Raw genomic sequence first — 57,671 nt, 5'->3', positions numbered from 1 at the left:
CGCGCAACGGCGCCGACGTCGTGAACATCTCCATCGGTGGCCTCCCGGCCCTCAACGACGGCAACAACGCCCGTGCGGAGCTCTACAACCGCACGATCAACGAGTACAACGTCCAGCTCTTCATCTCGGCGGGCAACTCGGGCGCGGGCGCCAACACCGTCGGTGACCCGTCGGTCGCCACGGACGCGGTGAGCGTCGGCTCCTACATCACCAAGGAGACCTGGCTCTCCAACTACGGCTCGAAGACCGAGCAGAAGCAGAACCTGCACGGCTTCTCGTCGCGCGGCCCGCGTGAGGACGGCGGCTTCAAGCCGAACATCGTCGCGCCCGGCTCGGCGATCTCCACCACGCCGCGCTGGCAGGCCGGCGGCCCGGTGGCGGGCACCTACGCCCTCCCGCCCGGCTACTCGCAGTTCAACGGCACCTCGATGGCCGCCCCGCAGGCGACCGGTGCCGCCGCGCTGCTCGTGAGCGCGTTCAAGGCCACGCACAACGGCCAGAAGCCCACCAGCGCCGAGCTGCGCTACGCGATCCAGCGCAGCGCGAGCTACGTGAGCACCCTCGGTGCCTACGAGCAGGGCGCGGGCCTCTTCAACACCAACGCCGCGTGGACGCTGCTGGACAAGCACTCCGTGCCGGACCAGGTCACCACGTCCGTCGCGGTCAACACGGTCCTCGGCGGACTGCTGGCCACCCCGAACGTCGGTGTCGGCATCCACGACCGTGAGGGCGTGACCGCGGGCCAGGAGTACACCCGCACCTACACGCTGACCCGCACCACGGGCCACGACGACGAGACGTACAACGTTTCCTGGAAGGGCAACGACGGCACGTTCACGGCGCCGAAGAAGGTCGACCTGCCGCTGAACAAGCCGGTCCAGTTCGCCGTCAAGGTCAAGGCCAAGACCGCGGGCGTGCACAGCGCCGTCCTGCAGCTCGACAACCCGGAGACCCCCGGCGTCGACGCCCAGACCCTGAACACCGTGTTCGCGGCGGAGAACTTCAACGCCGCCAACAAGTTCTCGGTCACCAAGTCCGGCACGATCGCGCGCAACCAGTCGACCAGCCTCTTCGTGAACGTGCCCAAGGGCACGACCGCGCTGAAGGTCGACATGAACGCCGGTGGCGCCGAGGCCGGCAAGGGCCAGGTCCGCTTCCTGCGCTACACCCCGCAGGGCGTCGGCTTCGACAGCAACACGTCGACGAGCTGCTACAACCCCGACGCGGGTGCCGGTTGTGCCGGTGGCACGCCGACCAGCCGCACGGTGGCCAGCCCGATGGCCGGTGTGTGGGAGATCGTGATCGAGGCGCGTCGCACCTCCGACGCCGACGTGGCGCCGTACTCGGTGACCGCGTCCGTGCTCGGCACGTCGATCAGCCCGAACCCGGACGTCATCGCGTCCGGCACCGTGGGCACCCCGATCGAGCGCTCCTACACCGTCACGAACACGCAGGCCAGCTTCAACGGCCGGCTCGCGGCGGGCGCCGTCGGCAGTGCCAAGACGGCACGCCCGACGATCGCGAACCTGGAGTCCCAGCAGTACCCGATCGTGGTCTCGGCCGGCGCGTCGAAGCTCACCGTCACGATCGGCAACCCCGCCGACCAGGGCGCTGACCTCGACCTGTCCGTGTACAACTGCACGTCGGGCAGCTGCGTGCTCGCCGGTCAGGCGGCGGACGCCGACTCCGAGGAGTCGGTGACCGTCACCAACCCGGCCGCGGGCAACTGGGTCGCCGTGGTCGACGGTTACGCGGTGCCCGCGGGCACCACGGCGTTCGACTACTTCGACGTCTTCACCTCGGCCGGTCTCGGCACGCTGTCCGTCACGGACAGCAACGCCGACCGCGCCGCCGGAGCGTCGTGGAACGCCACGGGCGTCATCACGCCGCTGGGCCAGCCTGCAGCCGGTCGCGTGCTGCGCGGTGAGCTCGAGGTGCGCACCGCGGAGAACACCGTCGTCGGTGGCGGTGCCGTGATCATCCAGTCGGTCAGCTAGCAGCCCGGTAGTACGCAGAAAGCCCCAGGATCCACGAGATTCTGGGGCTTTCTACGGTTCGGGCAGCTTGTTGCCGAGCGGCTCGTCCAAGTCCACCTTGGACACGCCTTTGATCAGATACGCGTCTTCCACCTTGTCGACCGGCATCTCGGCGCGCAGGTAGCCGATTCTGGGATCCCGCGACTCGACGGTCGCGCCCAGCCTCTCCAGTGCCTGCTCGACCTCCTCGTCGCGTCCCGGCTGCACGGAGATCATCAGTGGCACTGTGAGGTGGCCGTCGCGTTTCGCCTGCTCGACCCGGAGCTTGTCCGGTTTTGCTGAGGACACGGTCGGCACCTCCGCCAAGGGCACGGCTGGAGACCCGTTCGTACCACAACTGCCGAGAGCCAGCGCGCAGAACGCGACGGCGAGCGGTCTTCTCATGCGTCTAGGACGGAACGCGCTCCGGGGGCGGTTGCACGATCGGCGCCAGGAGTTCGAGATGCCGCCTGACCTGCGCCTTCGAGGATTCGGCTACTGCTTGGGGCCCGCAAACGCTTGCTCCCGCAGGGCACCGTCCAGGCTCTCGCCGAACACCCGAGCATCCGTGTGCTGGTCGCCGGCCGGCTGGGCCTTCTTGACCCCGGTCACGGTCTTCGTCCTCACCTGCGGCAACGCGCCACCGTGGTTGCGCTGCACCCAGTCGACAAGGTGCTCGCGCGTCAGGCACCGCAGGTCCCAGAGCTTGCCGGCGTCAGCGGCGCTCACCAGCGCACGCAACCGCACGAACCCCTGCGTGGCCTGCGTGACCTGCAAGACCGACACGCGTCCGTCCCACAGATCGCTGCCCTCCAGCATGGACCGCATCTCCTGCCGCATCGCCTCGACCGGCACCGTCCAGTCCAGATCGAGCTCCACGGTCCCGAGCAACGCCGACTGCGTGCGCGTCCAGTTCTCGAAGGGCGTCTTGAGGAAGTACGACGTCGGCAACACCATCCGCCGGTCGTCCCACAGGTGCAGCACCACGTACGTCAGCGTGACGTCCTCGACGCGCCCCCACTCGCCCTCGACCACCACGACGTCGTCGAGCCGCACCGCGTCGCTGAACGCGATCTGCAGCCCCGAGATCAGGTTGCCCAGCAACGACTGCGCGGAGAACGCCGCCACCGCACCGATGACCGCGGCAGACGCCAGCACGGTGGACCCGACAGCCCGTGCCCCGGGGAACGTCATCAGGATCGCCCCGACCGCCAGCACGCCGATGACCACCAGGACCAGCCGCCGCACCAGCGTGACCTGCGTGTGCACCCGCCGCGCGTGCCGGTTGTCCGTGACGTCAGTGCGAATGCGCGACAGCGAAATGTCCACAAGGGTGCTGATCAGCGCGGCCAGCAACCACGCTCCAGCCAGGATCAACGCGATCCCCAGCGCGTGCAACGTGACCGGGGCGTCGATCGGGTACGCGCTGAGGCTTATCTGAGCGGCCAGCAACGCGCCGAACACCTGACCTGGCCGGTACATCCTGCCGCTGTGGGTGAAGCGGCGGACCAGCCGGTGGATCACCTCCACCGCGAGCAGTGCGAAGGCCACTGAGCAGCCCATGACGACGAAAAGCACTGTGCCTCCTCCCTCAACGAGGGTGGGTACCCGTCGTGCGGGCAGGAGAACACCATGAGTCAGCTCACGAAAAACGGGCGGACAGCCGCAGCTGCCCGCCCGTTTCTCTTGTCAGCTCAGAGTTCTGCCCTCGGAGGGAAGTCGTTCACCGCCTCAGCCAGGTACTCGGCCAGCCGTCCGTGGTAGGCGTCGTTGGGCACCCCGTTGGTGAGGTACTGCGCCGCCACCTTGCTCGCGTCCCCGGAGTCGCGCACCGCCGCGTCGAAGTCGACGATGTGGTCCGCGTCGTAGTTCCGGTAGTTCGTCAGCATGTCCGCGTTGAGCTGTTGCCGCTGCACTTCCCGCGGGTCGCCGGCCGCGAGGCCGAGCGGCGGGATCGTCGTGAGCACCACGTGCAGCGCCGTGCCGTCCTGCCTGAGCTGCTTCTTCAGGCCGGTGCGGCTGTTGATCAGATCCGTGAGCGAGGCACGGACCTGGTCGGCGGGCACGCCGCGCAGGATTTCCGCGCTGCCCAGTGCGACCAGTGCCGTCCGGGCGTTGGCCGAGCTGAGCACGGACCGCTCGATCTCGGTCTTGTAGTCGGGTCCGAGCAGCACACCGGTGTTGGGGAAAGATGCGAAGTCGGGCTGCTGGTAGCTCAGGAGAGCGTCATTGGCCGTCAGTGCCCGCTGGTGCGCCCGCACGTCGGAGACGTTGCCGTTGAACCAGTTCACGTAGTTGGACGCGCCGGACAGCGAGCGGCCGATCACGAACTTCCCGGTGGCCGCGAAGGGGACCACGTCGTAGATCGCGCCCTGCAACTTGCCGTTGACGTACAGCTTGGCCGTGCGCGTCTCCGCGTCGAAGGTGCCGGTGAGGTGCGTCCAGTCCGTTGTCGCCTCGTCCCACGAGGGCATGTCCCGCACCCACGGACTCGTCGCGCTGTCCGAGCCGCGCAACGTGAACATCCAGCGCCGCGTCGCCGGCGAGTAGTGCAGGGCGAACCCGTCGGCGTTGGCGCCTTCCTGGCTCACCGCTGTCTGCGCGGTGGTCAGCGACCGGGTCTTCACCCAGGCGGACACGCTGAAGTTCCTTGTGGTGTCGACCACCTTGCCGCCGGTGGCGAGCGCCGCGCCGCTGCCGCTGAGCAGCACACTGCCGTTGTGGTCCGGTGAGAACGCGACGTTGCCGGTCGCCGTGGCTGGAGCGGTGCCGGCGGAGTCGCGTGCCACGGTGCCGCTACCGTCGTTCAGCTTCCACCTGCCGACGTCCGGCACACCCGCGCGGCTCGCGTTGACCAGGCCGCCGGGCAGCACTTGCCCGACCGAGCCCAGCTTGCCGGGGAGGTGGTCGACCCAGGTGTCGCGCTGGACCGTGCCGGGAGGCGCGGTCGCGGACAGCGAGTCACCCAGCACCACCACTGTGCCGGCGGCTGCGTCCGCGGTGGACACGTCCACCGCGGAGACGAAGTAGCTTCCGTTCAGCGTCGTGGTGAACGGTGTGCCGGTCGTGTCGGCGACGTTGTTGTTCCAGGACAGGAACGTCGGCGCAGAGGCACCTCCGTGCACCGGCGCGAGCGTGGTGCCGGTGGGGATGTAGGTGCTGACGACGAGGTTGCCGTCGCCGCCGGGCATCGCGATCGGGTCGCTGTAGATCTCGGCGCCCGCGTTCAGGGTGACCGAGGCGTTGCCGGAGAACTTCAACGCGGACGGCACCGCGGCGGTCGCGGCCTCCGTGCCCGACTGCGCGGCCACCGAGGCCGCGCCGATCTGGAGCGGGGAGTCGTTGCCCACGTTGGAGAACTTGACCCGCACCTGCGAGCCCCGCACGGTCGGCTTCAGCACCGTCCGCAGTGTCCGCTCGGTGAACCAGTGACCGTCCGGCGGCACCACAGCCCCGTCGGCCGGGGCCGCCCAGGTGCCGACCCAGCCGGCGTCCACCGGCCTGGGCGCCATTGCCAGCACGTGCAGCGCGGTCGAGATGACGCCGGGTGCCAGTGCCGCGCCGGAGTTCGGCAGGGTGATCGACTTCAGCGTCTTGTTCGGGTCGGTGGGCAGGAACACCGGCCGGATCACGGGCCGGCGGGTGCGGTCGACGGTGCTGAGGACCTTCCAGTAGGGCAGCACGATCTCGTCCGTGTGCAGTGGCGCGGCGGTCCAGTCCCCGATCTTCGGCATCGTCGGGTCCGAGGTGGTGCCGTCGGTGTAGGTGATCGTGGCGTTGCGCGCCGCGGTCTCACCGGCCGTGCTGAGCACCAGCAACCCCACTGAGTTCGCCTTCACCTGCTGAGCGGCGGGGAAGGGGATGGTCTGGCCGATCGCCACGACGTTGTCGTTGCCGGTGGCCGGGTTGCGCGCGGGCATCGTGAACGTGGCGCCGTTGACGGACAGGACCGATCCGGGAGCGAGGCCGGCGGCGGCCATGGCCTCGGTGGACAGACCGGAGTTGACGTAGTCCAGTGCCGCGGTCGGACCGGCGTCGTTGCCGATGCCCCTGTTGTTCATGGCGTCACTGAAACTGGCCGTCGTGACGTTGTTGATGGGCAGGAACGTTAGGTAGTCGAGGCCGATCCGGTAGCGGGCGTGGGTCGAGGCCGGATCGGTGCCGACCGCCGTGAACGTGATCTTGTGCTTGCCCGCGGTGAGGTGCACACCGTTGAGCGGCACGAACTTCGCGACAGCCGCGGGGTCGTAGCCGTTGACGGGTGTCGTGTCGGTCCTGCCGATCGGCCTGTCGTCGATCTTCACGCTGAAGTTGCCGTAGTGGAACGCGGCGGTCATGCCGAGCCCGACGGAGTAGTCGGCCTCGATCGGCGTGCTGAACTCGAGGGTGAACGACTTGCCGAGCTCGTCGTTGTCGAAGCGGCGCTGAGCGCCGCTGTTCCAGGCGGGACCGCAGCAGTCGGGCATGTGGTCCAGCGTCTTGTCGGTGGCGACGACCGGCATGGCCTCGGCGTCGAGCTTGACGGTGGGCGAGAGCTCGAGGAAGTCGAACCCGGTCTTGAAGGTGGTCGCGGTCGAGCCGGGCTTCTTGTTCATGGTCACCTTGAGCCGGTGCCATCCCGCCGCCAGTTGGACGCCCGCGAGTTTCAGCTTGTCATACCTGGGTGTCGCGGAGTTGGAGACGAACGGCTTGCTCACCGGGGCGCCGTTGAGCGCGAAGGTGAGCTGATCCGGCCACGCGGTCGTACTGTTCATCAGCCCTGCGGTGATGTCGTAGTCACCGTTGGCGGGCACCCGGAACTCGAAGGTCACCCACGCACCGTCGGTGGTCGACTGCATCGACAGGTACTTCCCGCCGGAAGCCGCGGCGTCCGGGACGAAGTTGAACTCCATTCCCTGCGACTCCGGCGAGTACACGTCAGGGGTGTTCTCGAACTCGTACTTCGCCGTCGGAGCCGGCGTGACGAACGAGGGCGACACGTAGAACTCGAACGCCTGCGACTCAGGTGACAGCTTGTGGGCCTGGTCGAAGCTCCGCACGTGCAGCGTGTGCCTGCCGGGCGCCAGGTTGGACGGAACGGTGATGGAGGCGGATCCGTTGGTCGTGCTCACCCAGCCGCCGTTGTCGAACGTCCTGTTGTAATCGCAGTCCGTCGTGGAGGGCAGCGTCTCGGTACCCGCACCGGCGAAGGTGTAGGTGAAACCGGAGATGTACTTGGCGCCGTTGGAGTTGAAGGTGAACTTGCCGGGCTGGTTCTGAGGCCGCGACCAGTAGCTGCCGACGTAGTCGTCGCTCTTGATCGTCGGAACCTGGGTGATCGGTGTGCCGCGGATGTAGAAGTGGGTGTGCGGCGACTCGTCGGACCACAGGTAGTACCCGGCGTTGCCCGGGTAGATGTTCCGGCCGGCCGACTTGTACTTGTACAGCCCGTCGATGAGCGTGTTGTCGCTCGTGAAGCTGCCGACCGAACCGGACGAGATCTCCGGCGGGACACCGGTCTTGGCGACGGTGGTCCCGTCCGCGTTGATGATCTCGTGGAAGAGGTGGAGGTTGAGCGGCGGGTTGTTGCTGTCCTCCATCGTCGACGAGACGGTGGGCTTGGAGTCCGGCGTGAAGATCGAGCCGTCGCATATCACGGAGTTGCTGACCGAGTACGGCTTCGGGTTCTGGGGCCGGAACGAGAACTTGATGTCGAGGCGGGGGTTGTTGCCGAACCGCTTCCAGTGGTCCATCGTGTCCTCGTTGCCGGGCGCCCGCAGACCGAGGTTGAGCCACTGGTAGTCCCACCTGGCCGCGTCCCTGGCAACGCCCTCGACCTCGAATTCCACCTCGCGCGCGCCACCGCACTGGTCGCCGGCGTTGGACCACTTCGTGTCGATGTCGGTCGTGCTGGCGGGCCCCGGCCACCTCGTGCCGGAGTTGATGCCGGAACCGATCATCGCGACGGTCGGTTCCGAGGTGCAGCCCATCGCGGTGTGCGCCTGGGTCACCCAGAAACCGGCGTCGAAGATCGTGGCCTCGTAACCGAAGCGGTGGTTGAGCTCGCTCACGGGGAAGTCGAAGTAGGACCGGGCCTTGAAGCTCGTGCTACCGCAGTTGCTGTCGCGGTACCTGTCGCAGTAGCCGACCTTGGCCCAGTCGCCGGTGTTCCAGGTCTGCCAGCCCGCGCTGGTGACCGTGATCCAGTTCGTCCGGTTCTTCGAGAGCGGAGGATCGATGTAGACGGGGTACCGCACGTCCGGCCCGGTCAGAGCGCCGGGAGCGGGCTTGATCTCCACCTCCGTCGCGCCGTCGCCGGCGGGCTTGGCGGTCACGTCCAGCTTGGAGATCTTGCCGTTGGAGGGGTCGATGCCCTGAACCGAGCCCGGCTTGCCGGCCTTGGAGGAGTCCCACATGATCGGCGACGAACCGCCGAACGCGACGTTCCCCTTGCTGTCGCTGGCCTTCAGCACGTCGTCCGATTCGGACAGTTGAACGCCGTTGCCGGAGAGGCGGTACTTGATGCGGGTCAGTTCGGGGTTGGCCGCGGCCTCGGCGTTGTGCACGACGAGGACGTGCGAGTACCCGAGGTTGTTCGCCTTGACCTTGAGGTCTACTCCGGGTAGGACACCGGGGTAGGTGGCGGAGTCACCGTCGATGACGGGTTCGGGCAGCGGCTTGTCCCAGTTGAGCGAGACCGACTTGTCGCCGTCCTTCAGCGTCGCGAGCGGACCGTCGCCTCCGCCGGAGAACATCAGGTCCGAAGTGGATGCCTTGGGCGCGATCCTGCCGTCCGCGTGCCGCACCAACGAGTTGTCCGTGGCGATCCACTTCCCGTCGCGCTTCACGCGCACCGGCTGGTTGTGGACGCTGAGGGTCGTCGTGCCGTCCGGGTTGGCGCGCACGACGGAGTTCTCCGTCGTCTTCTCGGGGATCTCCACCGGCTCACCGGTTCGCCGGGCCTCGGTCGCCGCGTTCGACTCGGTCGGCGATGCGGCGGCGGGCTGCGGAGCGGCGGGCCCGGGCGCCGCCATCACGGGCTGGGTGAGGCTCAACGCCGTCGCTGCCGCGGCGAGCACGGCGACGGCGAGCCTGGCTCTGGATCCTCTGGCAGAGAGCGATCTTGGACGCACTTGTACAACCCCCAGGTCTGACCGGCTCGCGAGGTGCGGCCGCGGCGCACGATAACTCCGCCCAGTCCTCAAAGGCCAGAGGACGTTGGCCACTCGGGTGACGCTGTGAACAACATCTGAAATGCATCTTCCCGAACCGCCGGTCGCTGGCTTACAGTCCCCGTCGCGGTGCTCCGTGCGGGGTACCAGTGCGCTGGGGGGTGTACGTGTTGGACGGAGATTTCGCGCGTGCTGAATCGGCCGGTTCGGGCCTGAGACGCAGACGCAATCGAACCAGGATCGCACTTCTCGCGGTGCTCGCCGTCCTGTCCTCGACCGCCGTGGCCATCACCGTCACCAGGTCGTCGACGCAGGAGACGAGCACCGTTTCCGCGCGCGTGCTCGATCACGTCGATCTTCCCGTGGCACAACGGGAAGAGCCGTCGGCCCCGGAGAACGGCGAGCTGCGCGACGCGCGCTGGCCGTCGGGCGCCCGCGGCACCGTGCTGGCCACGAGCAACCCCCGTCAAGTCGCGAAGACGCCGGTCACCGTCGCGAAGAAGACCGGAAAGCCGCAGGTCGTCGCGGCTGCGGTGGTCGACCAGGAGCAGAGCCGCAAGGCCGGCGTCTCCGGTGTGGTCCTCGATGTCCGCCCGACCGGTGAGGCGAAGGACGGAGACACACTCTCAGTGGGTCTCTCCTACGGGGAGTTCGACAAGGCCATCGGCGGCTCCTTCGGTTCACGACTGGGTCTGGCCACGATGCCCGCCTGCGCGCTGACCACTCCGGAACGCCCCGAGTGCCGAGTCCAGCAACGAATCCCGTCTCACAACGACCGCGCCAAGCGCACGGTCTCCGCCGACATCCCCGCCGAACCGGTGCTGCTCGCCGCGGTGGCGGACCAGTCCGGCCCTCAAGGCACGTTCAAGGCGAGCTCCCTCGGTCCGTCCGGCAACTGGTCCGTCTCGCCCGGCACCGGTTCGTTCAGCTGGTCCTACCCGATCGACGTCCCGGCCCCGGCCTCGGGCAAGGTCGCCCCGAAGCTCTCGCTCGCCTACAGCTCTTCCAGTGTGGATGGACGGACGTCCGCGACGAACGGCCAGGCGTCGTGGATCGGTCAAGGCTGGGACTACACCCCCGGTTTCATCGAGCGCTCCTACAAGCCGTGCAGCGAGGACAAGACGCTCCCACAGGCCCAGCAGACCGCGGACAACTGCTGGCAGGGCCAGATCGTCACGATGAACCTCGGTGGTCAGTCCAACCAGCTCGTGCGCGACGACAACACCGGTGTCTGGCGCACCTCGGGTGACCACGGCGCCAGGGTGGAGCTCGTGCAGGGAGCCGCCAACGGCCTTGCCGAGGGTGAGCACTGGAAGATCACCACCACCGACGGTGTGAGCTACTACTTCGGCCGCAACAGGGGTGACGGCTACAACGGCCAGGAGGAGACCAAGTCCGCCTGGGGTGTGCCGGTCTACTACCCCAAGGCCGGAGACAGCTGCTACCGCGCCACTTTCGCCGACTCGTGGTGCAAGCGCGGATGGCGCTGGATGCTCGACTTCGTCGAGGACCCGCACGGCAACGTCACCTCGTACTACTACACGCCTGAAACCAACTTCTACGGCGCCAACGGCAAGAACACGGGCGTTGAGTACACCCGCGGCGGCACGCTGAGCCGCATCGACTACGGGCTGCGCAAGGTCGGCGGCTCCATCTACACCACGCCCGCGCCGAACCAGATCGTGTTCACCCCGGCCGCCCGGTGCGTCCCGGCCGACGGTTACAACTGCGACCTCGCGCAGCTCGACGAGTCCAAGGCCAAGTACTGGCCGGACCTGCCCCAGGACCAGATCTGCAAGCCGGGTGCGACGTGTGAGAACCACGGCCCGTCGTTCTTCTCCACCCAGCGGCTGAGCAAGATCACCACCCAGTACACCGTCGGCGGCGTGACGAAGCCGGTGGACGTGTTCGAGCTGGGACAGACCTATCCCGAGCTGGCGGACAAGGAACTGCGGCTCGACTCGATCAAGCGCACCGGCTACCACCCGGACGGCACGTCGATCGCCATGCCGCCGATCACGTTCGAGAGCCAGCCGCTCGCGAACCGCGTCGAGGGCTACAACTCGACCGGTGCCTACTTCCACTGGCGTCTCACGAAGGTCACCACCGACACCGGCGGCCGGATCAACATCACCTACAGCGACCCGGACTGCACCGCGTCCAGCCACCCTACGAACTTCGCCCAGAACGACCGGCTGTGCTACCCGGTGTACTGGACGATGCCGCTCAACAGCGACCCCGTGCTCGACCTGTTCCACAAGTACGTCGTGCGCAAGGTCGTCGCCGAGGACAGCAACAAGGTCGGCGACGACCCGCGACCGGTGTCCCCGCAACAGGTCACGACGTACCGCTACCTGGGCACGCCCGCGTGGCACTTCGACGACAACGAGCTCGTCAAGCCTGAACACCGCACCTACGGCCAGTTCCGCGGCTACGAGAAGACCGAGGTCCTCAAGGGCGACGGCGACGGCCCGGAGAAGGAGACCCTGACCCGGTCGACGTTCTACCGCGGCATGGGCGGCACCGTCACCGACTCGCGCGGACAGTCCGTTGTGGACAACAAACTCTTCGCCGGCACCGTTCGCGAGGAAGAGGTCTTCGACGGTGACGGCGGCACGCGCCTGTCGTCGACCTTCTCCACCCAGACGGTGGTCGGCACGCCGACGGCCAGCCGGGCTCGCCCGGGCCTGGAGCCGCTGACCGCCAACGTGGTCGAGGTCGCCGGCACCGCGTCCGTCACCTACCTCGCCGGTGGCGGGGAGAAGAAGGCCTCGACGGTCAACCGCCACGACGCCCTCGGCCGGGTGATCGCGAAGACCGACTCCGCCGACGGCCTCCCGGACCTGTGCACGACGAGCAGGTTCGCGGAAAACCTCGCACTCGGCATCCGCGACCGGATCTACGAGGTCGTCCAGTCCCAGCAGGCCTGTCCGGCGGAGGGCGTCGCGCCCGCGCCGGTCACCAAACTGGTCCGCACCTACTTCGACGGTTCGGCCACGCTCGGCGCGATCCCCGGCGTGGGCAACCCGACCAGCACCTCCGAGGCGGTGCGCGCCGCCGACGGCTCGCTCACCTTCCAGCCGAGCGGCACCATCTCCTACGACTCGTCGGGCCGGCCCAACAAGACCGTCGACGCGTCCAACCGCACCACCCTCACCAGCTACACCCCGGCTGACGGCGGACGACTGTCGAAGATCGTCTCCGTCAACGCGAAGAACCAGACCAGCACCGTCGAGTTCGAGCCGTCGCGCAACGCCACCGTCAAGACCACCGACGTGGGCAACCGCGTCACGGAGGCGACCTACGACGCGCTCGGCCGGCTGACCGCGTTGTGGAAACCGGGGCAGGCCAGGAGCATCAGCGATCCGTCGGTGAAGTACGAGTACGTCCTTCGCGCCGACGGGCCGCTCGCGGTGACGTCCAAGTCGCTCGTCGACAACGGCACCAGCAAGAACTACGTGACGGCGGTCAGCCTCTTCGACGCGTTCGGTCAATCGCGTCAGACGCAGTCGGAAGCACTCGACGGGTCGGCCAACCGCGTGGTCAGCGAGACGTTCTACGACTCGCACGGCTGGGCGGTGTCGAGCAACAACAACTTCCTCGTCGCGGGAGCTCCGGGCACGACGCTGGTCGACGTCGCGGAAGCGTCCGTCGACAACCGCACGGTCACTCAGTTCGACGGCTCCGGTCGCGCCGTGCAGGCCACGTCCTACAAGGGGCTCACGGCGGTCGAGCAGACCAAGACCGTCTACGGCGGCGACCGCACCACGACGTTCCCGCCGGCCGGCGGCGTGATCAACGAGCAGATCAACGACGCCCGCGGCCGGGTAGTGGAGACCCGCCAGTACACGACCGCGCCCGCGGTCAACGGGTCCGTCGTCTCCGGCGGCGCGTTCCAGGCGACCACGCGCCGGTACACCGCCAACGGCCTGCTGGACCAGATCAAGGACACGGCCGGCAACGAGTGGACGTTCAACCACGACCTGCGTGGCCGCGTCATCAGCCAGACCGATCCCGACGCGGGCACGGTGAGCACCACCTACGACGCACTCGGCCAGGTCGAGTCGACCCGCAACGCCGCCGGACAGACGTTGTTCTACGAGTACGACGAACTCGGCCGCAGGACTGTCGAGCGCGCCGACTCGAAGACCGGCGCGATGCTCGCGCAGTGGCGTTACGACGGTGCCACCAACGGCGTCGGCCTTCCGTTCTACAACACGCGGTACACCGCGAACGGCAACTTCGACTCCGGCCCCAGCGCCTACGACGGCGCGGGCAACGTGACCGACCTGATCCTGCGCGTTCCGACGTCGGAACACGGCCTGGCCGGCACCTACACGACGAAGACCGCCTACACGACGACCGGCCTGCCGAAAACCCTGACGCTGCCGGCGAAGGGCGGGCTGCCCGGGGTTCCGATCGCCACGTCGTACACCAAGTACGGGCTGCCGGAGAAGACCGAGGGCTACAACGCGTACGTCTCCGCGTCCACCTACACCCCGTTCGGTGAACCGCTGAAGTACGTGCTGGGCGCCAACAACGCGGCCACCGATCTGTCCTTCGGCTACGACGCCCACACCCGCCGGCTGGCACTCACCAAGCTCTCCGGCGGTCCGTCACCCCTGATCGACGAGACCACCTACAGCTACGACCACGCGGGCAACCTGCTCAAGCAGATCAACAACCAGGGCGACCGCGGCGTCCGCTCGCAGTGCTTCGCCTACGACACGCTGCAACGCCTCACCGAGGCCAGGACGTCGACCGACGCCTGCGCCACCGCCCCGTCCAAACTGACCCTCGGCACCCTGTCGCCGTACTGGCACTCGTGGACCTTCGAGCCGACCGGCCTGCGCAAGACCCAGGTCGCGCACAGCCTGACCGCGGGCCAGCCGGACAAGACCACCACCTACGAGTACCCGGCCGCGGGCACCGCTCGTCCGCACTCGCTGACGAGCACCTCCGACGGCACCTCGTACACCTACGACGCCTCGGGCAACACCAAGACGCGCACCCTGCCCACCGGCGTCCAAACCCTCGACTGGGACTACTCGAGCAGGCTGAAGTCCGTCACAGCGCCGGAAGGCACCACGTCGTACATCTACGACGCCGACGGCAACCAGCTGATCCGCCGCGACCCGGACAAGACGACGCTGTTCACGCCGGGCCAGGACCTCGTCCGCAACCACGAGTCCGGCATCGTCACCGGCACCCGCTACTACGCGCACAACGGCACCAAGGTCGGCATGCGCATCGCCGGCGGCAACTTCAAGTTCGAGGTGTCCGACCTCCACCAGACCGGCCAGCTGACCGTCGACTCGGTCTCCCGCGACGTCACCCGCCGGGCATCAGACCCGTACGGCAACGTGCTGGGCGAGATCACCGGCGGCCCCTGGCCGAACGGGAGAGGCTTCCTCGACAAGCCGGTGTCGTCCGTGACGGGCCTGACGGACATCGGCGCCCGCAAGTACGACGCGTCGACCGGCCGCTTCATCTCGGTCGACCCGCTGCTCGACCTCACCGCCCCGCAGACCTGGACCGGTTACACCTACGCGAACAACAACCCCACGACGTTCGCGGACCCGTCCGGTCTCTTCTGCGACGGCTGCGAGTACGCGGGCAGTGGCGACAACCACGGCGTCGGCTGCTCCTACGACCCGACCGGTTCCTGCCGCTCGCAGGAGGAAGTCGACCTCTCGTACCAGATCCGCACGGGCCGCAACGAGAACACGGCCAAGCAGCCGATGATCGGCGGCCGCCGCGTGCCCACGTTGAAGGAGCTCAACAGCCGGGTCGTTTACGGCACCTTCGGCAACAACGACTACCTGGAAGGCGTCGAGGCCTGGGCGAAGCGGACTTGTCAGCGTGCGAGTGCCGCGGATCGTGACTTCTGCAGCGCTGCCGACGCGATGGGGCTGCTGGAGCCGAACCCGGTGGGCAAGGCGATCCTCGAGGTCGCCTTCCAGTTCGTGTGCAACAGGTTCGCGCCTTGCGCGGTGGCTTCCATGGCCGTCGGGTTGCTGATCGCCATGAACGAGGGGCCTGAGGCCCAGGTCGACGCGGCGATGGACACCAAGGGGCCCCGTTCACCCAGCACCACCAAGAGCCGGACAGCTTCGTGTTTTGGCAAGAACAGCTTCACCGGGGACACGCTGGTGTTGATGGCTGATGGCTCGACCAAGCGGATCGATGAAATCCGGGTCGGAGATGAGGTCGCCAACAGCGACCCTGAGAGCGACACCGCGGAACAACATGCCGTTCGCTTCGTTCACGTCACGGACGAGGACAAGGATTACGTTGACCTGACCATCGCGACGCCGAACGGCGTTGAGGCGATCAACGCGACAGCTCATCACCGCTTCTACAGCGTGACAGCTGGTGATTGGGTGTTCGCCGCAGACCTGAAGCCAGGAGACCAGCTCAACACGTCCGGCAACGGTCGCGTGTCCGTGGCTTGGGCCCGTCATTACACAGGGCAATCCCGCACCTACAACCTGACGATCGACGTCGTACACACCTACTATGTGATGGCCGGCCGAACGTCGGTGCTGGTGCACAACGGCAACGACGAAGACTTTCCGCCGCTGGAAACTCAGGTGAAGGGCAGAAACCAGCCACTGACCAACAAGCAGGCCAAGGACCTCGCCGCTTACCTCGGCTACAAGAAGACGAGCACCTTGATCAAGGGTCAGATCGTGTTCGAGGGCAAGAAGGACTACATCGTGCAGGACATCGGTGATGGTGACGGGTCTCATAACGGCGGTACGTGGAAAATCGGAAAGACGATCGAGTCCCTCAAGAGCAAGAAGACCCGGACTGCCACCACGGACGCGCTTCTGAACGAGATCGGATGTTGATCGACATGGCGGAAGACCAGCCATTCTACTGGGGTGTGGACATTCCTGGTATGTCGTGTGACCAGAGCTCCCTGGTGGCCGCCGCAGTCGAGGGGCAGGCGCTCGATCTCCGAGTCGTGCAGGTGAATCCTGCTGAATTCCTCACCCTCCACCTGGATCAGGACACGGTCGAGTCTGTGTTGGCCGGATTGGCTGGCTCTCAACCTGATCCCGTTCTCGACGGCTTCAAGGAGATTCTTGCGGACTGGTTGATCTGGTTGAGCGGATCTCACGTCGAACCGGAGCGGTGATAAGAGGTCGAACGTTCTCCGGCTGAGCGTGGGCGTGGGGGGGGGGGGGGGGGGGCCCCCCCCCCCCCCCCCCCCCCCCCCCCCCGGCCGGTCGATGTGCGGAATCGGCCTCTAGCCGGGTAGCGGCGCCATTGAGCGAGCGGTAGCTCCTGGGTCACGCAGGCTGGACGCCATTGCGCTTCGGGTTTGAGTCTGCAAGACTCAAACCATGTTCACCACATCGGAGGCGCTGGACCTGGTCGAACGCGCCACCTCACCAGAGGCGCTGTTCGGCCCGCGCACCACCGACCCGGCCAAGCGCAAGCAGGCGAGACGCCGCTACCACGCGCTGGCCTCGGTGCTGCACCCCGACGTGGTCGGACCGGCCAACACGCGGGCACACGCGGCCTCGGCGAACCTGACGCGGCTGCACCACGAGTGGACCCACGGCACGACCGTCGAACTCAGGACCAGGACCGGCGTCTACCGCATCGGGGAGCCGTTCGCGGTCGGCAGCATCGCCAACCTCTACGAGGCCGACGGGCCGTACGTGGTCAAGGTCGTGCGCAACCCGGCGCTCAACCCGTTGCTGCACGGCGAATGGCAGGCGTTGCGTCAGCTGGAACGTTTCACCGACCGGAACCAGTGGTTGCGGCCCTTCTACCCGCGGCTGCTCGACACGTCGGGCGATGTCGCCAAGGGGTCCAGGGCTTTCACGGTGCTGGACCCGCTGCTGGACGGGTTCGTGACGCTCGCGGACGTGAAAACCGCCTACCCGCGAGGCCTGGACGGGCGCGACTACGCGTGGATGCACCGCAGGCTGCTCAAGGCGCTGGCCGGTGCGCATCAGGTCGGGCTGGTGCACGGGGCCGTCACGGCCGAGAACGTCATGGTGCACCCGGAGCAGCACGGGATCGTGCTGGCCGGGTGGTCGTTCGCCGTCGAGGAGGGCCAGCGGCTCCTCGCGACCAGCCGCACCATCGCCTATCCGCCGGAAGTCCAGGCGGGAGAACCGGTCACTGCCGCCACGGACGTCCACATGGCACACACGCTGATGATCGATCTGTTGCGAAGCGACGAACATCGGCAGATCGCGTTCGCCCGGGGGTGCACGCAGGAACGGCCGTCGCGCCGGCCCGACGTCGCCGACCTGCTGGGCGAGTACGACGAGCTGCTCGAAGAACTGTACGGACCAAGGGTTTTCCGCCCGTTCGCTCTGCCAAAAGGAGAATGACCATGGGACACGGCAAGTGGGATGACAACGCTTACGCGGCGGCGAAGACCTTCCGCGCGGCCAAGGGGATCGCCGACTTCGGTTACACCGCCGCGATCAAGTCGGCGCCTTCGTCGAGCTGGAAGGCGGCGGCGGCGCTCGACCCGCTGAACGTCGCGTACCGCGAGTGCCGGGACTCGCCCGACCACGCCGACTCGACACCGATCGCGGTGCTGTTCGACGTGACGGGATCGATGGGCGCGGTGCCGCGGATCATGCAGGGCAAGCTCGGTAAGTTGCACGGGCTGTTGCAGCGCAAGGGATATCTCGCCGACCCGCAGCTGATGTTCGGCGGGATCGGGGACGCCGACAGCGACCGCGTGCCGTTGCAGGTCGGTCAGTTCGAGTCGGACAACCGCATGGACGAGCAGCTGCGGGACATCTTCCTCGAGGGCAACGGCGGCGGGCAGAAGAGCGAGTCCTACGAGCTGGCCGCGTACTTCATCGCGCGGCACGTGGTCACGGACGCGTGGCAGAAGCGCGGGCGGAAGGGCTACCTGTTCATCATCGGAGACGAGCTGAACAAGCCGCGGCTGGAGGCCAAGCACATCCGCCGGATCATCGGTGACGACGTCAAGCAGGACATCGACCCGGTGTCGGTGTACCGCGAGCTCGCTCTCAAGTGGAACGTGTACTTCATCCTGCCCAACCAGTCGTCGTACTTCAACGACGACAGCATCGGTGACCACTGGCGCGCGATCCTCGGGCAGAACTTCCTCAAGCTGGACGACCCCGGCGCGGTGTGCGAGCTCATCGCCGCGACGATCGGCATGGAGGAGCGCGTGGTCGACCTCGACCAGGCTCTCGTGGACCTCGCCGAGATCGGGTCGGTCGCCGAGAGCAAGGCCGTCGGCAAGGCCCTGGTCGCCGTTGGCAACGCCGCACGGCCGGTCGTCGCCGCGCCGCTCGGCATCGACGGTCCCGACGACGTGGCGCTGAGCTGATGAACCAGGACCACGTGATCGTCGTCGGGCTCGGCTTCGGCGACGAGGGCAAGGGGGCCGTCGTCGACGCGTTGTGCGCGGAGGGGGGCGTGTCCACCGTTGTGCGGTTCAACGGGGGAGCGCAGGCCGCGCACAACGTGATCGCCGGCGGCAGGCACCACACCTTCAGCCAGTTCGGGTCGGGCACGCTCGCGGGCGTGCCGACCTGGCTGTCGCGGTACGTGCTCGTCGAACCGATCGCGCTGGCGACCGAGTCGCGCGAACTGGAGGCGCTCGGCGTCGCGAACCCGCTCTCGCTGATGTCGGTCGACGCCGGCGCGCTGCTCACGACGCCGTTCCACGTCGCCGCGAACCGGGCCAGGGAGAGGGCCAGGGGAGGCGACCGGCACGGGTCGTGCGGCAAGGGGATCGGCGAGACCGCCTGGTACGGGCTGCTCGCCGGGGCGAGCGAGGGGGACGTGGTGGAGGGGCAGCGGGTGCTCGGCGAGCCGGGCCCCGCCCCGACCGTCGGCGACTGCCTGAACCCCGCGGTGCTCCGGCGCAGGCTGGACGCGCTCGCGAGGTTCTACGAACCGCTGATCGGCGACGGCCCGGACGTCGGCGAACTGGTCGGGCTCTACACCGCGTTCGCGGACGCCGTCCGGATCACGACCGGCGACGAGGCAGGGCGGCTCGCCGACAGCGGACGGCTGGTCTTCGAGGGCGCGCAGGGCGTCCTGCTCGACGAGACCCACGGGTTCCACCCGCACACGACCTGGTCCACCACCACACCGCGCAACGCGAAGGCGCTGCTCGGCGGACGTCCGGCCCGCGTGCTCGGCGTGACCAGGACCTACCAGACGCGGCACGGCGCGGGCCCGCTGCCGACGGAGGACCAGTCAGTCCTGGACCGGTTCCCCGAGGCGCACAACGGCACGGGGGAGTTCCAGGGCGCGTGGCGGGCCGGGCACCTGGATGCCACCCTGCTGCGCTACTCCGTGGACTGCTGCGGCGGCATCGACGGACTGGCGGTGACCCACCTCGACGCGGGCGGCCTGAAGGTCGCCATCGGCGGGGCCCTGGAAGACCTGTCCGACCCCGTGACGTACCTGGAGGACCTCCTCGGAGTGGACGTCCTCGTCACCGGCACGGGGCCGACCAGGGCGGACTACGCGGTGCGGGAGAATTCAGCACATGATCGAGTCGACGTTGGTGTCGGTGGACGTGATCGTGCTCCGGTTTGATCCAGACGCACGCGCCGTGCTCGTGGGGGTGGCACCACGCGCACAGGAGCCGTTCGCGGGCGAACTGGCGCTGGCCGGCGTCCTGCTGGGCAAGGGAGAACGGCTGCGCGACGCGACCACCAGGGCCGTCACCGGCAAGCTGGGCCTCGCCGAGAAGTCCGTGACGGCGACCGGCCAGCTCGCCACGTTCGACGAGCCGTCGCGTGACCCGCGCGGCCCGACGCTGTCGATCGCGCTGTGGGCCACGGTGACCAGGCCGACCGGTGACCTGGCCGTCTGGAGCCGGCTCGACGCCGTGCCCGCGCTGGCCTTCGACCACGACCGGATCGTCGCCGACTGCCGGCCGATGCTGGCGGACAAGCTGTGGCGCGACGTGCCGTTCACCGCCGGCCTGCTCGGACCCGAGTTCACGACGGCGCAGGCGCTCGACGTCACCGAGTCGCTGACCGGCGACCGGCCCTACCCGGCCAACCTGGGCCGCACGATGGACCGCGTGCCGGGCCTCGGCCGCACCAGCGAGCACGCGGCCGCGTTGCCCAAGGGTGGCCGCCCGCCGCTGGTGTGGAAGTGGTCTAGGCCGTGTCCCGGAAGTACCGTCGGGCGGCAGTAGCGGCCGAGGGCCCCGGAGACGACACCGCCGCGACGCCCGAATACAACCCGGTATGAGGGCATCGCGGCGGCGCCGTCTCCGGGTCTCTCGCCCGCGCCTGCCACCGGACGAACTTCCGGGACACGGCCTAGCGAGGCAGTTCGGGCTTGAAGAGCCAGCGGGTGAGCAGTTCCCGGTGCCCGGCCAGCGAGAGGAAGTCCTCGGTCGTCACCACGCCGTGCCGGTTGCGGGCGCACCACTCGCGCAGCAGCGCGAAGAACGAGTCGTCGCCCATCTCGCGGCGCAGCGCGTGCAAGGTCAACGCCCCGCGCTTGTAGACGCGGTCGTCGAACCAGTCCGCGCGCGGAGGCCGTCCGATCACCAGGTTCTGCGGCAACCGGCGCAGCAGATCCCGTGCGGCGGCGGCACAGGCGTCGGCGGACCGGCCTCCGGAAGCCTCGGACCAGATCCACTCCGAGTAGCAGGCGAAGCCCTCGTTGAGCCAGATGTGCTCCCACGCGGCGATCCCGACCGAGTTGCCGAACCACTGGTGGGCCAGCTCGTGCGCCACCAGCCGCTCCGAACCCCGGCGGCCGTCCACGTGGTTGGCCCCGAACGTCGACAACCCTTGCGCCTCAACGGGAACGTCGAGTGCGTCATCGGTCACCACGACCGAGTACCTCGCGAACGGGTACGGCCCGAACAGCGACGAGAACAGCTCGATCATCGCGTCCTGCCGGCCGAAGTCGTGCGCCACGAGCCGGCGCAGCCGGGCCGGCGCCCACACGTTCGGCAGCGCCTCGACATACTGTCCGATCTGGACGGTCGCGAGGTAGGTCGCCATCGGTGCGGCCATCGAGTAAGTCCACCGAGTCGAGCTGCCCGACACCTTGCCGTCCACCAGCACTCCGTTGCACACCACCGTGTACGGCGAAGGCGCCGTCACCTCCAGGTGGTACGAGGCCTTCGAGGACGGGTCGTCCAGGCACGGGAACCACGACGGCGCCCCGATCGGCTGGGACGCCACGATCGCACCGTCGGTGAGCTGGTCCCAGCCGAGGTCGCCCCACTCGGGCGTCGCCACCGGCACCGGCACGCCCGAGTAGCGGACCTCGACCGAGAAGGCCCCGCGCACGGCCGCGCGCACGTTCAGCACGCCGCCGGCGTGCCCGTACCGCGCGGGTTTGCCGTTCACCAGCACCTTCGAGATCCGCAGTGGACCGAAGGACAACGAGAACGACGACAGCGAGGTGCAGGAAGCCTGCAGCACCGCGCGCCCGGACAGACGCGCGGAGTACGGCTTGTAGTCAAGCTCTAGTGCGTAATGGTGTACGGAGAAGCTCATGTCCACGCGGAGATCGGGTTGCCCAGCCAACGGGTTCCCGACGGTACATCCTCTCCGCGCATGACGAGCGAGGCGGGTCCGATCGTGGTGTGAGCGCCCACGGACACCCCGGGCAGCACGATGCCGTGCGGGCCCAAAGTGGAACCCGCGCCCAGCTCCACGCGGTCCATCCGCAGGATCCGGTCGTGGAACAGGTGCGTCTGCACGACACAGCCCCGGTTGACCGTCGCGCCGGCGCCCAGGGACACCAGGTCGGCCTCGGGCAGCCAGTACGACTCGCACCACGCGCCACGGCCCACCGACGCGCCCAGCGAGCGCAGCCACAGGTTCATCAGCGGCGTGCCACCGGAGAACCCGATGAGCCACGGCACCGCGAGCACCTCGACGAACGTGTCCGCCAGCTCGTTGCGCCACACGAACGCCGACCACAGCGGGTACTCGCGCACCTTGAAGCGGCCCACGAGCGTCCACTTGGCGACGACGGCCACCAGGCACGCGGCCACACCGGCACCGAGCAGCACGACGCCGGACCACCAGAGTCCGAACTCCTTCAGCGCGAACAGCACCAGCACGACCAGCGCGACGTTCAGCATCACCGGGACGAACCGGCACAGCTCGACCAGCGCTCGCGCCCACATGAGGTGCTTGGGCGGGTCGAACGTGCGCGACTGGTCCGACACCTCGGCGGCGCGCGGCAGCTTCATCGGCGGCATGCCCAGGTACGACGAGCCGGCCTTGGCCCGCTTCGGGGCCGCCGACAGCACGCCGACGAGCCCGCCCTTCGGGACGTTGCGGCCCGGCGCGGTCATGCCCGAGTTGCCCAGGAACGCCCGCTTGCCCACGCGAGCCGTGGCGATGCGCAGCCAGCCACCGCCGAGCTCGTACGTCGCGACCATCGTGTCGTCGGCCAGGAACGCGCCGTCGCCCACGCGGGTCATCTTCGGCAGCGCGACGACGGTCGAGGCCTCCACGTGGCGGCCGACCTTCATGCCGAGCAGCCGCAGCCACACCGGCGTGAACAGCGACGCGTACAGCGGGAACAGGGCCGAGCGCGCGTTGTTCATCAAGCGCTCGGTCGTCCACGCCGCCCACGCGGCACGGCTGTGCACGGGGTAGTGGCCCTCGCGCATGCCGATGCCCAGCAGCCGGACCGACACCAGGATCAGCAGCGCGTAGGTGCCGAACCAGATCGCCGAGGCGACGGGAACGTCCCACAGCGCCGACGTCAGCGTGACCGGCTGCCGCAGCACGTAGAGCAGGGCCGGAGCCGCCGCCAGCAGCGGCAGGGCGGCCAGCAGGCCGGACGAGACGCCGTACATGAGGTTCCAGAAGCGCGACCGCTCCGGACGGCGCGACGGGAACGACCGCGCCGCCTTGCCCTCGCGGGTGGCGGGCACACCGGACCAGCGCTGGCCGGTCGGCACGGACCTGACGACACCCGAACCGGGCGCCACCTCGGCCTTCTTGCCGATCCGCGCGCCGGGGAACAGCGTGCTGCGCGCACCGACGGTCGCGCCCGCGCCGATCCGGATGCGTCCGATGCGCAGCCGGTCGCCGTCGAGCCACCAGCCGGACAGGTCGACCTCGGGTTCGACGGCGGCGCCGCGCCCGACCTTGAGCATGCCCGTGACCGGCGGCAGCGAGTGCAGGTCGACGCCGGGGCCGATCTTCGCGCCCAGCGCTCGCGCGTAGTGCGTGACCCACGAACCGGAGAGCTCGGTGGCGCGCGACATCTGCGCCAGCATCTCGGCGGTCCACAGCCGCAGGTGGACGGAACCGCCGCGCGGGTACTCGCCGGGCTTCACCCCGCGCAGCAGCAGGCGGGCGCCACCGGCGGAGATCGCGAGGCGTCCGGCGGGGCTGAGGAAGACCGCGAAGCCCGCGGCCACCCACCACCACGACACGGACGTCCAGCCCAGCACGTTCGACAGGGCCGTCAGCGCGACGACCCAGCGGGCACCGGCGATCGTGAGCAGCGGGACCATCAGCAGCGTCTGGACGACGCCGGTCCAGCGGGGCGTCGGGGTGACCTCGTGCACCTCCGCGGCCTCGCCGTAGGACTCCAGCCGGCGAGCCAGCTTGTACAGCGTCGGGTTCTGGTAGATGTCCGACACCGACGTGCTCGGGTACCGCGTGCGGACCATCGAGACCAGCTGCGCGGCACCGAGCGAGCTGCCGCCGGACGCGAAGAAGTTCGCGCCCTCGGAAGCGGGCCCGGAACCGAGCACCGCGGCCCACTGCTCCGCGAGCCAGCCCTCGACCCCGGAGAACACCACTCCGGCGGTGTCCATCGACTCGAGCGGCCACGGCAGCGCGGCGCGGTCGACCTTGCCGGACGTGCGCGTCGGCAGCGTCTCGACCACGGCGATCAGCGGGACGAGAGCCGCGGGCAGCTCCGCGCGCAGCTGTTCGACGGCCGCGTCCTGGTCGAACTCGCCGTCGGTCACCACGTAGCCGACGAGGATCTGGTTGCCGCCCCGCGTCGTGCGCACGGCGGCGGCGGCACCGGCGATGCCGGGCAGCGCCGCCAGCGCCGCGTCGACCTCGCCGAGCTCGATGCGGCGGCCGCCGAGCTTGATCTGCTCGTCCGCGCGGCCGAGGAAGACGAGGCCTTCCGGCTCCGCGCGGACCATGTCACCGCTGCGGTACGCGCGGTCCCAGCCCATCGAGGGCAGCGGCGCGTACTTCTGCGCGTCCTTCTCGACGTCGAGGTAGCGCGCCAGGCCGACGCCGCCGATCACCAGCTCACCGGACTCGCCCATCGGCACGACCTCGCCGGCCGCGTCGACGACGACGAGCTCCCAGCCGTCCAGCGGCAGGCCGATGCGCACGGGACCGGTGCCGGTCATCTGCGCGGCGCAGGCCACGACGGTCGCTTCCGTCGGCCCGTAGGTGTTCCAGACCTCGCGGCCGTCGACGGCGAGCCGTTCGGCCAGCTCGGGCGGGCAGGCCTCACCGCCGAAGATCAGCAGGCGGACGTCGTCCAGCGCCTCGACGGGCCACAGCGCGGCCAGCGTCGGCACCGTGGAGACGACGGTGATCTCCTGTTCGACCAGCCACGGGCCCAGGTCCATGCCCGTGCGCACCAGCGAGCGCGGCGCGGGCACCAGGCAGGCGCCGTGGCGCCACGCGAGCCACATCTCCTCGCAGGAGGCGTCGAACGCGACGGAGAGCCCCGCCAGCACGCGGTCGTCCGGCCCGATCGGCTCGTCCCGCAGGAACAGGCGCGCCTCGGCGTCCACGAACGCGGCGGCGTTGCGGTGCGTCACCGCGACGCCCTTGGGCTTGCCGGTCGAACCGGACGTGAAGATGATCCACGCGTCGTTGTCCAGACCCGGCTCGCCGGGCATGCCGAGCGTGGTGCCGTGCCGCGTGAGGGAACGGCCCTCGCCGAGCACCGCACCCACTTGCGCCTCACCGAAAACGAGCTCGGCGCGCTCGTCCGGGTCCTCGAAGTCGACCGGCACGTAGGCCGCGCCGGCCGCGAGGGTCGCCAGGATCGAGACGTAGAGGTCGGCGGTGCCGGACGGCACGCGAACGCCGACCCGGTCGCCGACCCCGATGCCTTCGGCGGCGAGCTTTTCCTTGAGCTCCAGTACTTCCGTGATCAGTGCGCGGTACGTCAGCGCGGTGGTGCCGTCGTCGACGGCCAGCGCGTCCGGGTGCTCGTCGGCACTCGCGCGCAGGATGTCCAGGAGGGTGCGCGGTGGAGGCGCCTCGCCTGCGGTGAACATCGATCGAAGGACAACGGGTTCAGCCGCGATCGTCACGTCAGCGTCACTTCTCACCCTCTCGGCAACCGGTAGCTGCACAACTTTACAGCCACGTAACGGACTACCTCTCTCCTGAGTACGCACCCTCACAGGTGACCTCAGTCACCGCAACACCTTCGAGTGATGATTTCGCGTTGTGGCGCGCGAGGTTCCACTCCCGCCAGTCCTGCTCGACGGTGCGGTTCTTCATCCACCGCAAGGCACACGAGCGTTCATGTGCCGGCAACCTGACCAGCGCGGGCACCGCGTCCTCCGACAACTGCGACAGGTAGTACGTGTCGATCTTCTTCGTCGCCTCGAACCGCGACACGTTGTAGTCGGCGACCACCCGTTCGGGGTTCATCGTCACCACCGCGAGGAAGAACGCGGCACCGGTGGCCACGATCGCCTTGGGCAACCAGTTGGCGCGCAACGAGATCCCGCTCGCGATCACCATCAGGTACACGACCGCCAGCCACACCTCGCACGACGCGACGAGCAGCCGCAGCACCGTCCACCCGTACGCCTGCTGGTAGAACCACATGCGGCTCAAGGCACTCGCCACGATGACGAGCGTGAGAACAGCGAGCGAACCGAGCAACACCCGCAGCCACAACTGTTCCTGCTTCGTCTTCTTCACGGCGAACCGCGCGACGCCGGCGATCACGCCGAGCGTGAGGACGGCGACCCACAGCAGCTGCCAGAACCCGGTCCGCGCGTACTCGGCGAACGTCACGCCCGCCGTCTTCATCACGTAGGCCTCGCCACCGAACAGAACCGCGAGCTGCGTCCCCACGAACCCGGTGAACAGCAACACGAGCACGCCGACGGGCAGCCCGTAGTCCTTGAGCCGCAACGACCCCGGCTTGACCTCGGCGTCCTCGTCGATCTCCGGCGGCGCCGCCACCAGGTAACAGGCGCCCAAAGCGCCAAGCGCCGCGACGACCCCGTAGAAGACCTTCTGCACGTACGTGCCGAGTTCGAGCTCCGGCACCAGACCTTCGAGGAAGTCGCTGAACCCCTTGTCCGCCCCGGCCAGCAGCGACCCGAAGACCACCAGCAACACGAGCGCCACACCGACGGAGATGAACGGCCGCACCCCGATCGGCCCCCGCCTGCGGAACCCCTTGGCGACCCAGGGAATGGCCCGGAGCCCACCCAGCCCGACACCCACGGCGCCGAACACGAGCCCCCGCACGGTCTTCCCGCCCGCCATCGCGATCGAACCGCACAACATCGACGCCATCAGCGACAGCGGGAACACCCACTCCGCGGCCCGCAGGAAGCCCATGGCGAGGAACGCCAGCGCGCCCGCCAGCCACAACGCCCGCTCGACGGTCGGCCGACCCGCGTAGAACAGCACGCCGCCGACACCGACGAGTCCCGCCAGGAACCAGCCGATGCCGTTGTTCGGCACGGCGAGGAACGCCCCGCCCAGACCCGCGGCCAGGCCCGCGACCAGGGCTTTGCCGGGCGCGCCGGTCGTGGGTGGCCGCCACCAGGGCATGAACGGCACCCCCGGGGCGGTCATGGCGCCCGCTGGGGCGGGGTAGCGGGGCGGGCCCTGCCACGGGGACGGTGGGGGCAGGGTGGCGGTGACGACTGGAGCAGGCGAGGGCACCTCTACGGGCTTGGGCTTGTCCTCGACCGCGGCGTGCTTCTTCTCGGGGCGCGTCTGGCTCTCGGAGGCCTCGCGGGCTTCAGCGGCCTCGGTGGACTCGGTGGACTCGGTGGACTCGGGAGCTTCAGCGGCCTCGGCGGGCTTCGCCTTCGCCTCCACCTTCGCCGACTGATCTTGTCGGACCCTCCGAGTAGGTTGAGTCGCAGGGGTTCCCGGCTCGGGGGTACCCCTGCGCGAGCCTGCCCCGGCTTCGCCAGCGCGCTTGCCAGCGCGTTTGCCAGCGTCCTCACCAGCGTGTTCGCTGGCGTGCTCACCGACATCCTCACGAGCGCGCTCACCGACATCTTCACGAGCGCGTTCGCCGACGGCCTCGTCAGCGCGTTCGCCGACGCCCTCACCCTCCGCGGGCTTCGGCGAGCCCCCAGCGCCCGCCGACTCCCCCTCTCCGGACACCGGCCGATACCCGACCTTCCGGAAGTGCCGGTACCTCCGCCGCGCGGCGGCCTTCTCCTCGGGCGTCTCAGACGAGTCAGCCGAAGGCGTCGAGTCAGTCATGTCTCTCTCCCAAGCCCGAGAACGGGCGCGCTTCACCGCCGCACCGGCGATCGCGGGTGCGGACGAACAAGGTCAGCCAGAAGTCAGCGGGGCAAGGTCACCCGGATGCACGACCCGGGATCCACCACGGCGATCGTCCCGCCGTGCAGGTCCACCACCCACCGGGCGATGGCGAGCCCGAGCCCGGTCCCGCCACCGCCCGCCCTCTCCCCTCGGGTGAACCTCTCGAAGATCCGCGAGCGGTCGGCCGGCGCGATGCCCGGCCCCTCGTCCCGGACCTCCAGCACCACGCACGAAGCCGACGAGTACCCGGTCACGGACACCAACCCCCCGGTGGGTCCGTGCCGGGCGGCGTTGTCCACCAGGTTCACCAGCACCTGGTGCAACCGCTCCCCGTCGGCGAGAACGGTCAGGTCCCCGGCCACGTCGATCGAGAACGAGGCCGACGGCGCGGCCACCGCGGCCTCCGCCACCACGTCCGCGACCAGCGATGAGACGGACAGCGTCTCGCGGTTCAGCGACAGCACGCCGGCGTCGATCTTCGACAGGTCCAGCAGCTCCGTGACCAGCCGCCCGAGCCGCTCGGTCTGCGCCAAGGCGGTCCGCATGGTCGCCGCGTCCGCCACCGCCACCCCGTCGACCACGTTCTCCAGCACGGCCTGCAACGCCGAGATCGGGGTCCGCAGCTCGTGCGAGACGTTCGCGATCAGCTCCCGCCGCTGCTGGTCCGCGGCGGCGAGGTCGGCGGCCATCACCGTGAACGCCTCGGCCAGCTGCCCGACCTCGTCGGACGAGGTGGCCCGGACCGACCGCGAGTAGTCCCCGGACGCCATCGACCGCGCGGCAGAGGTCATCTCCCGCAACGGCGAGGTCATGCCGTGTGCCAGCAACTGCGAGGTCAGCAGCCCCAGCACCAGGGCGATGAGCGTCGTGCGAGGCGGCAACCACCCGGTCACGTAACGGAAGTAGGCGAACGAGACGCACCCGGACACCACGATCACGATGCCGAGCTTGAGCTTGATCGACCGCACCGAGTCCAGCGGACGCGGCAGCATGTCGAGCAGTTCCAGCAACCGCCTCACGAAGACACCTTCTTGGCGGGGACCTCCAGCGCGTACCCCACTCCGTGCACGGTCCGGATCAGGTCGGCCCCGAGCTTGCGCCGCAGCGCCTTCACGTGGCTGTCGACCGTCCGCGACGACGCCCCCTCGTGCCACCCGCACGCCTCCGCCAGCAACCGCTCCCTGGCCTGCACGGCGGACGGCCGCTCGGCCAGGAACACCAGCAGGTCGTACTCGGTCGGCGTCAGGTGCGCCTCGACGCCGGACCGCGACACCCGCCGCGAGGCCAGGTCGATCACCAGGTCGCCCAGCTCCATCGACTGCGTCGACGCCGCCCGCGACACCCGCCGCAGCAGCACGTGCACGCGTGCCGCCAGTTCGCGCATCGAGAACGGCTTCGTCAGGTAGTCGTCCGCCCCCACGGCGAGCCCGACCAGCAGGTCGGTCTCGTCCCCCCGCGCGGTCAGCATCAGCACCGGGACCGACCGCGACGCCTGGATCCGCCGGCACACCTCGAGCCCGTCGAACCCCGGCAGCATCACGTCGAGAACGACCAGGTCAGGGAGGAACGCGGCCGCCTGGGCGACCCCGGAGGGCCCGTCGTGGGCCACCGACACGACGAACCCCTCGGCGCGCAGCCGCGCGGCCACGGACTCGGCGATCGTGATGTCGTCCTCCACGACGAGCACCCTGCGCTGACCTGTCATGACGGCGACTTTATGGGTATGTCGTGGAGGACGCCGGGACAAGTTGTGAAGATCGTGTGCAGAAGCTTGTAGGTTCTCGGCATGAACGTCCTCGAAGCGGTCCTGGAGAGGATCACCTACGCCAACGAGGACAACGGCTACACCGTCGCCAAGGTGGACACCGGGCGCGGTGACCTGGTCACGGTCGTCGGCGCGCTGCTCGGCGCGCAGCCCGGTGAGTCGATCCGCATGCGGGGCACCTGGGGCTCGCACCCGCAGTACGGCAAGCAGTTCCACGTCGACGACTACACGACGGTCCTGCCCGCGACCATCCAGGGCATCCGCCGCTACCTCGGCTCCGGCCTGATCAAGGGCATCGGCCCGGTGCTCGCGGACAAGATCGTCACCCACTTCGGCGTGGACGCCCTGGACGTCATCGAGCACTCCCCGGAACGCCTCATCGAGGTCCCGAAGCTCGGCCCGAAGCGCACCAAGCTCATCGCGGACGCCTGGGAGGAGCAGAAGGCCATCAAGGAGGTCATGGTCTTCCTGCAGGGCGTCGGCGTCTCCACGAGCCTCGCCGTCCGCGTCTACAAGCAGTACGGGGACAAGGCCATCGAAGTCGTCCGGGAGGAGCCGTACCGGCTGGCGAACGACGTCTGGGGGATCGGCTTCAAGACCGCCGACGTGATCGCGAAGGCCGTCGGCATCCCGCACGACAGCCCGCAGCGCGTCAAGGCCGGCCTGCAGTTCACGCTCTCCGAGGCCACCACCGACGGCAACTGCTACCTGCCCGAACAGGCCCTCATCGCGGACGCCATCAAGATCCTCCAGGTCGACACCGGCCTGGTCATCGACTGCCTGGCGGAGCTCGTCGAGGAGGAGGGCGTGGTCCGCGAGGAGCTCCCGGACGACGAGATCGCCGTCTACCTGGTGCCGTTCCACCGCGCCGAGATCTCGATGGCGGCGCAGCTCAAACGGCTGCTGCACGCGGACACCGACCGCATGCCCGCCTTCGCCACCGTCGACTGGGACAAGGCCCTCGCCTGGCTCGGCACCGACCTCGAGGAGCACCAGGCGGCGGCGGTCAAGCTGGCCCTGACGCAGAAGGTCGCGGTGCTGACCGGTGGCCCCGGCTGCGGCAAGAGCTTCACGGTCCGCTCGATCGTCCGCCTGGCCCAGGCGAAACGCGCCAAGATCGTCCTGGCCGCCCCCACCGGACGCGCCGCGAAACGCCTCACCGAGCTGACCGGCCACGAGGCGCGCACCGTCCACCGCCTGCTCGAGCTCAAGCCCGGCGGCGACGCGGCGTACGACCGCGACCACCCGCTCGACGCCGACCTGGTGGTCGTCGACGAGGCCTCGATGCTCGACCTGCTGCTGGCCAACAAGCTCGTGAAGGCCGTCCCGCCCGGCGCGCACCTGCTCCTGGTCGGCGACGTCGACCAGCTGCCGTCCGTCGGCGCGGGGGAGGTGCTCAGGGACGTGCTGGCGCAGGGGAGCCCGATCCCGAACGTCCGCCTGACGCACATCTTCCGCCAGGCCCAGGAGTCCGGTGTGGTCACGAACGCCCACCGCATCAACAGCGGCGACTACCCGGTCGTCCAGGGGCTGCCGGACTTCTTCCTCTTCAGCGCCGACGAGGCCGAGGACGCGGCGACGCTGACCGTCGACGTCGTCGCGAACCGCATCCCGCGCAAGTTCCGCCTCGACCCGCGCAAGGACATCCAGGTCCTCGCTCCGATGCACCGCGGCCCGGCCGGCGCCGGCGCGCTCAACACCGTCCTGCAGGAAGCCCTCACGCCCTCCCGCGACAACCTGCCGGAGAAGCGCTTCGGCGGCAGGGTGTTCAAGCTCGGCGACAAGGTCACCCAGATCCGCAACAACTACGACAAGGGCCGCAACGGCGTCTTCAACGGCACCCTGGGCGTCGTCATCGCGCTCGACCCGGTCGAGCAGAAGCTGACGATCCGCACCGACGAGGACGAGGAGGTCGACTACGAGTTCTCCGAGCTGGACGAGCTCAGCCACGCCTACGCCATGACCATCCACCGCTCACAGGGCAGCGAGTACCCGTGCGTGGTCATCCCGATCACGACCAGCGCGTGGATGATGCTGCAACGGAACCTGCTCTACACCGCCGTCACGCGCGCGAAGAAGCTCGTCGTGCTCGTGGGCAGCAAGAGGGCCATCGGCCAGGCCGTCCGCACGGTCGGCGCGGGCCGCCGCCACACGGCGCTGGCGCACCGGCTCAGGACCTCGCAGACGCTCTGAGTTTCGTCAGTCCACGCTGCGCACGACGGTCGGCTCCAGCCCTTCGTCGTCGTCCGCGGGAGAACCGCGCCAGGGGAAGGAGAACTCGGCGGTACCGTCGTTGTAAAGGTGGTCCATGCCCTGCGCTCCCCTTTCCTCACAACAACTGTGGCGTTGCCAAGCGGAATGATATTGATTTTCGTCACACCGCGCCAAACGGCTGCCGCCCGCGTCCCAAGAACCGGACGGTAATCATCCGGTCGGTCGAACGGAGTGGCGGCGATCGGCCGGACGGCCGATGATCATCCATCATGCGGACCGCCGTCGCCCTGCTCGCCTGCCTCGCCCTCCTCCTCAGCCCCGCGCCGGCACCAGCGGAAGGTCCACAAGCGACATACGTGCTGCGCGTGCCCGCGCCGGTGGGCGACTCCGCGCAACGGTTGCTGGGCCTGGGTTACGACGTGCTGGAACAGCGCGACGGCGCCGACCTGTTCGTCGTCGGCGACTCTCGGACCGCGCAGGAGCTCCGCTCCGACGGCTACCGGTCCACCGTCGAGACGGTGATGCCCCCGTCCCAGCGTGAGCCGCGCTCGCTCGGAAGCACGACCTACTACGGCGGGTACCGGACGATCACCGCGCACCTCGCCCACCTCGACGAGGTCGCCCGCGCCCACCCCGATCTCGCGACAGTCGTCGACTACGGCGACTCCTGGCGCAAGACCCAGGGCGCCGGCGGGTACGACCTGAAAGCCGTCTGCATCACCCGCAAGAGCCCGGGCGACTGCGCGTTGACGCCCGCCGCGCCGAAACCACGCCTGTTCGTGATGGGCCAGCTGCACGCCCGCGAGATCACCACCGGCGACATGGCGTGGCGGTTCGTCGACGACCTGGTCGGCTCCGACCTCACGGCGATGCTCGACGACCTGGAGATCTGGGTCGTCCCGATCGCCAACCCGGACGGCGTCGAGATCGTCGAGTCCGGCGGCGACTCGCCCGTGCTGCAGCGCAAGAACGCCAACGGCACGTGCACCTCCGGACCGCGCGGCGTCGACCTCAACCGCAACGCGGGCTCGCACTGGGGCGAGGTCGGCTCGTCCACGAACAAGTGCAGCGAGACCTACCGCGGCTCGCGCGCCGACTCCGAGGTGGAGGTGCAGGCACTGGAGTCGTTGTGGCGCAAGCTCTACCGCGACACCCGCGCACCGGGTGACACCGCGGCCGCCTCCGCCGACACGACCGGCGCCGTGATCTCCATGCACAGCTACGGCAACTACGTGCTCTTCCCGTGGGGGTGGAGCACGCAGAAGACGGGCAACGACGCCGCCCTGCGCAGGATCGCGAACGACATGGCCGCGCTGTCCGGCTACACGGCCGGTCAGCCGGGCGAGGTGCTCTACAACGCCTCCGGCGCCACCGACGACTGGGTGTACGACGACCTGGGCGTGCCGAGCTTCGTGTGGGAGATCGGCGCCGGCTCCGGCAGGTGCGGCGGCTTCCTGCCGCCGTTCTCCTGCCAGAAGGACGTGCATTGGCCGAAAGTGCGTCCCATGCTCGTTTCGGCCATGAATGCAGCAAAACGGCCCTACTGAAGCATTGTGGGGGCATGGGCACACGCTTGCTCGCCACTCTGGCCGCATTCAGCCTGCTCTTCACCGGAACCGCCGTCGCCGACGAGACCCAGGTCGACCGCCGGGTCGTCCAGGAGGGCCTGACGACATGATCACCGCCGGGACGGCCCAGAGCGCTCAGATCCGCATGTCGGGTGGCGGACCCGCTTCACCGCGTGGTCCGGCACCGCGGAGATGAACAACCAGCGCCTGGAGTGGCATGTCGGTCGGTTCCGGCGGGCAGGGCCCCACCCTCCCGGGGGCTGACCACCCAGGTGGCAGGAACCTGACTTTACCTGCGGGAACGCGCTGTCAAGCCCCCGTCCGGCGATCTATGGACAACTCACCGGGGCCTGCGGAGTTGTCCACAGATCGGCGAGCGGCCCCTTGACGGACCGAATTTGCGAATAGCGTGGAGAGGCCTGGTGGTCAGCCCCCTTGGGAGGGCGGGGCCCGACCGCCGCCCGATTTCACGCCGAAGCGCCAAACCGCAGCCCGGCACCAGGTAGGAGTACAACAACACCAACTACGTCATCCTCGGCATGCTGATCGAGAAGGTCACCGGCCGCGAGTACGAGCAGGTCGTCGCACAGCGCGTTCTGAAGCCGCTGCGCCTGCACGAGACCACGTTCCCCGGTGACGACCCGGAGATCCGCGGCCCGCACGCGCACTCGTACGGGATCGTGAACGGGCAGCCGGTCGACACCACGCGCTGGAACCCGTCCGTCTGCTGGGCGGTCGGCGGCGTCATCACGACCACCAGGGACCTCGACACCTTCTACGCCGCACTGCTCACCGGCAAGCTGCTCAAGCCCGCCCAGCAGGCCGAACTGACGAGGACGACCCCGGTGAGCACCGACTACGGCCTCGGCGTCTTCGTGGAGAAGGCCCCGCGCGGCACGATGATCATCGGCCACCCCGGTGGCGTGCCCGGCTTCGCGAGCTACGCCTACTCGACGCCGGACCTGAAGCGGCGGGCGGAGTTGTCCATCAGCGCCGGCGTCGGCACGGGCGACCCGACGAACGCCTACGACAAGCTGATCAACGAGATCTTCTGCTGAACGGAGCAGGGGACATCCCGTCTCCCGCCGGTGGTTCCTCAGCGAAACCCCTAGGGCCTTCGTACGACTGAAGGTGGATGCGGGCCGGCACCCCGCAACGACAGGGTGTGAGCATGGGGAATCGATTGGTAGCCACAGTTACCGCAGCGAGCCTGCTGGCTCTGACCACCGCGGGCGTCGCGTCGGCGGACACGTCGAGCGTGGACCGCGAGGTCGTCCAGCAGGCCCTGGACCAGATCACGCGGAGCGGGGCGGCTCTGGGCGTGCAGGCCAGAGTCGTGGACGGGCGGCAGCGCTTCACGGCCGCCTCCGGCAAGGCCGAGCTGAACAGCGCCAGGCCCGTGCCGCAGAACGGCAGGTTCCGCGTCGGCAGCATCACCAAGACGTTCGTGTCCACGGTGACGCTGCAGCTCGCCGGTGAGGGCAAGATCGACCTGGACGCCCCGGTCGTCCGCTACCTGCCCGGCCTGATCGACAGCCGCATCACCGTGCGCCAGGTTCTGCAGCACACGAGCGGGCTCTTCAACTACACCGACGCGTTGCCGCTCAGTCCCGAGGAGTTCGAGCAGATCCGCTACAAGAGCTGGTCTCCGCAGGAGCTCCTCGCGCTCTCGACGTCCAAGCCGCTCGACTTCGAGCCCGGCACGAAGTGGAGCTACTCCAACACCAACTACGTCGTAGCCGGTCTGCTGATCGAGAAGATCACCGGCAAGCCCTACGAGAAGGCGGTCGAGCAGCGGATCCTGAAGCCGTTGCGCCTCGACGACACCGAGGTGCCGGGAGACGAGGTCCGCATCAGCGGCCCGCACGCCCACGGCTACTGGACCGTCGCGGGCAAGCCGTCCGACATCACCCGCATCAACCCGTCGGTCGCCTGGGCGGCCGGCGAGATGATCTCCACGACGCGCGACCTGGACACGTTCGTCACGGCCCTGTCGAGCGGCAGGCTGCTCAAGCCCGCGCAGCAGCAGGAGATCAGCAGGACGACGGCCGTGAGCCCGGAGTACGGACTCGGCCTGCAGGTGCAGACGTTGCCGTGCGGCACCAAGGTGTGGGGTCACGGAGGCGGCATCCCCGGCTACTCGTCGGAGATGATGACCACGCCCGACAGCAAGAAGCGCTTCGAGCTCAGCGCCACCAGCGGTCCCGCCCAGGGCGACCCCGGCGACGCCTTCAACAAGCTCCTGACCGAGGTCTTCTGCTGATTCCGGGCACACAAAAGGGGAGCTGGGTTGACCCAGCTCCCCTCCCGGCGTTGTGAAGGACTACCCGAGGGCGTTCTTCATCGCTGTGATCAACTCACCGTTCGCGGTGTCACCGTTGAGCTCCCAGAAGAACGCGCCGCCGAGACCCTGGCCGCGTGCCCACTGGATCTTGCTGGTGATCGTCTGCGGGGTGTCGTAGCTCCACCACTCGCCGTTGCAGAACGCGTAGGCCGTGCCGGCGATGGTGCCGGTGGCGGGGCACTTGGTCTTCAGGACCTTGTAGTCCTCGATGCCCGCCTCGAAGGTGCCCGGAGCCGGACCCGTCGCCGTGCCACCGGGGGCAGCCTGCGTCACACCGGTCCAGCCGCGGCCGTAGAAGCCGATGCCGAGCAGGAGCTTGCTGGCCGGAATGCCCTTGGAGCGCAGCTTGGAGATCGCGGCCTCGGAGTTGAAGCCGGCGGTCGGGATGCCGGTGTACGACGTCAGCGGGGAGTGCGGAGCCGTCGGGCCCTTGGCCGCCCACGCACCGAAGTAGTCGTACGTCATGACGTTGAACCAGTCCTGGAACGGCGCCGCGCCACCGTAGTCAGCCGCGTCGATCTTGCCGCCGTCGGAGCCGTCAGCGGTGATCGCCGAGGTGACGAGGTAGTTCGGGCCGAACCGCTCGCGCAGCTTCTGCATCATGTTCTTGTATGCCGCGAAGCCACTGGTGTCGCACGACAGACCACACGCGTTCGGGTACTCCCAGTCGATGTCGATGCCATCGAACAGGCTCGCCCAGCGCGGGTCCTCGAGCAGGCTGTAGCAGGAGTCGACGAACGTCTGCAGGTTCTTCGACGCATCACCGAAACCACCGGACCAGGTCCAGCCACCGAACGAGTAGAGCACCTTGAGGTGCGGGTACTTCTTCTTGAGCTTCATCAGCTGGTTGAAGTTGCCGCGCACCGGCGCGTCCCAGGTGTCAGCGACGCCGTCGACGCTCTCCGCCGCCGTCATCGACTTCTCGATGGCGGGGTAGGCCTCACCGATGGTGCACTTGCCGCCGGTCACGTTGCCGAACGCGTAGTTGATGTGCGTGAGCTTCGACGCCGAACCCGAGGTGTCGATGTTCTTCACCTGGTAGTTGCGCGCCGGGTACACGCCCCACTCCGCGAAGTAGCCCAGGTTGATCTTCCCCGGAGGCGGGGGCGGGCCGGTCGTCGTCGTGGTGGTCGTGGTCGTCGTGGTGGTGGTCGTGGTCGTCGTGGTCGTCGTCGGGTTGGTCCCGCCGGCCTCACACGAGCCACCGTTGAGCTTGCAGTTGGTCGGCGCACCGAACGTGCCGGTGTACGAGCCGTTGAAGCCGAAGCTCACCGACCCGCCGACGGCGATGCTGCCGTTCCAGGTGTTCTTGACCGTGACGGTCTGGCCGCTCGTCGTGTACGAGCCGTCCCACAGCGAGGTCACCTTGTGGTTGGCGGGGAGCGTGAACTCGACGGTCCACGCGGTCAGGGCCGCCGCGCTGTTGTTCTTGATCGTGTACTTGCCCTCGAAGCCCGTTCCCCAGTCAGAACCCTTGGAGAACGTGGCGGAAACGCCACCGGCGCCGCTAGCAGCGGGCACGACGACGATTCCGAGGACCATCGCGGCGACAGCCGCGAAGAGAGCAGCTAGATGCCATCGGGACTTGGACATCGGTCTCCTCAGTCGCAGGGGGTACCGGAACGATGTGGTTTAGACCACTCGAAGGTCAAGGTCTAGACCTCTGCCGTCACTCGAACGGAGCAGTCCGAAAACGGTTTAGCTGCTCCCGGCCGTCCAGATTCCGGCTGGTTGGTTAACCATTTGGGCCGGGCCAAGACGGCAGTCGTCGGGAAGTTCGCACCTTCGGGTCAAACCGACTCGTCCGCCGAGCGTCACCCCCGCCCGTTCCCAACGATGAGGACGTGAACCTCACCGTTCCTGAACAGGCAAAACGCACACCAAGCCTCGACTCGGTCCCGGCGGCCGTCGCCGACCTGCGCGCAGGCCGGCCGGTGATCGTCGTCGACGACGAGGACCGCGAGAACGAAGGCGACCTGGTCATGGCCGCCGAGCACGCCACCCGGCAGGCACTGGCGTTCTACGTGCGGCACACGAGCGGTCTGATCTGCGCGCCGGTGGCCCCCGAGGTCGCCGACCGGATGCGGCTGCCGCTGATGGTCCAGGACAACGAGGATCCCGAAGGTACCGCCTACACCGTCTCCGTCGACGCCACGAGCGGCATCGACTCCGGCATCTCCGCCGCCGACCGCGCCCGCACGCTGCGCGTTCTCGCTGATCCGTCGAGCACTCCGCAGGACGTGCGCCGGCCTGGACACGTGTTCCCGTTGCGCGCCAGGGCAGGCGGCCTGGACGAGCGGCGCGGGCACACCGAGGCCGCCGTCGAGCTGATGAGGCTGGCCGGGTGCGAGCCCGTCGCCGTGATCAGCGAGGTCTGCGACGAGGACGGCGGCGTCGCGCGGCTGCCGCAGCTCAGGGCGTTCGCGGACCGGCACTGGCTGAAACTGGTGTCCATCGAGCAACTCGCGGCGTTCGCGCGGGAGAGCGCGGTCGCGCTGTGACGCTGCTCGCGACCGTCTTCGACCTCGACGAGACCCTCGTCGACAGCGCCGCGACCTGGAACCAGGTGATCGGCACCGTCGCGGCCCGCCACGACCACCGCTGGACCCACGCCGACTGGGTGGCGATCCAGGGCACGAGCACCGCGAACTGGAGTGCCTACCTCGCGCAACGGTGCCATGGCCTCACACCGGAACGCGCGGTGTCCGAGTGCGTGGACGGCATGGTCGACGCGATCGCGCGCGGCACGTTCGGCTTGCTGCCCGGCGCGGCGGAACTCGTTGCCCTGGCGGCAGAACTCGGGCCGGTCGGACTGGTGTCGGCGTCACCGCGGCGGTACGTGCGGGCCGCCGCGTCGGCATCCGGACTCCGGCGGCACGTGGAGGCGATCGTGACGGGCGACGACGTCGTGAACGGCAAGCCCGCGCCCGACGCGTACCTGCTCGCCGCGCGCAAGCTCGGCCTCGATCCCGTGAACGTCCTCGCGGTCGAAGACTCCGCGTCGGGGATCCGTTCCGCGCACGCGGCCGGGATGACGGTGCTCGCGATTCCCAGCGCCTCCGCGGCCCGCGACTCCGAGGTGTTGCGGCTGGCGGCGTGCACTGCCTCCGACGCCCGTGTCGCGGCGAAGGAGATCTGCCGGCTGTGGGTGAACGTGTACGCGCTCAGCCGATAGCGCGCTCCGCACCCCAGGCCGCGACGTCCTCCCGGCTCTGCAGCCCCAGCTTGTCCCGCAGCCGCTGCAGCCGGGAGGCCACGGTCCGCACCGACACGTTGAGCCGGTTCGCGATCTGCTGGTTCGTGAGCCCGCTCGCCAGCAACGCGACCACCCGCCGCTCGTGGTCGTCGAGGGAGTCGAACGCCGCCTCCGTGCGGTCCAGCCACACCTCGTCCTGGATGAACGCCTCGGTGTCCGCGGCGGTCAACGGAGTGGCCGCGGCCTCTGCGCGTGCGGCGGGCAGCATCAGCCGTGCGGTGCGCATGGCACCGGCGACCTTCTCCGCCCAGAACGGGTTCGGCACCACACCGACCGATCGGCGCATGGCCCGTCCGGTCGCCTCCAGCCGTAGCGCGCGCTCGGCCTGACCGCGCGTCAAGGCCACCACGGCAAGGCCTTCCAACGCGTCCGGCGCGGTCAACGGGTTGAGACCGTCCATTCGCAACGCCTCCTGGAAGGCGTGGGTGGCCTCGTCCAGGTCGCCCTGCACCAACGCGACGGCGCCGCGTGTGTTGAGAGCCGAGGCGATGCGCGCGGGAACGCCTGACGCGCGCGAGATGGGCAACGCGGACATGACGTTCTTCTCGGCACGTTCGTGCTTGCCCAGCGACAAGGCCGTGCGCGCCAGATCGACCAACGCCGTCGCACGCGCGAGGGGCTCGCCCAGCAACTCCGCGACGCGCAGGCACTCGGTGTTGTTCTCGACCGACGCCTCCCACTCGCCGGACGACTGCTGCACCGCCGCCAGGGTGCTGCGGCTGCTCATCACCAGCGCGGGCTGTCCGATGTCCCTGACCAGCCGCGACGCCTCGGCGGAGAGTGCGGCGGCCTCGTCGTGGTCGCCCTGCTCGGCCGCGAACCGGGCGGCGTGGTTCAGCGCCACGCAGCGGTAGTCGTCCCGGGTGGACGGCCGGCGCAGCGCGTCCCGCAGCATCACCCGCGCCTGGCCGAGCAGTCCGCGTCGCGCGGTGCAGTCCGCCAGGGCCGCGGTGAGCAGCAGCAACCGTTCGTCGGCGCGGTCGGCCGCCCACTCGACGGTGCCGAGCAGGCTGTCGACGTGGTTGTCGAGCTTGTGCTGCACGTCCGCGGGCATCGACAGCGGCGCGGTGATCAGCACGTCGGAGAGGTCGGTGAACCAGCGCGCCAGCGCCTCGTAGGCGATGTCCAGCTCGCCGGCCGCCAGCAGCTTCTCCCTGGCGTGCAAGCGGATCGTCTCCAGCTGGCGGAACCTCGTCGTGCCGGGGATGGCCGCCAGCAACGACTTGGCCTGCAGCCGTGACAGCACGTCCAGCACGGGCTCCGCGGAGCGTTCCGACGAGCAGACCTCGTTGGCCGCGGCCAGGTCGAAGCCACCGTCGAAGACGGACAGCCGCCGCAGCGCGAACTGCTCGTCCGGCTGCAGCAGCTGGTAGCTCCAGTCGATGGCCTCGCGCAGCGAGCTCTGGCGCGACGGCGACTTGCGGCAGCCCAGCGTCAGCAGTTCCAGGGGCTCGTCCATGCGGTCGCAAATGGCCGTTACCGGCAACAACTGCACCCAGCGCGCCGCCAGTTCGATCGCGAGCGGCATGCCTTCCAGCCGTGCGCACAACAGGGCGACCGCCGCGGTGTCGTCGAGCGTCAGCCGGAAGTCGGGCTTGCGCTCGCGCGCCCTGTCCACGAACAGCTTCACGGCCTCGGAGCGCGGCGCCGCCGTCGTGACCAGGTCCCGGTCCGTCGAGGGAACGGGCAGGCCCTCGACGTGGAAGCTGACCTCGCCGGTGATCCACAGGGCTTCGCGCGACGTCGCGAGCACCCGGACGCCGGGGCAGCGGTTGAGCAGCACGTCGGTGAGCTCGGCGCAGGTGTCGAGGAGGTGCTCGCAGTTGTCGAGGACCACGAGCACCTTCATGTTCACGAGCGTCTCGACCACGGTGTCGCGCAACGGTTCGTCGGACTGGACGGTGACCCCGAGCGCGTCAGCGAGGGCGGGCATGACGTCTCGGGAAGCGGTGATCTCGCCCAGCTCGACCAGGAGGACCCGGTCCGTCCGTCCGCGCCGCAGCCTTCCCGCGGCCTCCAGCGCGAGCCTCGTCTTGCCCGCACCCGCACTGCCGACGAGCGTAACGAGACGATGCCTGCGCAGGAGCTGGTCGAGCTTCGACAGCTCCTGCTGGCGGCCGACGAACGTGTCGCGCGCCGCGGGCAGGTTCGAGAGCACGCGCACGTTCTGCCTGGTGACGGGCGCTGCCGTGGAGACGGTGACCCGGCGGCGATACGCCCGTTGGCGGCATGCGTTGGAGCAGTAGGACCTGCGTTGCTCGGAGGTGGCGGGAGGCATCGTGCCGTCGCATAGTGCGCAACGCCCGTTGCTGGTCATAGGTCCCTCTCCTCAAGCCGTAACGGCAGGCATTTCCTGTCTCGGTGCGGCGTTCTCGCAGGTCGTGTGCGGTGGCCTGGCCTGTGCAACCCGTTACGCCTGCGTGCGCGTGAGACGGTTCGCGACCTGTTCGTTATGCCTGCCTTCCCGTGGCCCTCGTTCGGGAACAAACTGGTGACTGGTCCGGTCTGACAGGGAGTGCGCATGACGTTGACGACGAGCACCTCGTGGGCGAGCGCAGGTCTGCAACTGGTGGACAAACCTCGCACGATCACCGTCGGCATCGCCGACGACGAGGTTCTGATCCGCACGGGAGTCCGCGGTGTGCTGGAACGGTCCGGAAACGTCGTGGTGGTCGGCGAGGCCGGCGACGGCGGCGGAGCGCTCGAACTCGCGCGGCGCCAACGCCCGCAGGTGCTGCTGATGGACGCCTCCATGCCCGGCATGGAAGGCCTCGCGGCGGTGCGGATGGTGCGCAGGCACGTGCCGGGAACGCAGGTGATCATGCTGTGCACGCCGCACACCGAGGAGATGCTCTTCCCCGCGTTGCGCGCCGGTGCGGCGGGATTTCTGTTCAAGAACGGTGAACCCGACGCGCTGGTGAACGCCGTGCGCGCCGTCGCCGCCGGAGAGGCGATCCTCTCGCCGTCCGCGACGCGTGCGTTGATCGACCACTTCACCGGCGCCGACTCGGAACGCCGTGACGCCGCGCGCAGCCGCATCAGCCTGCTCACTCGACGCGAGCAGGAAGTGTTGGTGTACCTGGCGCAGGGCATGGCGAATGCACGGATCGCACGGCTCATGTACCTCTCAGAAGGGGCCATCAAAGCCCACGTCAGCCGACTGCTGACGAAACTTCGGTGCGACAACCGCGTCCAAGCCGCTCTCATCGCACGCGACGCCGCCCTTCCATGCTGAAACCGACAACTCCTGCCACGGCGCGACGGTCAGCCTAGCCACGGATTTTCGCGCCGCGAAGCAGGTCACCCGGTTGGCCCCGTCCGGAATGATGTCGCTTTCCCGCCAGCGTCTTGGTTGGAATGGCGTCATGCTGGTGGGCATGCCGCCGGCCACGTTCTCGGAACAGTTGCACTTTCAATCACCTCTGTGTCCCGACAACCTGTTCGGCCACCTCATCGCCACCGCCGTGCCCGGCGTGGAGGAGTGGCGGGACGGTGTCTACCGGCGGACCTTGCGACTTCCTTGCGGTTTCGGCATCGCGGCTTTGCGGCCGTTCCCGGACCACGTCGAGTGCACGCTGGAACTGTCGGATTCTCGCGATTCGGCTAGTGCTCTAGACCTGTGCCGATTTCTGCTCGATCTCGACGCCGATCCATTAGTCGTCGATGCGGCGTTGTCCGCGGATCCCCTTTTGGCGCCGTTGGTTTCGGCTGCTCCTGGGCGTCGTGTGCCGCGCACGGTCGACGGCGCGGAGTTCGCTATTCGCGCCGTGCTGGGTCAACAGGTGTCGACGAAGGCCGCGCGCACGCACGCCGCACGCCTCGTGGCGGCTTTCGGTACGCCGGTGGGCGACCTGTTCCTGTTCCCGCTGTCGTTCGATCCCGCGGCGCTGGCGGTGCCCGAGTCCCGCCGCCGCACGATGGCCGCGCTGCTGGGCGCGCTGGAGTCCGGTTTGGACCTGTCGCCCGGTGCGGACCGAGCCGTCGCGCGCGAATGGCTCTCGTCGCTGCCGGGCTTCGGCCCCTGGACCGTCGAGTCGATCCTGATGCGCGCCTTGGGCGACCCCGACGCGTTCCTGCCGACCGACCTCGGAATCCGCCTGGCCGCGGAGGCCCTGGGCCTGCCGTCGACGCCCGCGGCGCTGGTCAGGCGCTCGGAGGCGTGGCGGCCGTGGCGTTCGTACGCGGTGCAGCACCTGTGGGCGACCGGTGATCACGAGGTGAACCGAATCCCGGCCTGACCTGCACGCTCGAGTACATCGCCGTCGAGCCGTCCCGCACGAATCCGGGCAACGCCGGCGGATCCTGCGCACACCCTTGCAGCGCCTCGAAAACCTCGAGCGCCGTCGCCGGCCGCCCGTCGGGTTCCTTGGCCAGCAACCGTTGCACCAACGGGTCGAGCGCGCCCGGGACGGGCCGCGGCGCCTCCTTGACGTGCTTGTCGAACACCGCGTAGGCCGTCGGCCCGGTGAAGAGCTGTTCGCCCGTCAGCATCTCGTGCAGCACGCACCCCAGCGCGTACAGGTCGCTGCGGGGCTCGGCGGTGCCGCGCTGGATCTGCTCCGGCGCCATGTACGAGGGCGTGCCGAGGATCTGACCGGCCCGGCTGAACGGGGCGACGTCGCTCTCCCGCAGCAGCGCCAGGCCGAAGTCCAGCACCTTCACCGCCCCGTCCGGACACAGCATCAGGTTGGTGGGCTTGAGATCGCGGTGGCAGATGCCGCGCTCGTGCGCCGCGGCCAGGACCGCGGCCGTCTGCGCGGCGATGTTCGCGGCCCAGGCCTCGGGCAGCGGGCCGAACTCGCCGACCAGGTCCGCGACCGTCACGCCGTCGACGAACTGCATGACCTGGAAGAGGCGCTGCTCGAACGTCCCGAAGTCGTACAGGACGGGCACTCCGGGGTGCTCCAGCCGGGCGACGATCCGCGCTTCGCGCGCGAACCGCTGCGCCACCTCGTCGTCGCTGCCGGGCAGCCGCAGCAGCTTGACCGCGACACGCCGATCCAGGCGCAGGTCCCGGCCCTTGTGCACGGCACCCATGCCACCCCGCCCCAGCGGCAGGTCGTCGATCTCATAGCGGTCGGCGATCAGCACTCCGGCGCCTAACTGCCGTCTCCTGTTCGCCGACCCCGCGCTTCCTCGTACGCGAGGCGACCGTAACAGCGTTTCAGGACATCCCGATCGGGTGAATCTGCCGGAGTCACGCCGGCCCGACCTGTCCGCTCAGAAGTCCACTGTAGCCCAAACGGACCAGGGTGGCCGCCTCGTCCAAGCCTGCTTCCAGTGCCTTGAGCTGCGCGAACGCCTGTCCGTACCGCTGTTGTTCCGCCAGCGGCAGCGACGGCACCTGCGTCCGGCGCACGTCGAGCCGGGTTGAGCCGGTCGGCGTCCTGGCGAACGCGGCGCGCAGCACGCCCTCGAGGAAGTCCGGGTCGAGCCTGCGCGGATCGATCTCGTACGTCGCGCCGGTGGGGGACGTGACGACGTGCCTGCCGGGCGCCGCGCGGACCAGCTCGCCGATCGTGGTCATCGGGGGAGCGTCCTGCTGCCGCAGCTCGGGCAGCGGAGGTAGGCCGAACGTCGGCTGCGCCGCGAGGTAGGCGGACGCGTCGGTGCCGCTGCGGCGTGACGGGCTGAGGTCGACGTCGTCGTCGAGCAGGTCGATCACCCGCGTGTTCGGGTCGAGCGGTCCCGGTGCTTCGAGGAGCGCGATGTGCTCGGGCGCGCGGCCGATCGGGTTGCGCAGCAGCCACAGATCGCGCCCCGGCTGCACGGTCATCACCGCGCGCAGCGCCCCGGCGCGCAGCAGGTTGCCGCGGATCCGCTTGCCCGGCCTCCGCGACGCCGCCGCGGACGGCAGCAGCACCGCCACCAGCCCGCCGGGTTTCGCCAGCGACAGGGAGTGCTGCAACCAGGCCAGCTCCGGTTCGCCGCGGGGCGGCAGGCCGTAGGTCCACCGGGCGTCGCCGACCAGCTCCTCGTGCCCCCACGCCCGGTCGTGCCACGGCGGGTCGCACACCACCGCGTCGGCCTTCACCTGGACCCCGTTGTGCCGCAACGAGTCGCCGGTGAAGATCTGCGCGGACGGCAGCCTGCGCCGCGCGATGACCGCGGACACGGGATCGAGCTCCTGCCCGATCTTGTTCCGCGCCTTCGACGCCTTCAGCAGGTTGCCCGTGCCGCACGCCGGATCGATCACCGTGTCCCCGTCCGTCGTGGCCAGGACGACCTCGACGACCTCGGGCGGTGTGGGGTTCAACAGCCGCGAGTGGGCCTCCAGGTACCGCTCGTGCAGGAACTCGAACGTCTCCGCGTCGGCCTCGACCGCGGCCAGCGCCTCGCCGAGCTTCAGGTCGTCGGCGGTCCGCAGCTGCGTCCACAACCGCTCCGCTGGCGAGACCCGGAACGGCTTCCCGTTGCGCCGAAGCCATGACTCCACGTCGCGCAACAGGTACAACGGACTGGAGGCCGTCCCACCGACCGGCGAGGGGAAGTCCTCGAACCGCCGCCGCCAGTTCGACACCGCCGCCCGCCCGACATCGGCGAGGCGCGCTATGTCACCGGCGTTGACCGTCTCATCCATGTTCACAACCGTATTGCTTGTGAACTCACTTCACAACTGATCTACTGGAGACATGACACATGAGCTGCGCATCGCCGTGGCGACCGATCCTGGGCTCGTCCGCGAGCACAACGAGGATTCGGTCTACGTCCGCGCGGACCTGCAGGCCGTGGCGGACGGCATGGGCGGCCACGAGCACGGTGAAGTGGCCAGCGCGCTCGCGGTGAACGTCCTCGCGGGCTGGGAGGGCGACCTGGGGCCGGCGGTGGCCGAGATCGCGCGCAGGCTCGACGCCGAGACGCCCCAGGGCGCCGGCACCACGCTGACCGCCATCCGGTGGGAGGGCCTCGCCTTCCAGTTGGCGCACATCGGTGACTCCCGCGCGTACCTGCTCAGGGAAGGCGAACTTCGCCAGATCTCCCACGACCACACGATGGTCCAGGCTTTGGTGGACGCCGGCCGCATGACGCCGGAGGAGGCGCTGGTCCACCCGCGCCGCGCCTACGTGCTGCGCGCCTTGCAGTCCGGCAACTCGCACGACCCGGACCTGACGTGGCACCAGGCCAAGATCGAGGACCGCTACCTGCTCTGCAGCGACGGCCTGACCGACTACACCGACATCGACGACGTCCACGACGTCCTGCTGTCCACTGAGGACGGCACGGAGGCGGCCTGGCGGCTGATCGCGCTGGCGAACGGCAACGGCGGCCCGGACAACATCACCTGCGTCGTCGTCGACGTGGTCCGCAAGAAGTGGTGGCAGCGCTAGCAAACCGCCGGGGTGCTGTCCGCGGGCCACAAATGGAAACGGTCCCCGGCACAGCGTGCCGGGGACCGCAGCTCTACAGGGGTGTCACAGGTTGGCCGGCATGCCCGACTCGTCGGCACCCGCCGTCGAGGAACCGCTCAGCAGGTCCTTGACGATCTTGTTGGCTTCCTTCACCGCGGGCGTGATCATCTTGATCTTCACCTTGCCGTTGGTGAGCTCGCCACCGACCTCGAACGTCTTGTCCTCGCCCGGCAGCGGAAGCGCCTGGCAGCCCGTGTACTGCTTGCGCGGCGTGGCGCCGGTCTGGAAGAAGAAGACGATCGGGTCGTCGACGCAGTCCGTGTTGTACGGGAACAGGCCGTGCGAGCCCTCGTTGTCGACGCTGATCAGCTTGGCGTTCGGCAGGGCCTTCGTGGTGGCGAGGCCACCCTCGTAGGCGGTGGCGGCGTCGAGCTCCGACTGCGCGACCAGCAGACGCGGGAACGTCTTCTTGTCCGGCTTCGGCATCGCGTTCTTGGTCGGCCAGTACGCGCACAGCGGGGTGCTCATGAACGGCGCGATGAACGGCGCGTTCACGGTCAGGTCGGCGAGCCAGTAGTTCCAGTAGTGCAGGTTCTGGTTCCACTGACCGTCCTGGCAGCGGATCGCCTCGAACGTCGCGTCCCAGGTCTCGACCTCGGCGGCGGCCGTCGTGGTCTTGACCGCGACGCGCTCCTTCTTGGCGATCGCGGCGAGCGCGTTGGCCTTGGCCTTCGCGATGAACGCCTTGTTCTCGTCGCTGAGGCCCTTGGTGGCCAGCATCTTCGAGACGAGCTGCTCGACCTTCTCCGCGTCCGTGCCGGTGGCGGCCGGGGTGCCGATCACCGCGGACACCGCGGCGGCGGCGGTCGGGTACTGGCTCGTGTCGTACATGGCCGGGATCACGAACCACGCGACGAACAGCTGACCCAGGAACTCACGGGTGCCGCCGGCCTTCTCCCAGTTGCGGCGGATCTCCATCGGGTCGGTGCCCTGGCCGTACTCGGCGTCGTTGCGCGCCATGTACGGCAGCAGCGCCTCCTGGAACTGGCGGTCGCGGGTGCGCGGCTGCAGGTCCCAGGTGTTCTCGAGGGTCGTCTGCGAGGCGTCGACGGCCGAGTCGAGCAGGAAGCGGTGCGCCTTGCTCGGGAACGTGGCGGCGTACCAGGTGCCGAGCCACGTGCCGTAGGAGTAGCCGATGTAGCTCATCTTCTTCTCGCCGAGCACGACGCGGATGAAGTCCATGTCGTATGCGGTCTGCTCGGTGGTGATGAACTTGGTCAGCGGGTTCTCGAGGCAGCCGTCGACCTTCGCCTTGTTCAGCACGTTGATGTCGGTGCTGTTCGGGACGGTGTAGCTGCAGGTGAGAGGCGTGGAGAGGCCGACACCGCGCGGGTCGAAGCCGATGAAGTCGTACTGGCCGGCGAGGACTGGGGCGCGCAGGGCCATCGCCGCGCCCCACGGCAGGCCGGAGCCGCCGGGGCCACCGGGGTTGACCAGCGCGATGCCCTGACGGCTGGTGCCCTTGTACGCGGTCTCGGTCTTGGAGACGCGGATGCCGATCGTGTTGCCGTCGGCCGGGTTGTGCCAGTCGCGCGGGACCTGGATGGTCGCGCAGGCGAGACCCTTGACGGTCTTGAACCTCTTGACGGTCTCCTCGGCCACGCCGGGGAAGGTGCACTCCTCCCAGGTCACCTTCTGCGTGGCGAGAGCACCCGCGAGTGCCTGCGTGTCCGGGTCCTGCTTGGCGGCCGCGCTCGCCGTCGGCGTGAGCACGATGCTCGTCGCGATCAACGCCCCTGTGACCGCGGCGATGCCGCCTCTGAAGTACTTCCTCACGGTGGATCCCTTCCTGCCCCCGCACGGCCTGGGTGAGACCGCGCTTGCAAAAGAGGAGAAGGGAAGAAACTGCGTTTAACACTCCTGGGTGATGGCAGAAAGTCGCCATGTCTGGAAACTGTCACCGATCGTGTTCGCAGAGTGATGAAGATCGTAAGCTCCACGACGGTGGGTGACTAGAGCCAACCTCGCCGTGACGCCTGGACGCCGAGCTGGAACCGGGTCTGCGCCCCCAGCAACTGCTGCAGCCGACTCACCCTGCGGTGCACCGTGCGTTCGCTGACGCCGAGCTCGCGCGCGATCGACTCGTCCGTCAGACCGGCGCTGAGCAGCGCCATCAGCCTGCGGGTTGCCGTGGTCGGCTCCTGCTGGCCGTCCTCCCGGCCGCCGGGCGTGATCGACACGGCCATTCGCCAGAACGCCTCGAACAACTCGATCAACGCGCTGAGCAGCACGGACGGGTGAATGAGCAGTGCGACCACGTTCCCGCCCGTGACGGTCGGCACCGCGATCAGCGCCCGGTCCGAGTCGGCGATCACGAGTTTCAGCGGCACGCCCGGGAACGTCCGCGCCTGCTCGCCCACCGCGATGCTCTCCTGCACGGACGCGAACCCGCGTTCGCTCTGCAGCAACGCCGACTCGTACACGACCCGATAGGCGACACCGCGTGCCAACGCCGGAGGCTGCACGGGACTCGCCTCGGGCTGCGGGCTCAGGTACGAACCGGGATCGAGCGCCCGGATCTCCGACTTGGCCTGGCTCTGCATCTCCTCGAACGCGCTGATCACCTCGTCCGCGTCCTTGAGGACCTCGACGAAGTCGACCTCTTTCGCACCGCGCTCGGCGTAGGCGGCGGCCAGGACCTCGGCGGTCTCCCTGGCCCGCGCGGCCGCGGCCTCGTGCCCCGACGCGATCGCGGCCAGCGCCGACCGCGGCGGGCGCACGTCGTTGTTCCGGATCAGTCCGAGCCGTTCGAGCTCCTCGTGTGCCGGGCCGGGCTCGATGACGTCTCCGCGCAGCATCGCCAGGTAGAGCTTCTCGGCCTCCGGCGACAGCCCCCCGTGCACACGACTCCCCTCAGTGGTTCTGAACCGAAGGTACCTGGCCAGATGGTTGCAACAGGCGTTAGGCGAACCGGCGCATCGCCCCGAGGAACAGGGCGTCGAACGCCCGGTCGGACAGCACGCTGCGCGCGAACAGGATCGGCCGCGCCCCGAACCCGGCGGCGTAGCGCGTGCGGGGCCGCCGAGCCCGGGCCGCCTTCACGATGACGTCCGCGATCACCTTCGGCTCACTCGCGCGATCCATCTGGGAGAAGAACCCGGACAACTGCTTGACCTGCCCCGCATAGGCGCCGCCACCGGAGGTCTTCTGCAGGTTCTCGACCGCGATCCCGCCCCACTCGGTCTTGATGCCGCCGGGCTGGATGACGACGACGTCGATCCCGAACGGCTTCAGCTCGAGCCTCAGCGAGTCGCTGAGCCCTTCGACCGCGAACTTCGTCGAGTGGTACCAGGCCCCGAGCGGTTCGTAGATCCGCCCGCCGATCGACGAGACGTTGATGATCCGGCCGCGGCCGGCCTCGCGCATGTGCGGCGACACCAGCTGGACCAGCCGCGCCAGCCCGAACACGTTCACCTCGAACTGGTACCGCGCCTCGTCCAGCGGCACGTCCTCGACGGCGCCGTACGACCCGTACCCGGCGTTGTTGACGAGCACGTCGATCCGCCCGGTCTCCGCGATGACCTTCTTGACGCCGTCGACCATCGACTCGTCCCGCGTCACGTCCATCTCCAGCACCCGGATGCCCCGCGCGGCGAGCCCCTCCATCCGCTGCACCCGGCGCGCCGCCGCGTACACCGTGTAGCCGGCTTCGTGCAGCGCGACCGCCGTGGACTCGCCGATCCCCGACGAGGCACCCGTGACCAGTGCGACCTTCATGACGCTCTCCTGACTGACCGGTTGGCTGAGTTAACCAACTGTTTGGTTGCTAATTCCAGGCAACCAGATCGGCGCAGCCTTGTCAACCAACCGGTTAGTTGTCAGAACCAACCAGTTGGTTAAGATGCGGGGTGTGGTGAGGGACAAGGAAGCGACCAAGGCCAAGCTCCTCGACGCGGCGATGGACGAGTTCGCGCAGTACGGCATCGCCGGTGCGCGGGTCGATCGCATCGCGGCCAAGGCCGGGTGCAACAAGGCGATGATCTACGCCTACTTCGGCAGCAAGGAGGGGCTGTTCGACGAGCTGCTGAAGATCCAGATCGACCGCATGATCCAGCAGGTCCCGATCACGCCGGACGACCTGCCCGGCTACGCGGGCCGGTTGTTCGACTCCTACCGCGACCAGCCGCAGCTGCTCAGGCTCGCGGCGTACCACCGGCTCGAGAACGGCTTCGAGGCCGTTCCCGCGGCCGAGGCCGAGGCGTACCGGCACAAGGTCGAGGCCATCGGGCGGGCGCAGATGGAGGGCAAGATCTCGGCCGAGTTCAACGCCAACGACCTCCTCGACATGGTCGTGCACATGTCGATCCTCGCGTTCACCACCCCGAACGCGACCCGTGCGCTCGTCGAACGGTCGGTCAGCCGCCTGATCGCGGAGTAGCCCCGATCAGGGGCGGCGCAGCAGGTAGGTGTCCATGATCCAGCCCTTGCGCGCACGGGCCTCGTCACGCACCTCGCGGATCCGCGCCGCCACGTCCCCGACGCGGCCCGACACCAGGATCTCGTCCGGCATCCCGAGGTAGGCGCCCCAGTAGATCCACGTGTCCGGGTCGACGCCCTCGAACGAGTACGACGCGTCCAGCATCACGGCCACGTCGTCCACATCGGACGGCCAGCCGCCGGCCAGCCTGCGGCCGGTCGTGATCTGCACCGGCTTGCCGACCTGGTTCAGCGACACCCGGTGGCCCGCCGTCAGGGCGGCCACCGACGTCACGCCGGGGATGACCTCCACCTCGAACGACTCGCCGCGCGCGAGCAGGTCGTCGAGGATCGCGAGCGTCGAGTCGTACAGGGACGGGTCGCCCCAGACCAGGAACGCCCCGACCTCGTCCTCGCCCAGTTCCGACAGCAGCCCCAGGACGACGTCCGCGCGGTCGCGGCGCCAGGCGTCGATCGTCGCCTTGTAGTCGGCGGGGTTGCGGTCGCGCTCCGGGTCCCGGCCCTCGACCCAGCGGTACGGGCGCGTCACGTGCTCCGCCAGGATCGACGCGCGCAGGTCGACGAGCTCCTGCTTCACGGAACCCTTGTCCAGCACGAAGTACACGTCGACCGTCTGCAACGCCTTGACGGCCTGCACCGTCAGGTGGTCGGGGTTGCCCGCGCCGATACCGATGACCAGGATCTTTCGCACCGGCACACACTAACTACAGGGGGCGCTCGTCGAGGAGCCGCACGGTCTTGCCTGTGCGGGGACTCACCTCCAGCGCGGGCACCCACTCCACCGCGAGCGGCGCCACGACTCCGCGTCCGACCTGCAGTTCGAACCGCGGGCTGATCACGTTCACCTCGGCCCGCACGGCGGCGACGTCCTGCGCCGGACCGGCGATCCGCAGCACCAGCTGGTCCCGCGCGTCGATTCTGCGGATCACGACCTGCACGCCGTTGTGCTTGATGCCGGCGCGGTCGACGGCTGCCCGCAGGTGGTCGAGGTGCAGCGTCACGGGGCCGACCCGCGCGCCCTCGTCGGCGCGGCCGAGCAGGCGGAAGATCCCGTCCTCCACGTCGACCCACTCGGCCAGGTCGCCGACCGGGTACCGGATCATCGGCTGCAGCCGCCGGGTCAGGTCGGTCTGCAGCAGCCGGCCCGGCCGTCCGGGTGTGGTGATCGGCTTGCCAGTGCCGGCGTCGACGATTTCCAACACCGAGCTGTCCACAAAGGAGCGGAACACCCGCGGGTCGTCCGAGCCGAGCACCGCCGTGCCGATGATCCCGCCGTCCACGCTGCCGTAGACGAACGAACGGAACTCGGCGCCCGGGAACGCCTGGAGCAGGAGTGCGCGCTGATCGTCGTACAGGGCCTCGCCGCTGAACAGGACCAGCCGCACCGAAGGCAACGAGCCGGCCTCGGAACGCACGTGCGCGGCCAGCCGGCTCAGCGTCGTCGGGAAGCCCGCTACGACGGTGGCGTCGAAGTCCTGCATCGTGCTCAGCGCGAACTCGACCGGCGCGCTGCCGGTGACCGGCAGCTGCACCAGGTCGATCGGCGAGTGCTGCAACGCGTTCAGCGCGAAGATGAAGCTGGAGTAGAGCTCGCCGGCGGCGAAGAGGTTCGCGACGCGGTCACCGTGCCGCAGTCCGGCCGCGGGCAGCGTTTCCGCGTACGTGCGGCACATCGCGTCCCACTCGTCGTTGGTGTAGAAGGAGACGCGCGGGGCCTTGGTGGTGCCGCCGGTCTTGAAGATCAGGCCGTCGGTGTGCGCGCGGGTCAGCACCTGGTTGTCGCGGACGGTGTTCGCGGCCCAGAACGCGGCCTGGTCGACGATCGGCAGCTCGGACAACGAACTGGAGGAGTCGTAGCCGTCGTAGAGGTCCCGGTAGAACGGGGAGTGCGTGCGGGCGTAGCAGACGAGGTCGAGCACGGACATCGTTCACACGCTCCTGCTGCTGCGCCGGTCGACGACCGCGATCAGCTTGCCGCTGCTCTTGGTCCGCTGGAAGCCCGCGAGGACGGCGTTCTCGACGCGCACGGTCAGCAGCCCGTCCTGCTCGACGGCCTCCGCGACCTCCGGGTACCGCGACAGCAGCGTGCGGTGGGTGACCGAGGGCTCCGGTGCGCGTCCGCTTTCGAGCCTCACGACCAGCTCTTCGCCACCGGCGTCCTCGTTCAGCTCGACCTGCAACGCGCCGGAGTAGCTGTGCTCGTCCTCCAGGATCGTGAGGAACCGCCGGTAGTTCAACGTCTGCGCGGCTGCCCGGAACACGTCCCCGGTGCGTCCCAGCAGCTCGAACCGGGGCGTCCGGCGGCCGCACGGGCAGTCGCCGGGGACCCAGCGGCCCAGGTCGCCGATCTCGTAGCGCTCCAGTCGCTGGCCACGCCGCGTGTGCGTGGTGAAGACCAGCCTGCCGGGCTCACCCGGCGGCACCGGCCGGTCGGTCTCGGGGTCGAGGACCTCCAGCGTGTGCAGGCCGGTGAACAGGTGGTGCACCTTGCCGGACGACGCCTGGCACTGGTAGCCGACGGGGCCCGCGTCGACCGTCGCGTAGGCGGCCGAGCGGACGGTCTCGACGCCGAACTCGTCCCGCAGCCGCGCGACGGCCTGGGCGCCGAAGTGCTCGCCCGCGTAGAAGATCTTGCGAATGCCGCCGTACTCCTTCAGCATCGGGCCGTGCTCGGCGAAGAGCCTCTGCACGAACGACGGCGCGGTCAGCAGCGTGTCGACACGGTTGTCCACAATGGCCTGTGCGATCGCCTCGAGGTGCCCCCACTCGCCGCCCATCGGGAACTGCACGGCGTTCATCCGCTCCAGCGCGGAGAAGAAGCTGACGAAGCTCGCGTACATGTGCCCGTTGAAGAACAGGTTCATCACGCGGTCCTGGCGCGGGTCGAGCCCGGTGGCGAGCAGCGCCTCGGCGCCGACCCACATCTGCTCGTCCCAGTCTGCCCAGGTGTACGCGGACAGCTTGGGCGCGCCGGAGCTGCCGCCGCTGCGGAAGTACACGTCCGCCGGACGGTCCTGCAGCGTCTCGAAATCCGACTTCGGGGTCACCGGAACCGGGGGAACCGGAAGCTGCCGCGACTCGGCCAGGTCGTCCAGCGAGGCGTCCGCGGCGAACCTGTCGTCGAGCCGCACGGACACCCGGTTGCTGTAGCGCTGCAACGCGTAGACGCCGTCGTGCGGCTCACCGCTGTACCCGCCGAGCATCGAGCCCGGCGTGGTGATCCGCTGCATGCCGACCGAGACGAACGAGCGCGCGAGCGCGGCCGTGTCGGGCCGGTTCGCCGCGAGGCCGACGGTCTGCAGGTAGCGGCGCATCGGCCGCAGCACGGAGGTGATCTGCTTGCGCGGCAACGGCTTCACCCACACCGTGCGGAACAGCGGTGAGGTGCGCGGGGCGAACCGCACGTCCGCCAGCACGCGCCAGTTCTCGCCGGTGTGCACCTTCGTGAACCCGAGGTGCTCTTCCAGCCGGGTGACGAGCACGGTGGTCGTGATCTCCGCCCACTCGGCCTGCGAGGGTTCGCGGGTGGGCGGCCCCGTCCGCTCCAGCACGGACGCGAAGCGCTCGGCGAACGCGAACACCTGTGACGAGTCCTCGGTGTCGAGGTAGATCACCTGCGGGCTGGAACAGGCCTGCTGCTCCAGCCGGCACACGTCCTCGGCCAGTGCGCGCAGCGTGTCCACATCGGACCACGAGTCGCGGGTCAGGTAGGCGAACGACAGCTTCGGTCCCCAGTCGACCACCCGCGCGCCGGGCTTGACCAGCTCGGTGACCCCGGCGATCGCCTCCTCGCCGCCCCACACCGCGACGGCGTCGGCGGCGCCGAGCACGCGCGACATCCAGTCGGTGCGCGACGAGGAGAAGTGCAGCACGACGAGACGGGCGGCGATCTGCCCGGTCTGGTCGTGCGACGCCAGCGCGGCGAGCACCTCGGCGGTGAACCCCGAGTCGTCCGAGGCGACCTTGACGACGTTGAGGTTGCCCGAGAGCAGGCCCTCGACGGCGCTCAGGACGCCGGCGGCGGGTGCGTTGCCCGCCGTCACGTGGGCGAGCAGGCCGAGCGGCACCCAGGCCTCGTAGGTGGGCGTGCGGAAGTCGAAGCGGACCATTCGCGCCGGGTCGAGGCCGCCGAGCTCGCGCTTCAGCTTGGTCTCCAGCGCGGCACGGCTCAACGCCTGCCGCAGCGCGTCCAGCGTCCCGTCGACCTCCACCTCGTCGAGGCCCCACGCGACCAGCGACGCGCGGTGCTGGTCCAGGTCCAGCTCCTCGGCGGCGGCGAGCACGACGAGCGGGTTCAGGCGCGGTCCGGTGATGACCTGCTGGGTGCGGTCGTCCAGCGTGTCGAGCCGCGACGCCACGGCTTCGTCGCCGACCCATTCACCCTGCCAGAAGTGCCTCATGCCTTGCCTTTCAGGAGCTCTGCTGCCGCGATGGCGCAGGAACGGTTGCGGGAGACACCGGCGCGGCCGAGGATCTCGAACCACGGGGTCTCGTTGCCGCAACCGCACTCCTCAGGTGCGTGCAGTGCGGCCAGGTCGCCCATCAGCACGCTCTGCGCGGGCGCCGAGGTGATGTACGGGGACACGAACTGGATGTAGCCGGACTCGCCGTACGGCAACGGTTCCAGCGTCCGGACGTCCCGGACGATCGCACGTGACCACGTCGGCACGTGCAGGTTGTGGTGTGCGCATTCGACGTACGGCACCGAGTGCTCGACCGAGCCGTAGCTGTCGCGGATCCGCACGTCCGGGATGCCGAGCATCTCGGTGACCTTCGCGCGCAGCTCGGACTTGGAGATCTGCTTGTCCGCGTTGCCCTTCCAGCCGCCGCCGAACCACACCATCGAGCGTTCGCCGAGCCGCAGCGGTGCCACGCCCATCGCGCGCATGCGGTCGAGGGTGAAGCTGAGGAACGCCGGGAACCCGAAGATCCGCACCGGCCGGCCGCTGTCCGCGAACCGCTGCAGCGCGCGGATGCTGCCGAACGCGTCGAACTCGTGCCCGGTGCCCGTGTGCGCGAGGCCGTGGTGGACGGACTCCACGGGCGCGAAGTCGGTCATGAACTGGCCGGTGAACGAGCTGCCGAGCTTCACGCCGGGTGCCGGCTGGTTCAGGTTGATCAGGTAGTGCACCGGTTCGGACGAGATGAACCCGTTGTGGTCGTAGATCCGCGCGACCATCCGCCGGCCCGCCCGCAGGGTCCAGGCGTCCCAGAACATCTGCGACTTCTGCCCGGTCGTGCCGGACGAGGTGGCGTGCACGACGACGTCGGCACGCGGCACCGACAGGACCTCGTGCATCTTGAAGAAGTCGGCGTGCACGAACGGCTGGTCCGTCACGTCCTCGAGCGGTCTGCCGTTCCACAGGCTGCGGAAGAACTCGTTGCGCTGGGCGTGCCAGCGGTTCGACTCGTTCATCGCTTCCAGGAACAGGTCCGTGTCGCTGTGGTCGTACGGTGCCGCGATGTCGCACAGCGCCTGGACGGCGCGCAGCGACGGGTCCGGCACCGTTGCCGGGCCTAGGTGCGGGTTCATGCTCGAAAGACTCCGTTGGTGTTGAGGAACTTCTGCGTCCACAGTTCGATGTACTGCTCGGTGAAGGGCCGGAACGCCTCGTCGATCGCGAGCCCGCGGAAGTCCGGCGGCTGCGGCGTGTGCACCATGACCACGTAGTCGTGGTAGACCTCGCCGTCCCCGCGCATCGCCGGGTACAGCGCCACGGGCAGGAAACCGAAGGCCAGCAACGCACTCAGCTCGTCGAACTCGTGCAGCGGCACCAGCGTCTCGACGTGCGGCGCGCCCAGCCCCGCCAGCGTGTCGATCACGCCGCCGAGGTGCGGGAGCAGCGCCTGGGGACTCGGCGTGGCGCCGAAGATCGTGCAGTAGCCGTCGTGCCGGTTGAGGTGGCCGTAGATCTGGTACTCGCCGCGCTCGTCGGCCAGCAGCACGTTCGGCCTGTGCAACGGGTAGAACCGCCGCGCGGGGTCGTTGATCGTGTGCTCGAAGTGCCGCTGCACGAACTGCGGCGCCTCGACGACCTCCAGCCGCGACACCTCGGCGGCGGTGAAGGTGGTGTCCTCGACGAACTCCGGCAGCGTGGGCAGGCCGATCTGCGCGTGCGTCGCCGTGACGAGCTTCTCGAGGCTCGCGGGCACCTTGTGCACCTCGGCTCGTTGCGCGAGAACGCCGTCGCGGTGCTTGGCCAGCAACGTCATCGTCTCGCGCTTGGCGTGCTTGAACAGGTTCGGCACGAGCCCGAGCGGGTGGAACCCGTTGCGCAGGCACACCCGCTGCGGCGCGAGGTGGATCGTCCGCGCGGTGCCGTAGACCGAGTCGACCTGGCCGCTCGCGAGCATCCGGCCGGTGATCTGCCCGACGGCGTGGTGCGCGACGCCGCCGCCCTGCGCGTCCGGGTCCACGACCAGCCCGGCGATCTTGCCGAGGCGGTCCGCGCTCTCGACGTGCCCGGTGATCGAGGCGACGACCCGGCCGTCCCTGCGCCACACCAGCCACGTGGTGTGCGCGGCCTCGATCTCGGCGGCCATGACGTCGGGGTCGGTGCCCATCGCGATCGGGTAGTTCGCGCCGTGCGCCCGCCGGTAGAGCCTCAGCAGGTCGTCGACGTCGTCGAGTCGAGCCGGCTCGAACTCGGGTGCCACTCCTGTGTCTCCTTCAGTGCATGCGAAAACAAGCCGATGCACGGGGCACGACTTCCTGTTAATGCGACGGGATTTTTCTGAAAGTCAGGCTACTTGCTGGTACTACCGCCGTTCAGGTGACCAGAGCGCTGGAGCTGCGGAATTGATTCCTGAGGGCAAGCGGGATCACAGCGAGTATCAAATCCGCCTCAACGCCCAATGGTTCGAATGGGTTAACGGCGCAGGTAGGGCTTGTGACGGAGATCGCGTACCGGAATTTCGCCCCACCAGTTGAAACGCAAGTGGTCGCCATTTCAACGAAATGGCGACCACTCGGAAAATGAGCAACTAGTGGGCGAGCACGTGCAGCAAACACAACCGCTACGTA

General features: G+C 69.1%; 36 protein-coding genes and 1 pseudogene (1 of these 37 running past the window's edge). 17 read left to right on the top strand and 20 right to left on the bottom strand.

Translation table 11 applies throughout. The features are described from left to right. On the top strand, window positions 1-1,997 hold the 3' portion of the coding sequence (locus ORI60_RS17330; RefSeq protein WP_266038413.1) for a S8 family serine peptidase. 1,234 nt of this gene lie to the left of the window's left edge; the window shows 1,997 of its 3,231 coding nt (coding positions 1,235-3,231); the start codon falls outside the window, past its left edge; it ends in the stop codon at window positions 1,995-1,997. Window positions 1,998-2,048: 51 nt separating this feature from the next. Here the strand turns inward: ORI60_RS17330 and ORI60_RS17325 are convergent, their stop codons facing one another. The 3 genes from ORI60_RS17325 to ORI60_RS17315 form a co-directional block, all read right to left on the bottom strand. Beyond that, on the bottom strand, window positions 2,049-2,324 hold the full coding sequence (locus tag ORI60_RS17325; RefSeq protein ID WP_266038412.1) for a hypothetical protein: 276 nt from the start codon (window positions 2,322-2,324) through the stop codon (window positions 2,049-2,051). Between the two features lie 186 nt (window positions 2,325-2,510). Beyond that, window positions 2,511-3,593, bottom strand: a complete 1,083-nt coding sequence (locus ORI60_RS17320; protein ID WP_266038411.1) for a mechanosensitive ion channel family protein — start codon at window positions 3,591-3,593, stop codon at window positions 2,511-2,513. Window positions 3,594-3,709: 116 nt separating this feature from the next. Then, on the bottom strand, window positions 3,710-9,073 hold the full coding sequence (locus tag ORI60_RS17315; RefSeq protein ID WP_266038410.1) for a LamG-like jellyroll fold domain-containing protein: 5,364 nt from the start codon (window positions 9,071-9,073) through the stop codon (window positions 3,710-3,712). Window positions 9,074-9,420: 347 nt separating this feature from the next. Between ORI60_RS17315 and ORI60_RS17310 the strand changes: the two genes are divergently transcribed. The 6 genes from ORI60_RS17310 to ORI60_RS17285 all read left to right on the top strand — a co-directional run bounded on the left by ORI60_RS17310 (window position 9,421) and on the right by ORI60_RS17285 (window position 20,339). Beyond that, the gene (locus tag ORI60_RS17310) at window positions 9,421-16,020 is read left to right on the top strand and encodes an RHS repeat-associated core domain-containing protein (RefSeq protein ID WP_266038409.1); all 6,600 of its coding nucleotides are present in this window, start codon (window positions 9,421-9,423) and stop codon (window positions 16,018-16,020) included. After that, window positions 16,014-16,310, top strand: a complete 297-nt coding sequence (locus ORI60_RS17305; protein ID WP_266038408.1) for a hypothetical protein — start codon at window positions 16,014-16,016, stop codon at window positions 16,308-16,310. The genes ORI60_RS17310 and ORI60_RS17305 overlap by 7 nt, the downstream gene beginning before the upstream one ends. A 208-nt stretch (window positions 16,311-16,518) precedes the next feature. Continuing rightward, window positions 16,519-17,523: an adenylate cyclase gene (locus ORI60_RS17300; RefSeq protein WP_266038407.1), complete on the top strand. Its 1,005-nt coding sequence runs from the start codon at window positions 16,519-16,521 to the stop codon at window positions 17,521-17,523. Window positions 17,524-17,525: 2 nt separating this feature from the next. After that, window positions 17,526-18,506 carry a hypothetical protein gene (locus tag ORI60_RS17295; RefSeq protein WP_266038406.1) on the top strand — a complete coding sequence of 327 codons (981 nt, stop codon included), beginning with the start codon at window positions 17,526-17,528 and terminating at the stop codon, window positions 18,504-18,506. Then, the gene (locus ORI60_RS17290) at window positions 18,506-19,729 is read left to right on the top strand and encodes an adenylosuccinate synthetase (RefSeq protein WP_266038404.1); all 1,224 of its coding nucleotides are present in this window, start codon (window positions 18,506-18,508) and stop codon (window positions 19,727-19,729) included. Before ORI60_RS17295 ends, ORI60_RS17290 begins: the two co-directional genes overlap by 1 nt. Beyond that, window positions 19,680-20,339 carry an NUDIX hydrolase gene (locus tag ORI60_RS17285; protein ID WP_266038402.1) on the top strand — a complete coding sequence of 220 codons (660 nt, stop codon included), beginning with the start codon at window positions 19,680-19,682 and terminating at the stop codon, window positions 20,337-20,339. The genes ORI60_RS17290 and ORI60_RS17285 overlap by 50 nt, the downstream gene beginning before the upstream one ends. 127 nt (window positions 20,340-20,466) lie before the next feature. On the opposite strand, the gene ORI60_RS17280 is transcribed toward ORI60_RS17285, so the two are convergent. The 5 genes from ORI60_RS17280 to ORI60_RS17260 all read right to left on the bottom strand — a co-directional run bounded on the left by ORI60_RS17280 (window position 20,467) and on the right by ORI60_RS17260 (window position 29,359). Then, on the bottom strand, window positions 20,467-21,663 hold the full coding sequence (locus ORI60_RS17280) for a M1 family metallopeptidase (RefSeq protein ID WP_266038400.1): 1,197 nt from the start codon (window positions 21,661-21,663) through the stop codon (window positions 20,467-20,469). Beyond that, a complete protein-coding gene (locus tag ORI60_RS17275; RefSeq protein WP_266038397.1) occupies window positions 21,660-25,397 on the bottom strand; it encodes a Pls/PosA family non-ribosomal peptide synthetase in 3,738 nt (1,245 codons plus the stop codon). The genes ORI60_RS17280 and ORI60_RS17275 overlap by 4 nt, the downstream gene beginning before the upstream one ends. A 100-nt stretch (window positions 25,398-25,497) precedes the next feature. Next, complete coding sequence (locus ORI60_RS17270; protein WP_266038395.1) at window positions 25,498-27,195, bottom strand: DUF4153 domain-containing protein; 1,698 nt, start codon at window positions 27,193-27,195, stop codon at window positions 25,498-25,500. Between the two features lie 479 nt (window positions 27,196-27,674). Next, window positions 27,675-28,646: a HAMP domain-containing sensor histidine kinase gene (locus ORI60_RS17265; protein WP_266038458.1), complete on the bottom strand. Its 972-nt coding sequence runs from the start codon at window positions 28,644-28,646 to the stop codon at window positions 27,675-27,677. 23 nt (window positions 28,647-28,669) lie between these two features. Then, the gene (locus tag ORI60_RS17260; protein WP_266038393.1) at window positions 28,670-29,359 is read right to left on the bottom strand and encodes a response regulator transcription factor; all 690 of its coding nucleotides are present in this window, start codon (window positions 29,357-29,359) and stop codon (window positions 28,670-28,672) included. A gap of 81 nt (window positions 29,360-29,440) precedes the next feature. Between ORI60_RS17260 and ORI60_RS17255 the strand changes: the two genes are divergently transcribed. The 4 genes and pseudogenes from ORI60_RS17255 (at window position 29,441) to ORI60_RS17240 (ending at window position 35,464) form a co-directional block, all read left to right on the top strand. Beyond that, a complete protein-coding gene (locus tag ORI60_RS17255; RefSeq protein ID WP_266038391.1) occupies window positions 29,441-31,612 on the top strand; it encodes an ATP-dependent RecD-like DNA helicase in 2,172 nt (723 codons plus the stop codon). Window positions 31,613-31,902: 290 nt separating this feature from the next. After that, window positions 31,903-33,180, top strand: coding sequence for a M14 family zinc carboxypeptidase (locus ORI60_RS17250; RefSeq protein WP_266038389.1), 1,278 nt, complete (start codon window positions 31,903-31,905; stop codon window positions 33,178-33,180). 542 nt (window positions 33,181-33,722) lie between these two features. Then, window positions 33,723-34,259 (top strand): annotated as a pseudogene (locus ORI60_RS17245) (serine hydrolase domain-containing protein); the annotation flags it as partial. 113 nt (window positions 34,260-34,372) lie between these two features. After that, on the top strand, window positions 34,373-35,464 hold the full coding sequence (locus tag ORI60_RS17240; protein ID WP_266038388.1) for a serine hydrolase domain-containing protein: 1,092 nt from the start codon (window positions 34,373-34,375) through the stop codon (window positions 35,462-35,464). Between the two features lie 60 nt (window positions 35,465-35,524). Here the strand turns inward: ORI60_RS17240 and ORI60_RS17235 are convergent, their stop codons facing one another. Beyond that, the gene (locus tag ORI60_RS17235) at window positions 35,525-37,138 is read right to left on the bottom strand and encodes a glycosyl hydrolase family 18 protein (protein WP_266038386.1); all 1,614 of its coding nucleotides are present in this window, start codon (window positions 37,136-37,138) and stop codon (window positions 35,525-35,527) included. Between the two features lie 251 nt (window positions 37,139-37,389). Here ORI60_RS17235 and ribB point away from each other — a divergent pair, with 251 nt between their 5' ends. Beyond that, window positions 37,390-38,046 (top strand): 3,4-dihydroxy-2-butanone-4-phosphate synthase, encoded by a 657-nt coding sequence (gene ribB / locus ORI60_RS17230; RefSeq protein ID WP_266038385.1) that lies wholly within the window; start codon window positions 37,390-37,392, stop codon window positions 38,044-38,046. Beyond that, on the top strand, window positions 38,043-38,720 hold the full coding sequence (locus ORI60_RS17225) for an HAD family hydrolase (RefSeq protein WP_266038383.1): 678 nt from the start codon (window positions 38,043-38,045) through the stop codon (window positions 38,718-38,720). Before ribB ends, ORI60_RS17225 begins: the two co-directional genes overlap by 4 nt. Here ORI60_RS17225 and ORI60_RS17220 read toward each other — a convergent pair. Continuing rightward, window positions 38,710-41,118 carry an ATP-binding protein gene (locus ORI60_RS17220; protein WP_266038382.1) on the bottom strand — a complete coding sequence of 803 codons (2,409 nt, stop codon included), beginning with the start codon at window positions 41,116-41,118 and terminating at the stop codon, window positions 38,710-38,712. The genes ORI60_RS17225 and ORI60_RS17220 overlap by 11 nt on opposite strands. A 204-nt stretch (window positions 41,119-41,322) precedes the next feature. Between ORI60_RS17220 and ORI60_RS17215 the strand changes: the two genes are divergently transcribed. After that, on the top strand, window positions 41,323-42,036 hold the full coding sequence (locus tag ORI60_RS17215; protein WP_266038381.1) for a response regulator: 714 nt from the start codon (window positions 41,323-41,325) through the stop codon (window positions 42,034-42,036). A 130-nt stretch (window positions 42,037-42,166) separates the two neighbouring features. Then, window positions 42,167-43,039: a DNA-3-methyladenine glycosylase family protein gene (locus tag ORI60_RS17210; RefSeq protein WP_266038380.1), complete on the top strand. Its 873-nt coding sequence runs from the start codon at window positions 42,167-42,169 to the stop codon at window positions 43,037-43,039. On the opposite strand, the gene ORI60_RS17205 is transcribed toward ORI60_RS17210, so the two are convergent. Both ORI60_RS17205 and ORI60_RS17200 read right to left on the bottom strand, forming a co-directional pair. Continuing rightward, entirely contained in the window at window positions 42,945-43,892 is a 948-nt protein-coding gene (locus tag ORI60_RS17205; RefSeq protein ID WP_266038379.1) for a serine/threonine-protein kinase, read from the bottom strand. The two genes, ORI60_RS17210 and ORI60_RS17205, sit on opposite strands and share 95 nt — an antisense overlap. A 106-nt stretch (window positions 43,893-43,998) precedes the next feature. Further along, window positions 43,999-45,381, bottom strand: coding sequence for an N-6 DNA methylase (locus ORI60_RS17200; RefSeq protein ID WP_266038377.1), 1,383 nt, complete (start codon window positions 45,379-45,381; stop codon window positions 43,999-44,001). Window positions 45,382-45,433: 52 nt separating this feature from the next. Between ORI60_RS17200 and ORI60_RS17195 the strand changes: the two genes are divergently transcribed. After that, entirely contained in the window at window positions 45,434-46,129 is a 696-nt protein-coding gene (locus ORI60_RS17195) for a PP2C family protein-serine/threonine phosphatase (RefSeq protein ID WP_266038375.1), read from the top strand. Window positions 46,130-46,213: 84 nt separating this feature from the next. On the opposite strand, the gene ORI60_RS17190 is transcribed toward ORI60_RS17195, so the two are convergent. The 3 genes from ORI60_RS17190 to ORI60_RS17180 all read right to left on the bottom strand — a co-directional run bounded on the left by ORI60_RS17190 (window position 46,214) and on the right by ORI60_RS17180 (window position 49,927). Continuing rightward, window positions 46,214-47,986 (bottom strand): alpha/beta hydrolase, encoded by a 1,773-nt coding sequence (locus tag ORI60_RS17190; protein WP_266038373.1) that lies wholly within the window; start codon window positions 47,984-47,986, stop codon window positions 46,214-46,216. A gap of 176 nt (window positions 47,987-48,162) precedes the next feature. Further along, window positions 48,163-49,053 (bottom strand): helix-turn-helix transcriptional regulator, encoded by an 891-nt coding sequence (locus ORI60_RS17185; RefSeq protein ID WP_266038371.1) that lies wholly within the window; start codon window positions 49,051-49,053, stop codon window positions 48,163-48,165. Between the two features lie 58 nt (window positions 49,054-49,111). Further along, a complete protein-coding gene (locus ORI60_RS17180) occupies window positions 49,112-49,927 on the bottom strand; it encodes an oxidoreductase (protein WP_266038369.1) in 816 nt (271 codons plus the stop codon). 133 nt (window positions 49,928-50,060) lie between these two features. Here ORI60_RS17180 and ORI60_RS17175 point away from each other — a divergent pair, with 133 nt between their 5' ends. Further along, window positions 50,061-50,588, top strand: a complete 528-nt coding sequence (locus tag ORI60_RS17175) for a TetR family transcriptional regulator (protein WP_266038368.1) — start codon at window positions 50,061-50,063, stop codon at window positions 50,586-50,588. Window positions 50,589-50,594: 6 nt separating this feature from the next. On the opposite strand, the gene cobF is transcribed toward ORI60_RS17175, so the two are convergent. Genes cobF through ORI60_RS17150 form a run of 5 tightly spaced genes read right to left on the bottom strand, consistent with a single transcriptional unit; the run spans window position 50,595 to window position 57,304 of the window. After that, window positions 50,595-51,338, bottom strand: coding sequence for a precorrin-6A synthase (deacetylating) (gene cobF, locus ORI60_RS17170; protein ID WP_266038366.1), 744 nt, complete (start codon window positions 51,336-51,338; stop codon window positions 50,595-50,597). Window positions 51,339-51,351: 13 nt separating this feature from the next. Then, window positions 51,352-52,572 (bottom strand): phenylacetate--CoA ligase family protein, encoded by a 1,221-nt coding sequence (locus tag ORI60_RS17165; protein ID WP_266038364.1) that lies wholly within the window; start codon window positions 52,570-52,572, stop codon window positions 51,352-51,354. A gap of 3 nt (window positions 52,573-52,575) precedes the next feature. After that, window positions 52,576-55,047: an acyl-CoA reductase gene (locus ORI60_RS17160; RefSeq protein ID WP_266038362.1), complete on the bottom strand. Its 2,472-nt coding sequence runs from the start codon at window positions 55,045-55,047 to the stop codon at window positions 52,576-52,578. Then, entirely contained in the window at window positions 55,044-56,180 is a 1,137-nt protein-coding gene (locus tag ORI60_RS17155) for a hypothetical protein (RefSeq protein WP_266038361.1), read from the bottom strand. The genes ORI60_RS17160 and ORI60_RS17155 overlap by 4 nt, the downstream gene beginning before the upstream one ends. Then, complete coding sequence (locus ORI60_RS17150; RefSeq protein WP_266038359.1) at window positions 56,177-57,304, bottom strand: GNAT family N-acetyltransferase; 1,128 nt, start codon at window positions 57,302-57,304, stop codon at window positions 56,177-56,179. Before ORI60_RS17150 ends, ORI60_RS17155 begins: the two co-directional genes overlap by 4 nt. Window positions 57,305-57,671: the final 367 nt, after the last annotated feature.

It is taken from the genome of Lentzea sp. NEAU-D7 (assembly GCF_026242055.1).
Lineage (GTDB): Bacteria > Actinomycetota > Actinomycetes > Mycobacteriales > Pseudonocardiaceae > Lentzea.
The sequence above is the reverse complement of the archived record's forward strand: the minus strand, read 5'-3'. Positions and strand labels throughout refer to the sequence as shown.

What these genes read in the sequence shown, in the direction of transcription:
- ORI60_RS17305 (WP_266038408.1), top strand. Translation starts at nt 16,014, where the DNA reads ATGTTGATCGACATGGCGGAAGACCAGCCATTCTACTGGGGTGTGGAC.
- ORI60_RS17300 (WP_266038407.1), top strand. Translation starts at nt 16,519, where the DNA reads ATGTTCACCACATCGGAGGCGCTGGACCTGGTCGAACGCGCCACCTCA.
- ORI60_RS17295 (WP_266038406.1), top strand. Translation starts at nt 17,526, where the DNA reads ATGGGACACGGCAAGTGGGATGACAACGCTTACGCGGCGGCGAAGACC.
- ORI60_RS17290 (WP_266038404.1), top strand. Translation starts at nt 18,506, where the DNA reads ATGAACCAGGACCACGTGATCGTCGTCGGGCTCGGCTTCGGCGACGAG.
- ORI60_RS17285 (WP_266038402.1), top strand. Translation starts at nt 19,680, where the DNA reads ATGATCGAGTCGACGTTGGTGTCGGTGGACGTGATCGTGCTCCGGTTT.
- ORI60_RS17280 (WP_266038400.1), bottom strand. Translation starts at nt 21,663, where the DNA reads ATGAGCTTCTCCGTACACCATTACGCACTAGAGCTTGACTACAAGCCG.
- ORI60_RS17275 (WP_266038397.1), bottom strand. Translation starts at nt 25,397, where the DNA reads ATGTTCACCGCAGGCGAGGCGCCTCCACCGCGCACCCTCCTGGACATC.
- ORI60_RS17265 (WP_266038458.1), bottom strand. Translation starts at nt 28,646, where the DNA reads ATGCTGCCGCGTCCGCTGGACTCGGTGCGGTCGATCAAGCTCAAGCTC.
- ORI60_RS17260 (WP_266038393.1), bottom strand. Translation starts at nt 29,359, where the DNA reads ATGACAGGTCAGCGCAGGGTGCTCGTCGTGGAGGACGACATCACGATC.
- ORI60_RS17255 (WP_266038391.1), top strand. Translation starts at nt 29,441, where the DNA reads ATGAACGTCCTCGAAGCGGTCCTGGAGAGGATCACCTACGCCAACGAG.
- ORI60_RS17250 (WP_266038389.1), top strand. Translation starts at nt 31,903, where the DNA reads ATGCGGACCGCCGTCGCCCTGCTCGCCTGCCTCGCCCTCCTCCTCAGC.
- ORI60_RS17240 (WP_266038388.1), top strand. Translation starts at nt 34,373, where the DNA reads ATGGGGAATCGATTGGTAGCCACAGTTACCGCAGCGAGCCTGCTGGCT.
- ORI60_RS17235 (WP_266038386.1), bottom strand. Translation starts at nt 37,138, where the DNA reads ATGTCCAAGTCCCGATGGCATCTAGCTGCTCTCTTCGCGGCTGTCGCC.
- ORI60_RS17220 (WP_266038382.1), bottom strand. Translation starts at nt 41,118, where the DNA reads ATGACCAGCAACGGGCGTTGCGCACTATGCGACGGCACGATGCCTCCC.
- ORI60_RS17215 (WP_266038381.1), top strand. Translation starts at nt 41,323, where the DNA reads ATGACGTTGACGACGAGCACCTCGTGGGCGAGCGCAGGTCTGCAACTG.
- ORI60_RS17210 (WP_266038380.1), top strand. Translation starts at nt 42,167, where the DNA reads ATGCTGGTGGGCATGCCGCCGGCCACGTTCTCGGAACAGTTGCACTTT.
- ORI60_RS17200 (WP_266038377.1), bottom strand. Translation starts at nt 45,381, where the DNA reads ATGGATGAGACGGTCAACGCCGGTGACATAGCGCGCCTCGCCGATGTC.
- ORI60_RS17195 (WP_266038375.1), top strand. Translation starts at nt 45,434, where the DNA reads ATGACACATGAGCTGCGCATCGCCGTGGCGACCGATCCTGGGCTCGTC.
- ORI60_RS17180 (WP_266038369.1), bottom strand. Translation starts at nt 49,927, where the DNA reads ATGAAGGTCGCACTGGTCACGGGTGCCTCGTCGGGGATCGGCGAGTCC.
- ORI60_RS17165 (WP_266038364.1), bottom strand. Translation starts at nt 52,572, where the DNA reads ATGTCCGTGCTCGACCTCGTCTGCTACGCCCGCACGCACTCCCCGTTC.
- ORI60_RS17160 (WP_266038362.1), bottom strand. Translation starts at nt 55,047, where the DNA reads ATGAGGCACTTCTGGCAGGGTGAATGGGTCGGCGACGAAGCCGTGGCG.
- ORI60_RS17155 (WP_266038361.1), bottom strand. Translation starts at nt 56,180, where the DNA reads ATGAACCCGCACCTAGGCCCGGCAACGGTGCCGGACCCGTCGCTGCGC.